The organism is Streptomyces diastaticus subsp. diastaticus (genome assembly GCF_011170125.1).
GTDB lineage: Bacteria > Actinomycetota > Actinomycetes > Streptomycetales > Streptomycetaceae > Streptomyces > Streptomyces diastaticus.
The window spans coordinates 582,844-640,161 of sequence record NZ_BLLN01000002.1 but is presented as its reverse complement, the minus strand read 5'-3'; the positions used below and the strand labels follow the sequence as shown (position 1 = coordinate 640,161).

The following is a 57,318-nucleotide window of genomic DNA, read 5'->3' as shown; positions in this document are numbered from 1 at the left end:
TAGAGCGGGACGGCGCCGGCGGAGGCGTAGAGGGTGAGCGGGACCGAGCCGCTGTACCGGATGACGTGCTCCAGCAGGCGGCGGCCGAAGCCCTGCCGCGCGTACCGGTCGGCGATCAGCACCATGCCGATGGCGGTGAAGGCGGGGGCCTCGTGCGGGCCGAAGTCGGTGAGCGTGCAGGCGCCCAGCAGCCCGCCTCCGTCCGGAGCGTCCACGCCGACCCCGTGTCCTGCCGCGAGCAGCAGTCGCCACTTGTGCTCGTCCGGGGACCACCCCCGGTCGTACGCGAGGCTCGTGCAGGCCGGGAGATCCCGGAGGGTGAGCGGACGGACGGGTAGAGCGGAGAGCGCAGGTGTCGACACGCGGCTCAGATTGGCCGACGGGGGACCTCCGCGTCCACCGTCTTTTCAGCCGGGGATCACCGGCTCCGCGGTCAGCCACGCCCAGGCCCGAGCCGGGCATTCCCGCAGCTCACGCGGTGAGCAGCCCCCTCCGGCAGCGTGCGGCCACAGCCGGGATGTGCCCTGTTTCACGTGAAACACCCCCACTCGGGCCGACGGGCCGGAAGCGGTTCGGCGGCAGGGGACGCCGGGCTGCTTGACACGGCCGGCCGCGCGCCCGCTCAGCCGAGATCCGGGGCGAGCAGCGCCCGGACGCCCTCGATGTTGCCGTCCAGGTAGTGCCGCAACGACAGGGGCACCAGGTGGACCGAGGCGATGCCGAGCCGGGTGAAGGGAATGCGCACGATCTCGTACTCTCCGCAGGGTTCCTCGACCTCGGGACCATGGCGCAGGGCCGGGTCCATGGTGCCGAGGCGGCAGACGAAGAAGTGCTGCACCTTCACGCCGGTGGTCTCGGCGTCCACGCCGATGTGCTCGACCGTGTCGACGAAGCAGGGGACCACATCGGTGATCTTGGCGCCCAGCTCCTCCAGGACCTCACGGTGGAGCGCGGCGACGACGCTGCCGTCCTCCGGCTCGACTCCGCCCCCCGGAGTCACCCAGTAAGGATCGACGCCGGGCTTGGTGCGCTTGATCAGGACGAGCTGGTCACCGTCGAGGAGCACGGCCCGGGCGGTGCGCTTGACCACGGAGCGAACGGTCATGGAGGAAATCTGGCCCCGCGTGTTCCACGTGAAACATCGGCGGGCTCACCCCCAGGCGACGGCCGCCCGCATCAGCCACTCGTGGACGGCCGCGAGGTGCGGCAGCGACTGCGTACCGGTCCGCACGGCGAGAAAGTAGGTGCGCAGTGGAGGCAGCGAGGGCTCCAGCAGGGTGACCAGTTCACGCCGGAGGAGAGTGTCCTCGCAGAGGTACCGCGGCAGGACCGCCATCCCCGCTCCCGCGACCACGCAGGCAAGGACCGCCCGCAGATCGGGAGCGACCACGGCCGCGTGCTCCGGAGGCGGCGCCTCGAAGACCGTGGCCCAGTAGCGCCTGGTGAAGGGCAGGGTCTCGTGGACATCGACGACCGGCACCTTGTCGAGCGCCTCGGCCCCGCCGCGCCGTACCGCCCCGGGTGGGAACCGCGCGGCCCAGTGCGGTGCCGCCACCAGGAGGTGCTCCTCGTCGCAGAGTGTTCCTGAGCTGAGCAGGGTGCCGCGCGGGCGGCGGGTGGTGACGGCGAGGTCGTGGTGCCCGGCCGCGAGCCCTTCGAGCACCTCCTCGGCCGAACCGAAGGCGGCGCGGAGCCGGACCGACGGTCCCGACGGGTCTCTGAGGCCGGCCAGCGCGGGCAGGACCCGGTCCGCCATGAACTCGGGCGGCCCTGCCAGATGCAGCGTCCGTAGCGGCGCCTCCACGGTGAGGGCGCCCTCCGCGATCTCCGCCAGGGCGTCGAGGTGCGGCGCGGCCCGGTGGGCGAGTTCGTCGCCGACCGAGGTGGGCGTCACACCGCGGGCCCTGCGGAGGAAGAGCGGGCGGCCGAGCTGGCGCTCCAGGGTGCGTATCTGCGAGGTGACGGCCGGCTGGGAGAGCCCGAGCAGGGCGGCGGCGCGGGTGAAGGAGCCGGCTCGGTGGACCATGACGAACGTACGCAGCAGCGCCACGTCCACGCACTCAACCCCTTCGCGTCGCAGGCCGTCACTCGCGGTGCAACTATAAATATGTCGATAGGTCGCTGCCGCCACAGTGATTGGACACTGACGCAGGGTCAACTAGCCTTGATGAGGTGGCTCTTCTGTACGGAGCCCAGAACGGCCCGAGCCACGAGGGGGGAGGCTCGGGCCGTTCCCACGCGCGCGGCTCACCGCGGCCGGCGTCGCTCCGCGACGCACGGCCGGGCGTCGCAGGACAGCTCAGACGGCCCCGTGAGAGAGGTCGAGGGCGCGCGCGACATCGGCGACCAGGTCCTCGGCGTCCTCCGCTCCGACGGAGAAGCGGACGAATCCCTCCCCGACGGCGTCGCCGCCCCACCGGCCCCGCCGTTCCGCGGTCGAGCGCACGCTCCCGAAACTGGTGGCGTCCTCGACTAGCCGCAGCTCGGCCAGGAAGCGCTCGGCCCGCTCCCTGGCGCCGAGGTCGAACGAGACGACCGAACCGAAGCGCCGCATCTGGCGGGCCGCGACCGTGTGCGAGGGATCGTCGGACAGCCCCGGATAGCGCAGGCCCGTGACGTCGGACCGGGCGCGGAGAGCCTCGGCCAGCGCCAGCGCGTTGGCGGTCTGCCGCTCGACGCGAAGGTGCAGCGTGGCGAGGGAGCGGTGGGCGAGCCACGCCTCCATCGGGCCCGGGATCGCGCCCACGATCTTGCGCCAGCGCTTGACGCCCGCGGCCAGCTCGGCGTCGCGGCAGGTCACGTGGCCGAGCAGGATGTCGCCGTGGCCTGTCATCCCCTTGGTGTCCGAGGCCACCGAGAAGTCGGCGCCCAGCTCCAGCGGTCGCTGGCCGAGCGGAGTCGCCAGGGTATTGTCCACCGCGACCAGCGCCGACCGGGCGTGGGCGGCGTCGACCAGGCGGCGGATGTCGCAGACGTCGAGGCCGGGGTTGGACGGGGACTCGATCCACAGCAGCTTGGCGCCGTCCAGGACGTCCAGTTGCGCGTCACCGCCGGTCGGCGCGGTGCGCACTTCCACGCCGTAGGCGCTCAGCTGCTCGCGCAGGAGCGGCAGCGCCTGGTAGCCGTCGTCCGGCAGCACCGCGGTGTCGCCCGCACCGAGCTGGGAGAACAGCACGGCCGAGATGGCCGCCATGCCCGAGGCGAAGACCAGCGTGTGGGCGTTCCCGCCCGGCGCGTCCAGTTCGGCGATGGCCTGTTCCAGATGGGTCCAGGTCGGATTGTCGTCCCGGCCGTAGGCGTACGGTCCGCTCACGTCGCCGGGAAGGTGGAAGTGGGCGGCGAAGACCGGTCCGGGGAGTGTCGGCTCGTTCTTCACCGCTTTGGGCAGACCCGCTCGTACCGCCCTCGTGCCGTCGCCCGTCATTGGTGGCCGCCCTTCTCGCGTCGTCCCTGGCCCCTGCCGGGCGGACCTCCACGGCCGGGCCGCCCGCCTCCAGCATCGGACACGCTTTCCTCCCCGCGCACCACACGTCCACGACCTGGACGGACGTCGCGGAGAGAGCCCGGCGGGGCGGACTGCTCGCAGGGAGATCCGCCCCGAGGCGGGGAGTGCCGAAGGCGCGGGGTCAGTCCTTGCGGTCGGGCAGGGCGACGTTCAGCGCCCAGGAGACCACCGAGATGATCAGGCCGCCGAGGACGGCGGTCCAGAAACCGTCGACGTGGAAACCCAGCTCGAACTGGCCTGCCAGCCAGGAGGTCAGCAGCAGCATCAGCGCGTTGACCACCAGCGTGATCAGGCCAAGCGTGAGCACGAACAACGGGAAGGTCAGGACCTTCACCACCGGCTTCACGAGGAAGTTGACCAGGCCGAAGATCAGGGCGACGACAATGAGTGTGAGCGCCTTGTTACCGGTGCTGTCGCCGGTGAGGGTGATGTCCTTGAGCAGCCACACGGCGACCAGAAGGGCAGCCGCGTTCGCCAGCGTCTTGACTAGGAAATTGGTCATGTGTCTGATCGTGGCAGACAAGATCGGCGCCGTCAGCGGGCACACCGCTCGCCCCGCGAGCGGCCGGCCGGACCGAAGGCACACCGTGAGAAGCGAACAGAGAGGCCAGCGGCTGATGAAGGCTTTCCGGCTCGACGAACTGGAGGCGGAGCGCGCCGCCAACGACGGCGCGTACCTCCAGTTCCTGCGTGAGCGGAACATGTCCGTGGGCCTGTACGCCCTCAACGCCGGTCAGCTCGACCCGCAGCAGCCGCACCGCCAGGACGAGGTGTACCTCGTCGTCAGCGGCCGGGCGGCCATCACCGTGGGCGAGGAGACCACCGAGGTGGGGCGCGGCAGTGTCGTCTACGTCCCGGCCGGTACGCCGCACAAGTTCCACCACATCAGCGAGGACCTGCGGGTCATGGTGGTCTTCTCCCCGCCGGAGGGCTGAGGCCGGTACGGGCGGGAACCCTGGCGGCGCCCCGGCTGTTCCCTAGGGGGAGGGTCAGGGAGAGACGGGGGGCGCGAGCCGCCCACCGTTCGCTGCGGCCGCCTAGCATCGAAGACGACACGGCAGCGCGAGGGCCGACGAGGTCCGGGCCGCACCGTCGGCCGCGCCACCGGGGCGCGACAGGCAGAGAGGGGACAGGTCATGGGCGCACGCGAGGTATTCATCGGACTTCCGTGGTGGGTGAAGTGGATCGCCGTCCCGGTCCTCGCCCTCTTCATCTTCGGCGGCCTCATCGCCTCCGTGGTCGGCTTCGTCGTCGGGCTGCTCTTCAAGATCCTGATCTTCGTCGCCCTCGTCGGCGGACTCATCTACGTGGTCAGGAAGTTCTTCCCGTCCTCGGGCAGCGGCAGCTGGTAGCCGGCAGGACGCAGACGCGGCGATTCCTCCACCCGGGGGAATGGCTCCCCAAGCGGGGAACCCGCCGCGAGGCCACCGGCTACAGTCCGGAATCCGGCGCGAAGGCCCCGCCTTCGCACCGCTCCGGGCGGCCGCGCCCGGGGGTTCAGGCTCTCCGGGGGTGACCAGGCCATGGCCCACGCCACGCCCGCGGACCGACCGGATGACTGGTCCACGGGTACTCACCAGGACGACGGCCACGTCGCGCCTACGCTCATCGGCTCCGTCCAGCGGGCCCTTCGGCTGCTGGAGGCCGCCGCCGTCCACGAAGGCGGTGCCCCCGCCAAGCAGTTGGCCCGTGAGGCGGGCGTCGCGCTGCCCACCGCCTACCACCTGCTGCGCACCCTGACCCACGAGCGGTACCTCCGACGGGTCGACGGCGTCTACGTGTTGGGATCCGCCGTGGCCCGTCTCGACGAGGCGCACGCCCAGCAGAGCCGCCGCCACCTCATCGACGAGGTCCTGCGCCACTGGCACGAACGCCTCGGTGCGCCCGTCTACTTCGCCATGTACCGGGACGGCGAGGTCGACCTGGTCGCGACGGCGGACACGCCCGGGAATCCCGCGGTCGCGGAATGGGCCGACTTCCGTGAGACCGCCCACGCCCACGCCATAGGCCAGTGCCTCCTCTCGCAGCTCGACGAGGAGGGCCGCCGGGATCACCTCTCCCGGCATCCGGTCCGGCAACTCACCCCGTACTCGGTCCCCGACAGCCGGCGCCTGCTGCGCCGGCTGGCCGCGGCCGAGCGTATGCAGCCGGTCGTCGAGTATCAGCAGTACGCCCTCGGTGTGGCCTGCGCGGCCGTGCCGATCACCGTCGGGTCCACCGCCGCTGTCCTCGCCCTCTCCCTCCCCGCCGCACAGGCCGAACGCCTGCGGTCCACCACGCAACTGCTGCACCGGGACGTCGGCAGCATTCTCCGGCGGCTCCGGTTCTCTATCAGCATCTGAAAACTCACTCCTTGTGATCCAATGATGGCGTTCTGCAAGATGCCATGAAGGGCCGGGACGGATTTCGGCCACGTGGCGGCAACTGGCGGGGTAGTCCATGCGCGAGTCAGTACAGGCAGAGGTCATGATGAGCTTCCTCGTCTCCGAGGAGCTCGCGTTCCGCATCCCGGTGGAGCTGCGGTACGAGACCGTCGATCCGTACGCGGTGCGGCTGACGTTCCACCTCCCCGGCGACGCACCTGTCACCTGGGTCTTCGGCCGCGAACTGCTGGTCGACGGAGTCCTGGACGCCGCGGGCGACGGCGACGTGCACGTCTGTCCGGTCGGGCGGGAGGCCACCAGGGAGGTGCACATCACCCTCCAGGTCGGCTCCGAGCAGGCCCTGTTCCGTGCCGGGAAGGCACCGCTGCTCGCCTTCCTCGACCGCACCGACCGGCTCGTCCCGCTCGGCAGCGAACGGGCTCACGCCGACTTCGACACCCACCTCGACGATGCCCTGAACCGCATCCTCGCGGAGGAACAGAGCGCCGGCTGAGTGAACCGGCGCCGGCCGGGCCCCGCCCGTCCGGCGCCGGCACCCGCCTCAGCGCTTCCTGCGGCGACGCCCCTTGCCGCCGCGCGCCGCCGGAGCGCCGCCCACGGGCACCCCCGTGCCCTTGTCCGCCGACACCACCAGTGCCGCCAGCGCCGTCGTCACCGGGACAGAGGCGACCAGGCCGATCGAGCCCACCAGGGTCCGGACGATCTCCTCCGCCACCAGCTCGCTGTTGGCGACCATGCCCACGCTGCTCTGGGCGATCGAGAAGAGCAGCAGCAACGGCAGAGCGGCACCCGCGTACGCCAGCACCAGGGTGTTCACCACGGAGGCGATGTGGTCCCGGCCGATGCGGATGCCGGCCCGGTAGAGCTTGCGCCGGCCCATCGACGGGTCGGCCTGGTGCAGTTCCCACACCGCCGAGGTCTGGGTGACCGTCACGTCGTCCAGGACACCGAGGGAGCCGATGATGACGCCGGCCAGCAGCAGGCCGCTCATGTCGATCTCCGGGTAGAGACCGTGGATCAGGCCCGTGTTGTCGTCGGTGTTGCCCGTCAGAGCGGCCCAGCCGATGAAGACCGAGCCGAGCACGCCGATCAGCAGGAGGGAGACCAGAGTGCCGAGCACCGCCACCGAGGTCCTCGCGGTCAGGCCATGACAGAGATACAGGGCGATCAGCATGATGGCGCTGGCGCCGACCACCGCCACCACCAGAGGATTCGAGCCCTGGAGGATCGCCGGCAGGATGAACAGCGTGAGCAGCGCGAAGCTCGCGGCGAGCGCGACCAGCGCCATCAGGCCCCGCATCCGGCCGACCAGCACCACCGCCACGGCGAAGATCGCGGCCAGCAGGGTGAGCGGGAACTTCCGGTCGACGTCGGTGACGGAGTACTGGAGTTCCTCCGGCGCGTCCGGGGCGTAGGCGACCACCACGCCCTGCCCCTGGCTCAGTTTGCGGGAGGCGTCCGGCTGCACGATCTCGGTGAAGGTGCGGCCCGCGTGCGGCCCGGAGGTCACCTCGATGGTGGCCTTCTCGCACCGTCCGGTCGCCTGCTCCTGCGCGGAGCGGCCCTCCGGGGTGGAGGTGTCACCGGTGGGGGGTGGCTGGGAGACGTTCACGTCGGAGCAGTCGACCTGCTCCAGCTTGGTGACCGAGCCCTGTTCCGTCTGGCGGTCCATGCCGACACCGGTCCGCTCGTGCGGCGGTGCTCCCCCGGGCCACAGGACGAGCAGCCCGACCACGACGGCGGCGGCGAAGGGGATCAGGACGGCCGCGATCACCTTGCGCAGATGCCTGGAGACGGGAGCGGCCGGGCCGTGGCTGTGGGAGTGCCCGTGACCGCCCGTCGGCGGACCCCCGTCGTGGCCGCCGGGCGGCGGCCCGTCCGAGGGGGGCTGCGAGGGCGGGGGCGGCGGTGGCGTCGTCGAGGTCACGCGTCGATCATCGCAAGAGTCGGCGAGGCCCACTGTTCAGCACGGCCGAAGGGACGTTAGCGTGGAGCCACCTTTGTACACGCGGGAGCTCGGAGCACCGGGCTGAGAGGGCGCTGACCTCCGCTGGACGACCGGTCGCCAAGACCGGTCAGGGCCAGGGACATCGCTGCGTCGACCGCCGAACCTGTTACCGGGTAATGCCGGCGTAGGGAGTAGGTCTCATGACCACACAGGACGTACGCACGCCTGCCTCCGAGCAGAAGAACGAGGCCGGGAAGTCCATCGGCTGGCACAAGGCGTACATCGAGGGCTCCCGCCCCGATCTGCGCGTGCCGGTCCGCCAGGTGCACCTCACCAACGGCAACGCCGTCACGCTGTACGACACCTCCGGCCCGTACACCGACCCGGGAGTGGAGACCGACGTCCGCCGGGGTCTGGCGCCCCTGCGGGAGCACTGGATCACCGCGCGCGGCGACACCGAGGAGTACGCGGGGCGCCCCGTCCGCCCGGAGGACGACGGGATCAAGCACACCAGCCCGCGCGGCGGTCTGCGCAACCTCGACGCGGTCTTCCCCGGCCGGCCGCGCAGGCCCCGCCGCGCCGTCCCCGGCCGCGCGGTCACCCAGCTCGCCTACGCGCGGCGCGGCGAAGTGACCCCGGAGATGGAGTACGTGGCCATCCGGGAGAAGCTCGACCCGCGCACCGTCCGCGACGAGATCGCGGCGGGCCGGGCCGTCCTGCCGGCCAACGTCAACCATCCGGAGAGCGAGCCGATGATCATCGGCAAGCGGTTCCTGGTGAAGGTCAACGCCAACATCGGCAACTCGGCGGTCACCTCCTCGATCGAGGAGGAGGTGGAGAAGATGACCTGGGCGACCCGCTGGGGCGCCGACACCGTCATGGACCTCTCGACCGGCCGCAACATCCACACCACCCGCGAGTGGGTGCTGCGCAACTCCCCGGTGCCGATCGGCACCGTTCCGCTCTACCAGGCACTGGAGAAGGTCGACGGCAAGGCCGAGGAGCTGACCTGGGAGGTGTACAAGGACACCGTCATCGAACAGGCCGAGCAGGGCGTCGACTACATGACCGTCCACGCGGGGGTACGGCTCGCCCACGTGCCGCTGACCGCGCGGCGCAAGACCGGCATCGTCTCGCGCGGCGGATCGATCATGGCCGCCTGGTGCCTGGCCCACCACCAGGAGAGTTTCCTCTACACGCGCTTCGAGGAGCTCTGCGAGATCCTCGCCGCCTACGACGTCACCTACTCGCTGGGCGACGGACTGCGGCCCGGCTCGATCGCGGACGCCAACGACGAGGCGCAGTTCGCCGAACTCCGCACCCTCGGCGAGCTGAACACGATCGCCAAGCGGCACCACGTGCAGACCATGATCGAGGGGCCCGGCCACGTGCCCATGCACAAGATCAAGGAGAACATCGATCTCCAGCAGGAGATCTGCGAGGAGGCGCCGTTCTACACCCTCGGCCCGCTCACCACGGACATCGCCCCTGCCTACGACCACATCACCTCGGGCATCGGCGCGGCGATGATCGGCTGGTGGGGTACGGCGATGCTCTGCTACGTCACCCCCAAGGAACACCTCGGCCTGCCCAACCGGGACGACGTGAAGACCGGCGTGATCACCTACAAGATCGCGGCGCACGCGGCCGACCTCGCCAAGGGGCATCCCGGGGCCCAGGAGTGGGACGACGCGCTCTCCGACGCGCGGTTCGAGTTCCGCTGGGAGGACCAGTTCAATCTGGCTCTGGACCCGGACACCGCCCGGGAGTTCCACGACGAGACCCTCCCGGCCGAACCGGCCAAGACGGCGCACTTCTGCTCCATGTGCGGGCCGAAGTTCTGCTCGATGAAGATCAGTCAGGACATCGCGACCCGGTTCGGCGACTCCTCGGACGTGGGGGCGTCCCAGGAGGAGATCGAGGCGGGCATGCTCCAGAAGTCGAAGGAGTTCGCCGAGTCCGGCAACCGGGTCTATCTGCCGTTGGCGGACTGAGTGCCGCAGCGGTGGGGGCGTTTCACGTGAAACACCCCTACCGTCGATGTTTCACGTGAAACGCCCTTCGTGGTCCTGTTTCACGTGAAACGCGGCGAGTGGTCGGCCGGAGCGCCGGAAGCGCCCGGTCGGCCACCGTTCATCCGTGCCCCGGACCGTCGTACTCGGGACCACTGAAGTCCGGGCTGCCGAACTGCGGGCTCTGGTAGGAGGGGCGGGAGCCGGGTCGGCCCTGCCCGCGTTCCGAGGGGCTGCTGAAGCCCGGGCGGCCGTAGCCGAGGTGGGGCATACGATCCGACTCGACGGCCGGGGCGCGGTCCGCCGACTCCACCTCGCCGGCGGGCCTCGTCTCGGGGACCCTCGCCGAGGCTTCGGCGAGGGTGGCGCGGAGGAAGGGCAGGATGCCGCGTTCGGTGAGTGCCCGCTCCCAGGCCTCGGCGGCCTGCCGCACCTCGCCGTGGAGCGGATCGGCCGGCAGCGGGGACACCGGGAAGAGCGCCTTGTTGCGCAGGGCGGTCACCAGAAGGGCCAGGCCGGCGACGAGCAGGGCGGCCGCGGCGAGTGCGGCGAACACCCAGCCCGTCGTGAGCAGCGTCTGCGCGGGCGCCGGTACCGGGTCCAGCATCCGCAGCCCATAGCCGACCAGCAGGAATATGAGGGCCGCCGTGCCGGCGAGGAGCGGGGCGAGGACGGTCAGGACGGCCAGGACGCCCGCGCCGGTGGCCTCGGTCATCTGGCTCACGGCCGTGATCAGACCGCCGGCGTCAGGCGCGGCGGAGCGGTCGTCGCCGGTGGTGGGCCGAGCCGCGGTGGTCTCGCTCAACTCCTCGCGGAGGGCGAGAAGGTGCCGGTACTCGGCCGCGGCCGCCGCGGTGATCGCGGCGCTGTCGCCCAGCGCGAGCTGGCGCAGTTCGGGGAGGGAGGGCCGTGGGCCGGAGTTCGGCGAGGCGGGGCCGCCTCCGTCGTGGGTGATGGTGCGCAGGGCTTCGTCGAGGAGCCGCTCGTACGCGGCCCGGTCCTCGTCCAACAGGTGCGGAGCGCCGTTCATGTGCATCCCCCGAGGTGTCCGTAGGGCATCGCCGCCCGCGACGTCGCGGGCGGGTCGGTGGGAACGGAGGAGAGCCTGCTACGGATATGTCGATGGTAGAGCGGTAACGGCCCGATGTGACAGTGACTTCGCGGAAAAGGGAGGCCGGGCGGCACCTTCCCGTATGCTCACCGGCCCGTACGGCCCCGGCCGGTCCGGGCGGGGCGGGCGCCACTTTCCGGCACGGTACGCCGGGGCGGGACAGCGGCCGTCGGCCGGGGAAGGACTGCTCGGTGGTGGTCGTGAGCGCGGTCGGGCAGTCCCGCGCCGGAGCGGCCGTGGTGCGCCGTGCCGGGGCACCGACCGCCCACGCCGGCCGTGCCGTCCACGGCCCGGGGTCGGCAGGGCCGGTCCGTCCGCCCGGCTCAGTCGGCGAGGGGCAGGCCGCTGACCAGGAGTTTGCCCGCCATGGTGACCCCGCCGTCGAGCGCGACGGCCAGGCCGTCGGCGTAGATGTGCGGCCCGTCGATCTGCGGGCCGCTGTCGGATGAGCCGTCCTCGGAGGAGCCGGACTCCCCCAGCAGATAGGGGATGGGGCTGTGGCCGTGGACGACGCGGCGGCCGCCGTAGACGCCGAGCAGTTCGCGGGCGGCCGAGGCGCCCTCGTCGCGGAAGGCGAACCGCTTGGTGAACTTGCGGAAGAGGTCCCAGCACTCGTCGGCGTCGTTGCGGGTGAGGATGTCGTGAACGGTGTCGTTGACCGCCTCGATGGAGTCGCCGTAGTCCAGATAGGCCGTGGTGTCGGAGTGCAGGAGCAGGTGGTCGTCCTCCTCGACGATGGCGTCGAGCCGGGACATCCACTGGAGGTGGTGGTCCTCCAGCCGCTCCATGTCGCTCTTCTGCCCGCCGTTGAGAAGCCAGGCGGCCTGGAAGGTGGCCGTGCCGGCACCGGAGTCGATCGGGGTGTCGCCGAACCGCTTGGCGCCCAGCAGCAGCAACTCGTGGTTGCCCATCAGGGCCTTGCAGTACCCGCCTGCCGCGGCCGCCTCCGCGGAGAGCCGCATGACCAGCTCGATGACGCCGATGCCGTCGGGGCCGCGGTCGGTGAAGTCGCCCAGGAACCAGACGCGGGCGTTCCCCGCGGACCAGTTGCCGTCGGCGTCGACCAGTCCCTGTGCCTGGAGGGCGGCGAGCAGCTCGTCCAGGTAACCGTGGACGTCTCCCACCGCGTAGAGCGGCCCGAGGCCGTCGGAGGTGGTGCGCGCGGTGGCCTCCTCCGGGGCCACCGTCACCTGCACGGTGTCGCCCCGGTTGATGACCGGGAGGTCCCGCTGGGTCGGGGTGTAGCCGTCCGGTGGTTCCTCGTCGACGGGTGCGGACGTGGCCGGGGGCCCCGCCTGCTGGACGTACGCGGGTACCCGGAAGTCACGCAGTGTCGCCGTGCGCACCGTGGGTCCCTGACTGGCCCCCTGAGTCATCGACCCCTCCACCACCATCGCGCCGCCTCTGCACCGGTTCGGACTGCCTGGTCGCAGCGGCCCGCGGTGTCGTCCGCCCATCATAGGAATGAGGATCGCGCTGTGTGGTGCACCAGGGGTGGTGAATAACGACGGGACCTCTGTTCACCGGGGATTCCTTCCGAATTGGGAGGACTTTTTCCCGGTGCTCCCCGTGTCGCTCACCCCTGCCCTGGGGAGCGGGGAGGATTGACGGTGGTGCGTGGGGAGCGCCGCATCGAGGAGGTCCGGACGATCAGCTCGGTCGGTATCACCTGTTCCACCGGCTGGTCCTGGTTGACGCCCTCGATGGCGTCGATGAGGAGCTGGACGACGGCCGTGCCGATCCGACGCGGTTTGAGGGAGAGCGTGGTGACGGGCGGCTCGGTACTGGCGTAGACGGTGGACTCGCTGCAGCAGACCAGGAGCAGGTCCTCGGGGACGCGCAGACCGTAGCGGCGGGCGGCGGCGAGGAGGTCGGTGCCGTTGGGGTCGAAGAGCCCGTAGACGGCGTCGGGCCGGTCGGGCCGGGCCAGGAGCCGGTCGGCGGCGACGGCGCCGGCGCACGGATCATGTGCCGGATACGCCTCCAGCACCGGGTCCTGGCCGATCCGGGCGCACCAGTCCAGGTAGGCCGAGGTGGAGAGGCGGGTGTACATGTCGGTGGTCGTGCCGGTGAGCAGCCCGATGCGGCGCGCCCCCGCCGCGGCGAGGTGGTCGAGGATGTCGAGGACGGCCGCCTCGTGATCGTTGTCGACCCAGGCCGTGACGGGCAGGGAGCCCGCGGGCCGGCCGTCGGAGACGACGGGGAGTCCCTGGCGGGCGAGTTCGCGGACCACCGGGTCGTCGTCGGCGGGATCGACCACCACGGTGCCGTCGAGTGCCACGTTGGACCAGACGTCGACCGGGCTGAGCCGGGAGGTCGCGGGGAGGATCACCAGGGCGTAGCCGCGGGCGAGAGCGGCGGAGGTGGCGGCCCTGGCCATCTCCGCGAAGTAGGCGAACTCCGTGAAGGTGAAAGGTTCATCCCCGTACGTGGTCACGGTCAGACCGATGAGGCCCGACTTGCCCGTGCGCAGGGTGCGGGCCGCCGCCGAGGGGCGGTAGCCGAGTCGTTCCGCCACCTCCCGGACGTGGCGGCGGGTGGCGTCCGGCAGTCTCCCCTTGCCGTTGAGGGCGTCGGACACGGTTGTGATGGAGACGCCGGCGGCGGCGGCCACATCTCTGATGCCCGCCCGCACTGGCCGGCTTCTCCGACGGGTCGTATCCGTTCGGCTCACCTGGTGCTTCCCTGCTGCTGTCATGGCGAGCCGATAGTAGGGCTCACGGGGGCGGAAGACCCGGATGCATATGCAAGCGTTGACGGTGACGTTTCTGCACGGCGGTTCGTGCTCAACACCAGCTAAATGCAGCGTGGTTGCCGCGCTTGCCCGTTGATTCGCACGCTTCGGAGGAATGACCCCGCTTATCGGATGAGGGGGCGGCGAAGGCCCAACTCACCTTCACGAGGGATGCGCGCCACGGCGCGGGCCACCGGCGCGCGGGGAGATTTCGCGCGCCCTCTCGCCTCGTGCCGCTCGGTGCCCGACGAGCCACGCACCGTGTTCTCCTCGCCGAGGCCCTGCGCCGGGAAGCTCAATCCTCATAAGGTGAGAAGTATTCGAACCGATGATCACGAGGAGGACCGCGGTGAGCGAGTCGACCCCCACGTTGCGTGCGGAGATTGCGGGCATTCCGACCTACAAGCCCGGGAAGCCCGCCTCCGCCTCCGAGGGCCCGGCGGCCTACAAGCTGTCCTCCAACGAGAACCCGTACCCGCCGCTCCCCGGAGTCCTGGAGAGCACGCTGGCCGCCGCCGCTCAGCTCAACCGGTACCCGGACATGGCCTGCACCACGCTGACGGCCGAGCTGGCCGAGCGGTTCGGGGTGCCGCAGGAGCACGTGGCGACGGGGACCGGGTCGGTCGGGGTGGCGCAGCAGTTGCTCCAGGCGACCTCGGGCCCGGGTGACGAAGTGATCTATGCCTGGCGGTCGTTCGAGGCGTACCCGATCATCACGCAGATCAGTGGGGCGAAGTCGGTCCAGGTGCCGCTGACCTCCGGAGAGGTGCACGATCTGGACGCGATGGCTGCGGCGATCACCGACCGCACCCGCCTCATCTTCGTCTGCAACCCCAACAACCCCACGGGCACCGTCGTCCGCCGTGCCGAGCTGGAGCGCTTCCTCGACCAGGTCCCCGGTGACGTGCTGGTCGTGCTGGACGAGGCGTACCGCGAGTTCATCCGGGACGCCGAGGTGCCGGACGGCATCGAGATCTACCGGGACCGGCCGAACGTCGCGGTGCTGCGGACGTTCTCGAAGGCGTACGGCCTGGCCGGGCTGCGGGTCGGCTTCGCCGTCGCCCATGAGCCGGTGGCGGCGGCGCTGCGGAAGACGGCGGTCCCCTTCGGTGTGAGCCAGCTCGCCCAGGACGCGGCCGTGGCCTCGCTGCGCGCGGAGGACGAGCTGCTCGGCCGGGTCGGCGCCCTGGTCGGGGAGCGGGCCCGCGTGGTCTCCGCGCTCCAGGAGCAGGGGTGGACGGTGCCCGAGACGCAGGCCAACTTCGTCTGGATGCGGCTGGGGGAGCGGACGGTCGAGTTCGCCCAGGCCTGCGAGCGGGCCGGGGTCGTGGTCCGGCCGTTCGCCGGCGAGGGTGTGCGGGTCACCGTCGGTGAGCCGGAGGCGAACGATCTCTTCCTGAAGGTGACGGAGGCGTTCCGCAAGAGCGGCTGACGGCCGCCGGCAGGCGCGAGGCGAAGGCGGGGTCCCCGGGAAGGGGGCCCCGCCTTCTGCTCTTGTCAGGTGGTAGGACATAATTGCTTGTGAATGTGAACGCGTTCACAAGCGCATCCTGTATCCCCCGCTTTGCGGAGGATCAACGAGGGCGAAGTGGGCACCGTTCGCGGGTGATCCAAGGAGGAGACGTGGATCTTGCACTGGCGCCGGAAACCCTGTCGCGATGGCAGTTCGGCATCACAACCGTCTACCACTTCCTTTTCGTCCCCCTGACGATCTCGCTGGCCGGACTCACCGCCGGGCTTCAGACCGCATGGGTGCGGACAGGCAAGGAGAAGTACCTCAAGGCAACCAAGTTCTGGGGCAAGCTTTTCCTGATCAACATCGCCCTGGGAGTCGTCACCGGCATCGTCCAGGAGTTCCAGTTCGGTATGAACTGGTCCGACTACTCGCGCTTCGTCGGGGACGTCTTCGGCGCCCCGCTGGCCTTCGAGGCGCTGATCGCCTTCTTCTTCGAGTCGACCTTCATCGGGTTGTGGATCTTCGGCTGGGACAAGCTGCCACCCAAGATCCACCTCGCCTGCATCTGGATGGTCTCCCTCGGCACCATCCTCTCCGCGTACTTCATCCTGGCCGCCAACTCCTGGATGCAGCACCCGGTCGGCTACCGCATCGACGAGGCGACCGGACGTGCCGAGCTGACCGACTTCTGGCTCGTGCTGACCCAGAACACGGCGCTCGCGCAGTTCTTCCACACCATCGCGGCGGCCGTCCTCACCGGCGGCGCGTTCATGGCGGGCATCGCGGCCTACCACCTGATGCGGAAGAAGCACATCGACTCGATGCGGCTCTCCCTTCGTCTGGGCCTGGTCACCGTCGCCGTCGGCGGCCTGCTCACGGCGGTCAGCGGCGACACCCTCGGCAAGATCATGTACGAGCAGCAGCCGATGAAGATGGCGGCGGCCGAAGCGCTCTGGGAGGGCGAGGGGCCCGCGCCGTTCTCCCTCTTCGCCGTCGGTGACGTCGACAAGGGCCACAACGTGGTCGCCGTCGAGGTGCCGGGCCTCCTCTCCTTCCTCGCCCACAGCAACTTCTCCGATCCCGTGCCCGGCATCAACGACATGAACGCCGAGTACCAGGAGAAGTACGGGCCAGGGGACTACCGGCCCAACATCCCGGTCGCCTACTGGGGCTTCCGCTGGATGATCGGCTTCGGCATGGCCTCCTTCGGCATCGGACTGCTCGGCCTCTGGCTCACCCGGAGGAAGTTCCTCCTCCCCCACCGCCTGCGCACCGGCGAGGACGAGGTGCCGAACCTCGTGCTCTTCCGCAACAAGGTGCTGAGCCCTCGCTTCAGCCGCCTCTACTGGCGCCTCACCCTCTGGACGCTGGCTTTCCCGCTGATAGCCAGCTCCTGGGGATGGATCTTCACCGAGATGGGCCGCCAGCCCTGGGCGGTCTACGGGGTCCTGCGCACCTCGGCCTCCGTCTCCCCCGGCGTCTCCCAGGGCGAGGTACTCACCTCGATGATCGTCTTCACCCTGCTCTACGCCGTGCTCGCCGTCATCGAGGTCAGGCTGCTCGTGAAGTACGTCAAGGCCGGACCGCCCGAGCTGACGGAGGCCGACCTCAATCCGCCCAAGAAGATCGGCGGCGACTCGGCCGACGCCGACCGCCCCATGGCCTTCTCGTACTGAGGGAGCGCTGAGGTATGGAACTCCACGACGTCTGGTTCGTCCTGATCGCTGTCCTGTGGACCGGCTACTTCTTCCTGGAAGGCTTCGACTTCGGGGTCGGCGTCCTCACCAAGCTGCTGGCCCGCGACCGGCGGGAGAAGCGCGTCCTCATCAACACCATCGGGCCCGTCTGGGACGGCAACGAGGTGTGGCTGCTCAGCGCCGGCGGCGCGACCTTCGCCGCCTTCCCCGAGTGGTACGCCACGCTCTTCTCCGGCTTCTACCTGCCGCTGCTGCTCATCCTCATCTGTCTCATCATCCGGGGCGTGGCCTTCGAGTACCGCGTCAAGCGGAGCGGGGAGCGGTGGCAGACCAACTGGGAGCACGCCATCTTCTGGTGTTCCCTGCTCCCCGCCTTCCTCTGGGGCGTCGCCTTCGGCAACATCGTGGGCGGCGTGGCGATCGACGCCGACAAGGAGTACGTCGGCGGTGTCCTCGACCTGCTCAATCCGTACGCGCTGCTCGGCGGAGTCGTCACGCTCACCCTCTTCACCTTCCACGGCACGGTCTTCGCCGGACTCAAAACGGTCGGGGAGATACGGGAGCGGGCGCGCGGGCTGGCGCTGCGGCTCGGGGCGGTCACCGCGGTGGCGGCCCTGGGCTTCCTCTTGTGGACCCAGGCCGACCACGGCAAGACCGCCGGGGCCGTCCTGCTGGGGGTCGCGGTGCTCGCACTGCTCGCCGCCCTCGGTGCGGTCGCCAAGGGCAGGGAGGGGTGGGCTTTCGCCCTCTCGGGGCTGACCATCGTGGCCAGCGTGGCGATGCTCTTCGTCTCGCTCTTCCCCGACGTGATGCCGTCCACCCTGGATCCGGAGTGGAGCCTCACCGCTGCCAACTCCGCCTCCAGTCCGTACACGCTGAAGATCATGACCTGGTGTGCGGGGATCGCGACGCCGGTGGTCCTCCTCTACCAGGGGTGGACGTACTGGGTCTTCCGTAAGCGCATCGGCACGCATCACCTCGCCGAGGCCCACTGACCGCTCATGCGGGGGCCGCGGCTTGCGGCTCCGGCTCCCGCACCGGACGGCGCGCCTGCCGTCCGGCCGCCCCCGGAGGGTGTTTCACGTGAAACCTGTCGACCCGCGACTGCTCAGGTACGCCCGCGCCACCAGGTTCTTCCTGGTCGCCGTGGTGGTGCTCGGTGCGGTCGGCGCCGGGCTGGTCATCGCCCAGGCCATGCTCCTCGCCGAACTGATCGTCTCCTCCTTCGAGCAGCGCTACGACACCGGCGACCTGACCACCCCGCTCCTCGTGCTGGTGGCCGTGGCCCTGGGGCGCGCCCTCATCTCCTGGCTGACCGAACTCGCCGCCCACCGTGCCAGCGCCGCCGTCACCTCCGAACTGCGGATGCGGCTGGTGGAACGGGCCGGGCGGCTCGGTCCTGGTTGGCTCTCGGGCCAGCGGACCGGGTCTCTCGTCGCCCTGGCCACCCGCGGCGTGGACGCGCTCGACGACTACTTCGCCCGATACCTGCCGCAGTTGGGGCTGGCCGTCGTCGTGCCGGTCGCGGTGCTCGCCCGGGTCGTCACCGAGGACTGGGTCTCCGCCGCCATCATCGTCGTCACCCTGCCGCTGATACCGGTCTTCATGGCGCTCATCGGCTGGGCGACCCAGTCCCGGATGGACCGGCAGTGGGGCCTGCTGTCGCGGCTCTCCGGTCACTTCCTGGACGTGGTCGCCGGGCTGCCCACCCTCAAGATCTTCGGACGCGCCAAGGCGCAGGCCGAGTCGATCCGCCGCATCACCCACGACTATCGGCGGGCGACCCTGCGCACCCTGCGCATCGCCTTCCTCTCCTCCTTCGCGCTGGAACTGCTGGCCACGCTCTCGGTGGCACTGGTGGCCGTCACCATCGGCATGCGGCTCGTCCACGGCGACATGGATCTGTACACCGGGCTGGTCATCCTGCTTCTGGCCCCCGAGGCGTACCTGCCGCTACGCCAGGTCGGCGCGCAGTACCACGCGGCGGCGGAAGGCCTGGCCGCCGCGGAAGAGGTGTTCGCCGTACTGGAGACCCCCCTGCCGCACACCGGCGAGCTGGCCGCGCCCACGGGCGCCCTCGCCTTCGAGCGGGTGACCGTCCGCTACCCCGGGCGCGGCACGCCCGCCGTCCGTGAGGCCGACTTCTCGGTGGCTCCCGGGGAGACCGTGGCCCTCGTCGGGCCCAGCGGGTGCGGCAAGTCGACGCTGCTCCAGGCAGTCCTGGGCTTCGTCGCCCCGGTCGGCGGGCGGATCACCGTCGGCGGGACCGATCTGGCCGAGGTCGACCGGGAGCAGTGGCACCAGCGCATCGCCTGGGTCCCACAACGCCCTCAGCTCTTCGCGGGCACCATCGCGGAGAACGTCCGGCTGGCCCGCCCCGAGGCCTGTGACGCGGACGTCGCCCGGGCGCTCGAGCAGGCGGGGGCGGAGCACTTCGTGGCGGGCCTTCCCCTGGGCATGGAGACGGAGCTGGGTGAGGAGGGCGCGGGACTCTCCGCCGGCCAGCGCCAACGCATCGCACTGGCCCGGGCGTTCCTCGCGGACCGGCCGATCCTGTTGCTGGACGAGCCGACCGCCGCGCTGGACGGCGCGAGCGAGGAAGCCGTCGTCGAGGCGGTCCGGCGGCTCGCCGTGGGCCGGACGGTGCTGCTGGTGGTGCACCGGCCCGCCCTCCTCGCTGTCGCCGACCGGGTGGTGCGGATGGACGAGGTGACGAAGGTCTCGGCGGGGAAGCGTGAGCGTAGCGTCCCGACGCAGCGCGAAAACTCCTCAGCAGGTGGTTCCCTCGTGTCGGCGGCCGGCTCCATGACGGTGGCGGACGGGCCCCGGGCCCGATCCGGCGCGGACGGCCCGTTGCCCGGCGGCGCGCGTGCGGATGTTCCACGTGAAACCTCGCCTGAGGAGTGGGAGTGGTTCTTCGCGGATGTTTCACGTGAAACATCCGCGACACCGCCCCCGGAGCCTGTGCGCGCTGTTTCACGTGAAACACCGGAGGAGGGCCCCGCTCCGGCCTCCGGGCCGCTCCGAGGCGGCTCCGCCCTGGCCCGAGTGCGGGCCGCAGGACGCACCCGGCGCGGTCACCTGCTGCTCTCCCTCCTGCTGGGCAGCCTGGCGCTCGGCAGCGCGGTGGGCCTCATGGCCACCTCGGGTTATCTGATCTCCCGGGCCTCCCAACAGCCCCCGGTGCTCTACCTGATGATGGCTGTGACGGCGACGCGGGCCTTCGGTATCGGGCGGGCGGTCTTCCGGTACGCGGAACGTCTCGTCTCCCACGACGTGGTCCTGCGGATGCTGGCCGACACCCGGGTCGCGGTGTTCCGGCGGCTTGAGCGGCTCGCCCCCGCCGGTCTGCGGGGCACACGGCGGGGCGATCTGCTCTCGCGCCTGGTCGCGGACGTGGACGCGCTCCAGGACTACTGGCTCCGGTGGCTCCTGCCGGCCGGCTGGGCCGCGCTCGTCTCCGTCGTCTCCGTCCTCTTCGTGACGTGGCTGCTGCCGCCCGCCGGGGCTGTCCTCGCCGTCGGCCTGCTGGCGGCAGGCGTGGGGGTGCCGTTGGTCAGCGGTGCCTTCGCCCGGCGTGCCGAACTGCGGCTGGCGCCGGCGAGGGGAGCGCTGGCCACCCGGGTCACGGAGGTCCTCACCGGCACGGGTGAGCTGACGGTGGCGGGTGCACTGGCCCACCGCACGGCACGGGCCGGCGACGCCGACCGCGAGCTGACCCGCATCCGGGCGCGGGGGGCCACGGCCAACGCCCTCGGCTCCGGTCTGACGGCGATGGTCACGGGGCTGACCACGGTGGCCGCGGCGTACGTCGGTGTCCGGGGGGTGAGTGCGGGTGCCCTGGACGGGGTGGCGCTGGCCGTGGTGGTGCTGACGCCGCTCGCCGCCTTCGAGGCGGTGACCGGGCTTCCGCTCGCCGTCCAGTTCCGGCAACGGGTGCGCCGTAGCGCCGAACGGGTCCACGAGGTGCTGGACGCCCCCATACCGGTCGACGAACCCGAGACCGCCGGGACGGCGCCGGCAAGTCCGTTCCCGGTGGAGCTACGTGGCGTGGACGCCCGGTATCCCGGACAGGCGCGCGATGCGCTGAGCGGGATCGACCTGACCGTGTCCGAGGGGCGCCGGATCGCCGTGGTGGGACCGTCCGGTTCCGGCAAGACCACGCTGGCCCACCTCCTCCTGCGCTTCCTCGACGCCCGCGCCGGGAGTCACACGCTCGCCGGTACGTCAGCGACGGAGCTGGCCGGGGACGACGTACGACGCCTGGTCGGGCTCTGCGCGCAGGACGCCCACGTCTTCGACAGCACCCTGCGGGAGAACCTCCTCCTCGCCGACCGCTCCGCGTCCGAGGAGCGGCTCCGCGAGGCGCTGGCGCAGGCCCGGCTGCTGGAGTGGGCCGAAACGCTGCCCGACGGGCTGGACACCCCGGTCGGGGAGCACGGCGCGCGGCTCTCCGGCGGGCAGCGGCAGCGGCTTGCGCTGGCCCGGGCGCTGCTGGCCGACTTCCCGCTCCTGGTGCTCGACGAGCCGACCGAACACCTCGATCTGGAGACCGGCGACCGCCTCACCGCCGACCTGCTGGCCGCGACCCGGGGGCGTACCACCCTCCTCATCACCCACCGGCTCACCGGGCTGGAAGCGGTCGACGAGATCCTCGTGCTGGAGGCGGGCCGGATCGTGCAGCGCGGCACGTACGAGGAGCTGAGCACGGAGGACGGGCCGTTCCGCCGGCTACGGGAGCGGGAGCGATCCACGGACGCTCTGCTGCTGGGACGGTCGGAGGTGGCGGCGTGAGTCGCGTATTCGGGCCGGCGGAGCCCAGCACGGCAGGTTGCCATCCAGCCGTCACCCACCGCGCGCATGACGCGCCGTCCATGCCGCCCACCGCCGGGAACGGCACCGGCTCGCTCTCTGGCGACGCCCCCGCGGCCCCTCCTGGGCCGCACGGGATGACCGCCGAGCCAGCCGTCCGCATCCCCCGGTTACTCGAAGCGATGCGTTCGGCCGGGACGGGAACCGAGCCGCACCACACGCTGGACAGGCTCGGTGAGACCGCCGCGGAACTGTGCGGCGCGCGGTACGCGGCGATCGGTGTCCTCGCCGGGGACGGCAGGGAGCTGTCGGACTTCGTCCGCCACGACGTGGTCGACGCCACGGCCCGTGTCCTCGGCCACCTCCCCGGCGGTCAGCGGGGACTGCTCGGAGCGCCGGTCCACGATTCGGGCCCGGTACGCCTCGCCGTCCTCACCACCGACCCGCGGTCCTGCGGGTTCCCGCCTCACCACCCGGGGAACACCTTTATCGGCGTGCCCGTCCGCGTCGCCGACGGGATCTTCGGCAACCTCTGCCTGGCGGAGAAGCAGGACGGCGCCGAGTTCACCGAGGAGGACCTCCAGGTCCTGCGGGTGTTGGCGACCGAGGCCGGTATCGCCGTCGGCAACGCCCGGCTGCACGTGGCCGCCAGGCAGCGCGAACGATGGATCAACGGATCCGTCGCCGTCATCACCGCCCTGCTCTCCGGCGGTGACGCCGACGAGGTCCTGGCCGTCGTGGCCGAGCAGGCGCGCCACCTCGCCGACGCCCAGGCAGGCATCGTCCTGCTGGCCACCGAGGAAGGCAGCATGGAGACCGTCGCCGCTTCCTCGCGTGCCGGCGAAGCCGGTGGCGCCATGGGTTTGGTGATCCCCGCCGACAGCGAGCTGGTCCGCGAACTGCTCGCCGGCCGGCCGGTCCTGGTGGAGGACGCCACCAGTGACCCCCGGGTCCGTACCGAGGCCGGCGCCGGGTTCGGTCCGAGCATGATGCTGCCCTTGGTCTGCGACGACCGGGTGCTGGGCGCCCTGGCCACCCCGCGCTCCGTCGGCGCGCGCCACTTCACCGAGGCGGAACAAGCACTGGCCGCCCGGTTCGCCACCCAGGCGGCGCCGGCCCTGCGCATGGCCGAGGCCCAGCGGGACCGTGAGCGTCTCGCCGTCCTGGAGGACCGCGACCGGATCGCCCGCGACCTGCACGACCTGGTGATCCAGCGTCTCTTCGCCACCGGCATGATGCTGGAGACGGCCCAGCGCCGCTCCGGCGTCCCCACGGTCCAGGAGGGGCTCGGCAGGGCGGTGCACGAACTCGACGTCACCATCCAGGAGATCCGTGCCGCGATCTTCGCCCTCCAGCCGGGGCCCGCCGACGCCCCGGCCGGACTGCGTACCCGCATCCTGCGCGAGATCAGCCTGGCCGCCGTGCCGTTGGGCTTCACCCCGGCCCACCGGATCCTCGGCCCCCTCGACACGCTCGTGGGCGAGACCACCGGCAGGAACCTCGTCGCCGCCCTCCGCGAGGCGCTCTCCAACGTCTTCCGCCACTCCGGCGCCGGCCGCGTCGAGGTCGTGGTCGACGCCGGCCACACCCTGCCCGACGGCGCGCCGGGAGTCCGCCTCACCGTGGCCGACGACGGAGTCGGCATCGCGGAGGGAGGGCGCCGCAGCGGCCTGCGCAATCTCCAGCGGCGCGCCGAATCCCTCGGGGGCACGAGCTGGTACGGCCCGGGCATCGGCGAGGACGGAGCGGGAACGTCGGTGGTCTGGGAGGCCGCGCTGTAGCGGAGGCCGTGCCTGCCGGCCACCACCCTGTTCAGCGGTACGCACCTGCTCCGTACGGGGCACGCCGTCCCTCGCCCGTACGAGTCCGGCGAGAGCGCGCCGGGCGGCGCGGGCAACGATCCGGGCATGAGCTCCCGAGACCGCCGCCACCTGTTCCTTCCGGTCCTGTGTGCGCTGCTCGCCCTCGGGTACCTCGCCCCGAACGACGCGAGCGGCGACACTCCCCCCGACCCCGGGGCGGAGGTCGCGCGGCTCTACGAGGAGGCATCCGCCGCGACGCAGCGGTACGAGGCCGGACTCCGGGCCTCCCGTGCGCAACGGCGCGAGGCGCGGCGGCTGGAGAAGCGCCTCGCCGAGGAGCGTCGCGTCCTCGCCGCCTACCGGGCCGACCTGGGGCGGATCGCCAGCGCCCAGTACCGCGCGGGCTCCGGGCTGCCGTACACCGCCCGGCTGCTGCTGACGGACGACCCCGTCGCCCTCCTGCGCAGTCAGCACGCCGCCAGCCAGGCCGACCTGGCGGTCACCAACGCGGTCGGTCGTACCCAGCGGGCCGAGCGGAGGCTGGCCGAGGGCGAGCGGAGCGCCGCCAAGGTCTCCCGGACGCTGGCCCGTCGCGCCGACGAACTGGGCAGGCTCAAGACACGTATCGAAGGCCGGCTACGCGACGCACAGCAGCGGCTGGAGCGGCAGGCCGAGACCACGGTCACCGCCGGCAGGTGCCGGGGAGCCGTCCGCCTCGGCACCGCCGGCAGTCCGGCTCGCACGGGACGGCCCTGGATGACCCCGGTGCGCTCCTACACGCTCTCGGCCGGCTTCGGTGGAGAGGGCGCCCGGTGGGCCCACCGGCACAGCGGTCAGGACTTCGCCGTCGACACGGGAACCCCGGTCCGCGCGATCGGCGCCGGGCGGGTCATCCGGGTCGCCTGCGGCGGCGCGTACGGCATCGAGGTCGTGGTGCGGCACGACGGCGGCTACTACTCGCAGTACGCGCACCTCTCGGCGCCCGCCGTCGACCAGGGGGACCGGGTCCGGGCCGGGGACTGGATCGGACAGTCCGGCAGCACCGGGAACTCGACCGGGCCCCACCTGCACTTCGAGATCCGGCTGACCCCGTACTACGGGTCGGCGGTCGACCCCGGCCCGTGGTTCGCGGAACGCGGCGTCACCCTCTGAGCGGCTCCGGCACCTCAGCCGTCCGCGAGGATGCGCTCGATGACCAGGGCCACGCCGTCCTCGTTGTTCTCCCGCGTGGTGCCGGTGGCGGCGGCCAGGACATCGGGGTGGGCGTTGCCCATGGCGTAGGAGGAACCGGCCCAGCTCAGCATCTCGATGTCGTTCGGCATGTCGCCGAAGGCGGCCACCTCCTCCTGGCGGATGCCGCGCTCCGCGCAGCTCAGTGCCAGGGTGCTCGCCTTCGATACGCCGTGCGCACTGATCTCCAGCAGCGCGGTGGGGCTCGACCTGGTCACCGACACCAGGTCGCCGACGAGGGACCGGGCCTGGGCCAGGAACGCGTCGGGCGCCAGGTCGCCGTGGTGGGCGAGGAGCTTGAGGACCGGCTGGGGCCTGGGGCCGGTGGGCTCGGCCAGCAGCTTCTCGGCGGGGGCGACGCCCTGCGCCGGGTCCAGGTGCAGCGGCGGGTAGCCCAGCTCGTGGAAGAGGCCGCTGGTGCGCTCCACCGCGAAGCTGGTGCCGGGCGCGTGGGCGCGCAGGGCCGCCACGACCGCGAGCGCCGTCTCCTCCGGCAGCGGGCGGACGCGGACGAAGCGCGGGCGCCCCTCCTCGTCGTCCGTAGCGAGGTCGACGACGGCGGCGCCGTTTCCGCAGATGGCGAGCGAGTCGCCGCGGGCGTGGTCGCGGACCACCTCCATCCACCGGGCCGGCCGTCCGGTCACGAAGAGCACGTGGATCCCCGCCCGCGCCGCGGCGTCGAGGGCGGCACTGGTCCGCGGGGAGATCGTCTTGTCGTCGCGGAGCAGTGTGCCGTCGAGGTCCGTGGCGATCAGACGGATCGGGGCGGAGGGGGCGGCCGGGGTCCGTGGCAACGGCGTCACTGAGGTCACCCTTCGATTGTGGCGCATATGCCAGCACGCGTGTGCGGGGCTTCGCACAGATGAGTGCTTTCCGTCGGTCGGGCACCCGGATGGCTGAAACCAGGCCGGGCCCGCGCCCCGTGTACGCCGCCCCGGCGGTGCCTCCCCGCACGCCCGCCAGGCCCTGGTGCCGCCCGCGTAGGCTCGGGCGCATGAGCCTGCGACTGAGCACCGTGATCCTTCCCGTCGACCGCTGGCACGAAGGCGGCCGCGCCAAGTGGCAGCGCGCCGAGGAGCTGGGCTTCCACACCGCGTACACCTATGACCACCTCTCGTGGCGGTCGTTCCGCGACGGTCCGTGGTTCGGCGCACTGCCGACGCTGACCGCCGCCGCGACCGCCACCGACCGGCTGCGGCTGGGCACGCTGGTGACCTCGCCCAACTTCCGGCACCCGGTGACCCTCGCCAAGGAGCTGATCTCCCTCGACGACGTCTCCGGCGGACGGATCACCCTCGGTATCGGCGCCGGCGGCAGCGGCTTCGACGCCACGGCGCTCGGGCAGGAGCTGTGGACGCCCCGGGAACGCGCGGACCGCTTCGCCGAGTTCGTGCCGCTGCTCGACCGGCTGCTGACGGAGGACGCCGTCTCGCAGCGTGGCACCTTCTACTCCGCCGAGGAGGCGCGCGACATCCCCGGCTGTGTCCAGCGGCCCCGGCTGCCCTTCGCGGTCGCCGCGACCGGTCCGCGCGGCCTGCGGCTGGCGGCCCGGCACGGGCAGGCGTGGGTGACGACCGGTGACCCGAGGAGCAATGAGGAGGGAACCCCGGAGCAGGCCACCGAGGCGCTGCGGGGCCAGATCGCACGGCTCGGGACCGCGTGCGAGGAGGCCGGGCGCGACGTGGCCGGCCTGGAGAAGATCCTGCTCACCGGGTTCACGCCGGAGGGTTCCCGGCTGCTGGACTCCGTCGACGCCTTCGTGGAGTTCGCCGGGCGCCATCAGGAACTGGGCTTCACCGAGATCGTCGTCCACTGGCCGATCGCCGACTCGGACTTCGCCGCCGACCAGGCCGTCTTCGAGAAGATCGCCGCCGAGGCGGCCGCGCAGCTCTCCTGATCGGGGGAGCCCTCCGCGGTGTTGGGCAGCGTCGAGCAGGGAGACGGTGGAAGCGTCCGACCTCGCCCTTGATCCGCGGTCGCCAGTGCCTGGCCCAGCGGTGGCTGGTGGCCAGGTCGTGGTGGGTGCGGCGCCCGGTGTCCTCGCTGTAGGCCCAGGCGTTGTCGGTGAGACCCGTTCGGTCGTGATGTCGCGTGCGGCGACCGGGCGGTGGCCCGCGTGAGGAAGCCGGCGCAGGTGGCGGCGGTCTCGTCGGGCAGGTCCTCGGTGGGGGCGAGACGGGTGTGGTCGTTCGGGACGGTGTGCAGGTGCCCGTGTCCCGCGCCGTGGCGGCGACTCCTCGTCCGGACTGTCGGCTGTCCTGCCGAGGACCTTGCGGCGGCCGCCGCCGTCGGGGATGCGTCCGGGCTTCTTGGCGCCGGTGTGGACCAGTTCTCCAGGCCGGGAGCGTTCATGGCGGCGCACGGGTTCGCCGGTGGCGCGGTCCTGCGAGGACAGGGCGGGCAGGTGGTTGCGACGAGGATGCGGTGGGCGGTGGAGGCGGCGATGCCGCGTCGGGCGGCCGACCGTACCGGTCCGATCCGGTGCTCGCGCCGCGGCCGCAGGACCTGACGCGCGACCGGGGCAGACGTCTGGCGCGGGCTGTGGTGAGGGCGGCTGGAGCGGTCGTGCCTCCCGGGCCCGCCCGTCTGCCGGCAGCGGGTGACCCCGCGGACGGCGTGGTGTGGCAGGCGGTGGTGTGGCTGACCCGGAAGCGTTCCGCAGTCCGCCGCGGCGGCCGGCCGTCGTCCACGACACACCGGGCCGGACGCAGCCTGCCGGTCGGGTACAGCGGAGCATCACGGGGGGACGCGAGGGCCTCCTGGTGGTCGGCGGTAGACGTTGATCCACACCGGACACAGAGGGCCCTCACCTGTTCAGGCACCCGGGTCCACACCGGACGCACAGGGCCCTCACCTGTTCAGGCACCCAGCACGCGGGTCACCAACGCCCTGGGACAGCACACCCCTGGATCCCCGGACGACCGCCCTGAGCGCCTGCGGGTGGGAGGTCCGGGCCGCGCATCCCGGGCAAGGCGTAGCCCTCGTCCTCGTCCCACGGGACGTCGAGGTCGTCCAGGTGTACGTGCCACTCCGCTCCGGGCAGGGCCCGGCGCAACTCGGTCACCGTGTCCAGCACGTGGGTGAGCACCGGCAGCACCCGGTCCGGATCGAACGGCATCTTGGTGGACCCGGCCACGATCTCCTCCGGCTCACCGCCCCCGACCGCGTACAGGTGGAGGCTTTCCTCGTCCTGGTACGGGAAGGAGGAGAGGCGGCCGGCGACGACGCCTTCGACGGCGGCGGTCTCGTCGGCCGTGAGGGGCACGATCCGGCGCGCGCGGTAGTAGAGGGAGACGCTCATGGCGCGAGCGTACCGACGGGGTCGGACAGTGCTGCCGGACTTCGGCGGACGCGGTGGCGGGCTGGGGCATCACGGCGTCACGGGCGCTTCACGAGCGGGTGGAGCAGCAACTGTGCGTAATTCCACGGCATATCGAGGTTTGATCCACAGAGAGTAGGTGTTATCCACAGCTGTAGCGGCAGAAGCTGTGGATAACTGGTCCCAGGTGTGGGCAACTTCGAGGTGGCGCAGAGATGATGGCCCGTCAAGCGGTGTGAGGGGGCGTCAGGTTGAGGAGCACGATGCTGTGCGAGGAGTGTCCGAAGCTCCCACGGAGCCCTGCCCCTCCCCTGTCGCCTGGTGCCGAGTCGGGGAGGAGCGTCAGGACCTTTCCCGCTTCTCACACGGGCGGGTTGAGCCGCGCGAAGGCCCGGGCCCCCTTCGGGGAGAGGCGGGCGAGGAGGCGGCTGCCGCGGGCCTCCGGGGTGACCGGGACGACGGCGCTGTTGTCGAGCACCGCGCGCAGGATCGCGTCGGCGACCTTCTCCGGCGGGTAGTTGCGTATGCCGTAGAGCTTGGCGGCGCGGCGCCGGCGTTCGGCCTCCTCCTCCTTGCCCGCTCCGGCGAACCGGGAGGTCCGGGTGATGCCGGTGTTGACGATGCCCGGGCACACCGCCGTGACGCCGATGGAGCGTGGGGCCAGTTCGGCCCGCAGGCTCTCGCTCAGCATCAGCACGGCGGCCTTGGAGGTGCTGTAGGCGGGTAGGGCCCTGGAGGGGAGATAGGCGGCGGCGGAGGCGAGGTTGACGATGTGGCCGCCCTGGCCGCGGTCGGCCATGTGGCGGCCGAAGAGGCGGCAGCCGTGGATGACGCCCCAGAGATTGACGTCCAGGACACGCCGCCATTCCTCGGGTGTGGTGTCGAGGAACGGGCCGGAGAGGCCGACCCCGGCGTTGTTGACGAGGACGTCCACCGTGCCGTACTCGGCCTCGACCTTGGCGGCGAACTTCTCCATGGCCTGTTCGTCGGCGACGTCCACGGTCTCCGCCCAGGCGCGGGGAGCTCCCGCCGCGAGGGCCGCGCGCGCCGTGCCCGCCGCTCCCGCGCCGTCCCGGTCCGCGGCGATCACGCGGGCGCCGGCCGCGGCGAAGGCGAGCGCGGTGGCCCGCCCGATACCGCCTGCCGCGCCTGTGACCAGCACCAACTGCCCGGCGAACCGCTCGGCGTAGCGGGCGAGCGCGGCCCGCCGCCTGGCGCCGCCCCGGGGGCGTCCGCCCTCGACCAGGGCGAGAGAAGTGGCGCGCCCGCTCTGGCGCAGGGCCTCCTGGGTGTCGACGAACTCACCGATCCACGCCGCGAGCTGGTCGGGGCGGGTGCGCGGCACCCAGTGCTTGGCGGGGATCGTACGGCGGACGAGCTGCGGGACCCACGACTCCAACTCGTCGTAGAGCCGCTGGGACAGGAAGACGTCACCGGTCGGCGTGATCAGCTGCACCGGCGCGTGCGCGTAGGGGTCGGCGCGGGGACGGCGCAGCCGGCTGCGGACGTTGTCCCGGTAGAGCCAGGCGCCGTGGGCGGCGTCACTCCCCAGGGAAGGCGTCGGATAGTCGCCCGCGGGGACCTTCTCCAGCCGCTCCAGGATGCGGGGCCAGCGCTTGCCGAGCGGCCCGCGCCAGGCCAGCTCGGGCAGGACGGGTGTGTGGAGCATGTAGACGTACCAGGACTTGGCGCCCTGGTTGACCAGCTGCGCCAGGCGTCGCGGCGTGGGGCGGCTCGCGCGCTTCCTGATCCAGTGCCCGAAGTGGTCCAGGGACGGGCCGGAGAGGGAGGTGAAGGAGGCGATGCGGCCACGGGTGCGGTCGACGGTGGTGAACTCCCATGACTGGACGGAACCCCAGTCGTGGCCGACGAGGTGGACCGGTGCGTCCGGGCTGACGGCGTCCACGACGGCGAGGAAGTCGTCGGTGAGCTTCTCCAGCGTGAAGCCGCCGCGCAGGGGGCGCGGCGCGGTCGAGCGTCCGTGGCCACGGACGTCGTACAGGACGACGTGGAAGCGGTCGGCGAGACGGGCGGCGACGTCGGACCAGACCTCCTTGGAGTCCGGGTAGCCGTGGACCAGGACGACGGTGGGCCTGCTCGTGTCGCCCAGTTCCGCGACCCGCAGTTCCACTCCGCCCGTGGGTACCCGGCGCTCACGTGCGCCGCTCAGACCCCCCATGACCTGTACTCCGTCTCTGTCGTCGTCCGCGAGAGGTGTGGACGGGCCCGTCGGACCCGCTCCGCTCCCCCTGCCGTGTCCTGGCGGCGCCGCGCGCACCATGAATCTGGCAACCCCGGGCGGCCCCGTCAATAGGTGTGCACGGGCCCTGTGGACAGATCTTCCAATAGTGGTCCGTCGGCGAACGCGTGTGCTCCGCGCTCCGTCCGACGCCCCTCACACGCTCCCGTACCCGGGTATGGCCTCCCTTACGGGCTCGTAATACCGGAGTCTGAGGCGAGGACAACCCCGTGGTCTGACGACTGCTGTGGCGCGCACCACTACGTTCGAGGGGTGACTGTGATCGCGACCGAAAGCCTGAGCAAGCGGTACCCCAAGGTGACCGCCCTTGACCGGCTGACCATGGACGTCGGGCCCGGAGTGACCGGCCTCGTGGGGTCCAACGGTGCCGGGAAGTCGACGCTCATCAAAATCCTGCTGGGCCTCGCCCCGGCCTCCGAAGGCCGGGCGGAGGTGCTGGGCCTCGACGTCTCCACCCACGGCGGCGCCATCCGCGAGCGTGTCGGATACATGCCCGAGCACGACTGCCTGCCACCCGACGTCTCGGCCACCGAGTTCGTCGTCCACATGGCGCGCATGTCCGGGCTGCCTCCCACCGCCGCCCGCGAGCGCACCGCCGACACCCTGCGGCACGTGGGCCTCTACGAAGAGCGCTACCGGCCGATGGGCGGCTACTCCACCGGCATGAAGCAACGCGTCAAGCTGGCCCAGGCTCTGGTCCACGACCCGGACCTGGTCTTCCTGGACGAGCCGACCAACGGCCTCGACCCGGTCGGCCGGGACGACATGCTGGAGCTGATCCGGCGGATCCACGCCGACTTCGGCATCTCGGTCCTGGTCACCTCCCACCTTCTCGGGGAGCTGGAGCGCACCTGCGACCACGTCGTGGTCATCGACGGCGGCAGCCTGCTGCGCTCCAGCTCCACCCGCGACTTCACCGGGGCCACCACCACGCTGGCGGTCGAGGTGACCGACACCGAGGCCCACCCGGACGGCACCGCAGCGCTGCTGGCGGCGCTCCAGGCCCGGGGCGTCGCGGCGGGCTCGGGCGGTGTCCTGCCCGGCGCCGGCCACAGCCTGCTGTTGGATGAGGCCGACGAGGAGACCCGCGACCTGGTCCGGGACCTCGTCGTCGACCTCGGTCTCGGCCTGGTCCGCATGGAGCAGGGCCGCCGCCACATCGCCGACGTCTTCCACACGGACGCCGCCGGGCAGCGCGCGCAACACGACCCATCAGGGCCTCCGCCGCCCGCCGCCGCCTCGGCGCCACCGGCCGCGGAGTCCGTCCGAGGCACGGCGGGAGGCGGTCGGTCATGACCGTGGAGAGCACACAGATCCACAACATCGGCTACCGGAAGTACGACGGCCCGCGGCTGGGCCGCCCGCACGCCCGGCGCGCCCTCTACTCGCAGAGCCTGCGCGGCGCCTACGGCCTCGGCCGCTCGGCCAAGTCCAAGGTGCTGCCCATGCTCCTGTTCGCCGTGATGTGCCTGCCGGCGGCCGTCATGGTCGCCGTCACGGTCACCACCGGCCTCAAGAGCCTCCCGGTCGACTACACCCGCTACGCCATCGTCATGCAGGCCGTCATCGGCCTCTACGTGGCCTCGCAGGCACCCCAGTCCGTCTCCCGCGACCTGCGCTTCAAGACGGTCCCGCTCTACTTCTCCCGCCCCGTCGAGCGGGTCGACTACGTCCTCGCCAAGTACGCGGCGATGGCCTCCGCCCTCTTCCTGCTCACCGCCGTCCCGCTTCTGGTGCTGTACGGAGGCGCACTTCTCGCCGAACTCGACTTCGCCGACCAGACGGCGGGATTCGGACAGGGCATGGTCTCGGTGGCACTGCTCTCCCTGCTCTTCGCCGGAATCGGGCTGGTGGTGTCGGCGGTCACGCCGCGCCGCGGCTTCGGCATCGCCGCGGTCATCGCGGTCTTCACCATCACCTACGGCGCGGTCTCCACCGTCCAGGCCATCGCCTTCCAGCAGGGCACCACCGAGGCGGTCGGCTGGATCGGCCTGTTCTCCCCCATCACCCTGATCGACGGCGTGCAGACGGCCTTCCTCGGTGCCTCCTCGGCCTACCCGGGCGGGGCCGGGCCGTCCACGGCGGGCGGGGCCGTCCATCTCCTCGTCGTCCTCGGCATCATCGCCGGCTGCTACGGCCTGCTGATGCGCCGCTACCGGAAGGCCGGACTGTGACCACCCTGAGCATCGACCACGCCTCCCGCTGGTTCGGGAACGTCGTCGCGGTCAACGACATCACCATGACGATCGGCCCCGGCGTCACCGGCCTCCTCGGCCCCAACGGCGCGGGCAAGTCCACACTGATCAACATGATGGGCGGCTTCCTCGCCCCCTCCACCGGCACCGTCACCCTCGACGGCGACCCGGTGTGGCGGAACGAGTCCGTCTACCGGCACATCGGGATCGTCCCCGAGCGCGAGGCCATGTACGACTTCCTCACCGGCCGGGAGTTCGTCGTCGCCAACGCCGAGCTGCACGGCCTCGACGCCGCCACGGCCGCTCGCGCCCTGGCCACGGTCGACATGGAGTACGCCCAGGACCGGAAGATCGCGACCTACAGCAAGGGGATGCGCCAGCGGGTCAAGATGGCCTCGGCGCTGGTGCACGAACCCTCGGTGCTGCTCCTCGACGAGCCGTTCAACGGCATGGACCCCCGCCAGCGTATGCAGCTCATGGAACTGCTGCGGCGGATGGGCGAGGAGGGCCGCACGGTGCTCTTCTCCTCGCACATCCTGGAGGAGGTCGAGCAGCTCGCCTCGCACATCGAGGTGATCGTCGCCGGCCGGCACGCCGCCTCCGGGGACTTCCGCCGCATCCGGCGGCTGATGACCGACCGACCGCACCAGTACGTGGTGCGTTCCAGCGACGACCGGGCACTGGCCGCCGCGCTGATAGCGGACCCGTCCACCTCCGGCATCGAGGTGGACGCCCGGGAGGGGGCGCTGCGTGTCCAGGCGGTCGACTTCGGGCGGTTCACCGAACTGCTCCCCCGGGTGGCACGGGACCACGGCATCCGGCTGCTGACGGTCTCGCCGTCCGACGAGTCCCTCGAATCGGTCTTCTCCTATCTCGTCGCGGCGTAAGGAGCCTTCAGCGATGTACGACCCCACGGTCGCCCGGCTCACCTACCGGGCACTGCTCGGCCGCCGCCGGGCCCTCATCCTCTTCGTCCTCCCGGCGCTGCTCCTGATCATCGCCGCGGCGGTCCGGCTCCTCACCGGAGCCGACGACAGCACGGCGGAAGCGGTCCTCGGCGGCTTCTCCCTCGCCGTCATGGTGCCGATCATCGGAGTCGTCGCGGGTACCGGCGCGATCGCACCGGAGATCGACGACGGCTCGGTGGTGTACCTGCTGGCCAAGCCGATCAAGCGCCCCACGATCATCCTGACCAAGCTGTTCGTCGCCATCGGCGTGACGATGGCGTTCTCCGCCATACCCACCCTGATCGCCGGCTTCATCCTCAACGGCAACGGAGGACAGCTCGCCGTCGCCTACACGGTCGCGGCGCTGGTCGCCTCCATCGCCTACGCGGCGCTCTTCCTCCTGCTGGGCACCATCACCCGGCACGCCGTGGTCTTCGGACTGGTCTACGCCCTGATCTGGGAGGGCCTCTTCGCCTCGCTCATCAGCGGGGCCCGCACCCTCAGCGTGCAGCAGTGGGCGCTGGCGATCGCCGAGAAGGTGACCGGTGGCGAGGCCGTCACCTCCGACGTGGCTCTGCCGACGGCGGTGGTCCTGCTGGTGGCGGCGACCGTCCTGGCCACCTGGTACGCGGGACAGAAGCTGCGGAGCCTGACCGTGGCCGGGGAGGAGTGACCGGGGCGGGCCCCGCGCCGCTCGCGGCCGGGGCCCGGTGGGTCAGCCGGTGAGCAGGCGCTCCAGGACCACGGCGATGCCGTCCTCCGCGTTGGAGGTGGTGAGTTCGTCGGCCACGGCCTTGAGTTCCCGGTGGGCGTTGGCCATGGCGACGCCGTGGCCGGCCCAGCCGAACATCGGGATGTCGTTGGGCATGTCGCCGAAGGCGATGGTCTCGGCGCCCTTGGTGCCGAGGCGCCGGGCGGCCAGAGAGAGCCCGGTGGCCTTGGAGAGGCCCAGGGGCAGCAGTTCCACCACGCCCGGCCCGGCCATCACGACGCCCACCAGGTCACCCGCGATCCGCAGGGCGGCCGCGGCGAGTTCGTCGTCGCCGAGGGTGGCGTGCTGGAGGTAGACCTTGCTGATCGGGGCCGCCCACAGCTCGGCCCGGTCGGTGCAGGGGACGCCGACGAGGGGGCCTTCCTGGACCCGGTAGCCGGGGCCGATGAGCACCTCGCCGTCCAGGCCGTCGCGGACGGCGGCGAGCAGCAGGGGCCCGGTCTCCGCCTCGATCTTGTCGACGGCCAGCCCGGCCAGGCGCCGGTCCATCGTCAGCGAGGTGAGCAGCCGGTGCTCCCCCGCGTGGTAGACCTGCGCGCCCTGGCCGCAGACCGCGATGCCTTCGTAGCCGAGGTCGTCGAGGACGTGGCGGGTCCAGGCGACGGAGCGACCGGTCACCACGATGTGCGCGGCACCCGCCGCGGTGGCGGCGGCGAGTGCCTCCCGGGTGCGTTCGGAGACCGTGTCGTCGGGCCGCAGCAGCGTTCCGTCCAGGTCGGTGGCGACGAGCTTGTACGGGAACACGGGGGCGGGACGGGCGGGGCTCACGTGGTGAACGGCTCCAGACTGGGTGACTACTGCGGGTCGAGGGTGGCGCGTCCGCCGAGGTAGGGGCGGAGAACCTCCGGCACCCGCACGGAGCCGTCGGCCTGCTGGTGATTCTCCAGGATGGCGACGATGGTCCGGGGGACGGCGCACAGCGTGCCGTTGAGCGTCGCCAGCGGCTGGACCTTCTTGCCGTCCCGCATCCGCACGGACAGGCGGCGGGCCTGGAACTCCGTGCAGTTCGAGGTGGAGGTGAGCTCGCGGTACTTGCCCTGGGTCGGGATCCAGGCTTCGCAGTCGAACTTCCGCGAGGCCGAGGAGCCGAGGTCGGCGCTGGCCACGTCGATCACCTGGAAGGGGAGTTCCAGGCTCTGGAGCCACTGGATCTCCCAGTCGAGCAGACGCTGGTGCTCGGCCTCGGCGTCCTCCGGCGCGACGTAGGAGAACATCTCCACCTTGTCGAACTGGTGGACGCGGAAGATGCCCCGGGTGTCCTTGCCGTACGTGCCGGCCTCACGGCGGAAGCACGGCGAGAAGCCGGCGTACCGCAGGGGCAGCTTGTCGGCCTCGATGATCTCGTCCATGTGGTACGCCGCGAGGGGGACCTCGGAGGTGCCGACCAGGTAGAAGTCGTCCTTCTCCAGGTGGTAGACGTCCTCGGCGGCCTGGCCGAGGAAGCCGGTGCCCTCCATCGCTCGCGGGCGGACCAGCGCCGGCGTCAGCATGGGGGTGAAACCGGCGGCGCCGGCCTGGGCGATCGCGGCGTTGACCAGGGCCAGCTCCAGCAGGGCGCCGACGCCGGTGAGGTAGTAGAAGCGTGAGCCGGAGACCTTGGCGGCGCGCTCGACGTCGATGGCGCCGAGGGCCTCGCCGAGCTCCAGGTGGTCGCGGGGCTCGAAGCCCTCGGCGGCGAAGTCGCGGATGGTGCCGTGCTCGGAGAGGACGGTGAAGTCCTCCTCGCCGCCGACCGGGACGTCGGGGTGGACGACGTTGCCCAGGCGGAGCAGGAGCTGCTTGGCCTCCTCGTCGGCCTCGTCCTTCTCGGCGTCGGCGGCCTTGACGGCGGCGGAGAGTTCGCCGGCCTTCTTCAGCAGTTCGGCCTTCTCGTCACCGGTGGCCTTGGGGATGAGCTTGCCGAGCGACTTCTGCTCGGAACGCAGCTCGTCGAAGCGGACGCCGGACGACCTGCGCCGTTCGTCGGCGGAGAGCAGGGCGTCGACGAGTGCGACGTCCTCTCCACGGGCGCGCTGGGAGGCGCGCACACGGTCGGGGTCCTCACGAAGCAGGCGAAGGTCAATCACGTTCTCCAGGCTACCGGTGCCGCCTGGTGCCCTACGACTGGATAGTGCCGGCGGTGAGAAACGTCCCCCTTCGCCCGTCTGTCGGTCCGGGCCGCCACCCGTGCGGGTCCGGACGGAGGAAGAAGATTCCCGGAACGGGGCCGGTGCGGATTTCCGCTCCGGAGTTCCGGCAGCCGAATCGCCGGAACTCGCGAAACGGAAGTCCGGTACGCGGGGATTTCACCCGTAGCTCTGGTCGCGGCAGCCAGGACGGAGGCGGGGTGAGGCGGAGCGGGTGTGCGGAAGGTGCTGGGAGCCGCAGGAAAGGCGGGCCGGCCGGGGCTTCCGCCTCGCTGCCCGTGGAGGACGGTGCGGGGAAACCGCCGGGCCGACTCGACTGCCGGGCGAAAACGGCTACTTGGGGCCGCCCGTTCCTGTTGTTGTCCACAGGAACGGCTCGTCGCCGAAAGTTATCCACAGGCTGTGGGGTTGATCTGTGGATGCCGGAAGATCGACTTCCGAAAGGTGTGCGCCGGCCCTGGGATTCCCGGACCAAACCTCGCGCACCCGCGCTTTCGAGTGGAAATGGTTCGCCCCAAAGGGTTGATCACGAGAATTAAGGTGACGGGCCTGGTTTTGCGGCAGCGTGGAACCGTTGGAGTCCGTTCACCTGTTTGTCGATGATGCCGGCCTCGCGTGTCGACTTGTCCCCAGGTCGAGAGCCGTGCCTGTGGATAACTCTGTGGACGAGGAGAACTGCCAGGTGAAGCCCGGGACGGAACCAGACGACGCCGTTCCGCGAGTCCGTTCTCCTGGCGGGGATTCCGTTCAGAACCGCCCGTCCTGGCACCGGTTCAGCCAGTCGGCCGCCGACACGTACTCCTCGTCGGACGTTCCCGGGCGCAGCGGTGCCAGATCCTCCGGGCGCACATCGGCACGCGGATAGGAACCCAGGAAGCGCACGTCGGGGCTGAGCCGCTTGAGCCCCATCAGCGCCTCAGCCACCCGGCGGTCGGCGATGTGCCCCTCGGCGTCGACGGCGAACCAGTAGTTGCCGATCCCCGCACCGGTCGGCCGGGACTGGATCAGCATGAGGTTGACCCCGCGCACCGCGAACTCCTGGAGCAGTTCGAGCAGCGCGCCGGGCCGGTCGGGGCCGAGCCAGACGACCACCGAGGTCTTGTCGGCGCCGGTCGGGGCGGAGGGGCGGGCGGGGCGGCCCACCAGGATGAAGCGGGTCTGCGCGTTCTCCGCGTCGTGGATCTCGGTCACCAGGGGCTCCAGCCCGTAGGTGGCCGCGGCGAACTCCCCGGCGAAGGCCGCGTCGTACCGGCCCTCCTGCACCAGCCGCGCCCCGTCGGCGTTGGAGGCGGCCGACTCCCACTGGGCCTCCGGGAGGTGGGCGGCGAGCCAGTTGCGGACCTGCGCCTGCGCCGCCGGGTGAGCGGTCACCGTCTTGATGTCGCCGAGCTGGGTACCGGGCCGTACCAGCAGGGCGAAGCTGATCGACAGCAGCACCTCGCGGTAGATCATCAGCGGCTGCCCGGCGGCCAGTTCGTCGAGGGTGGTGGTGATGCCGCCCTCCACCGAGTTCTCGATGGGCACCAGGGCGGCAGCGGCCTGGCCCGCGCGGACCGCGTCCAGGGCCGCGGGCACGGAGACCATCGGGGCGAGCTCCCGGGTGGCGGCCTCGGGGAGCTGGCGGAGCGCGGCCTCGGTGAAGGTGCCTTCGGGGCCCAGATACGCGTAGCGGGTGGCTGACATGTCGGAAACCCTAGTCTCCCGGCGACCGCCGACCGGGCCGGTGACCACCCACCGGACGGGGCGTCCTCCCCGCACGGGGGCTCGAAGGTGGCCGGAACCCGCTGTCACCCCTCCAGCAGTTCCTGCCCCACGTACCCGCCCTTCGGCGCGCCGCCCGGGACGGCGTACAGGCCGCTCGCCTCGTGCCGGATGAAGGCCGAGAGCGCGTCTCCCCGGTCGAGCTTGCGCTGGACGGGGACGAAGCCGCGGTGCGGGTCGGCCTGCCAGCACAGGAAGAGCAGCCCGGCATCGGGTACGCCCTCGTCGTCGATGCCGTCGTGGTACGAGAAGGGCCGCCGCAGCATGGCGGCCCCGCCGTTCTGGTCGGGGCGGGTGATGCGGGCGTGCGCGTTGAGGGGGATGACCAGTTCTCCGTCCTTGCCGACGCGCTCCAGCTCCGGCTCGGTGGTCTCGGTGCCGCCGGTGAGCGGCGCGCCGTCGGACTTCCGCCGCCCCATCACGGCCTCCTGGTCGGCGACCGAGAGCTGCTCCCAGTCGTCGAGGAGCATCCGGATGCGCCGGAAGACGACGTACGAGCCACCCGCCATCCAGGCGGGGTCGCCGCCGTCGGGGACCCGGACCCGGGCCGCGAAGTCCTCGTCCGAAGGGGCGGGGTTGTTGGTGCCGTCGATCTGGCCCATCAGGTTGCGGGTGGTCATCGGCTGCTCGGTGGCGCCGGGGGAGCGGTTGAACCCGTCCATCTGCCACCGGACCTTCGCCGCCTGCCCGGCGTCCTTCTGCACGGCGCGCAGTGCGTGGAAGGCGACGAGGGCGTCGTCCGCGCCGATCTGCACCCACAGGTCGCCGTTGCCGCGACGGGCGTCGAGCCGGTCCGAGGAGAACTCCGGCAGCGGGTCGAGCGCGGCCGGCCGCTGCTTCTCCAGCCCCGTACGGGCGAAGAAGCTGTGCCCGAACCCGAAGGTCACCGTCAGCGCGGACGGCCCCGCGTCCAGCGCGATCCCGGTGTCATGGCCGCCGGCCGGGGCGGGCTTCCCCGCCATCAGCCGGTCCGCCGTCTGCGACCAGCGCCGCAGCAGGGACGCCGCCTCCTTGCGTCCGGCGCCGGGAGCCAGGTCGAAGGCGATCAGGTGGCCACGGGCATGCAGTGGTGTGGTGATGCCGGGCTGATGTTTCACGTGAAACATCTCGCGCCGCGAACCCACCTCGGTCAGTGGTGTGACGCTGTCGGAGGGTGCGGCCGCCGTGTAACCGGCGGCGGCGCCGGTCACACCGAGGGCGAGGCCGGTCGCCCCGGCGGTGCCGAGGAGGCGCCGCCGGGTCACCGGACGCTGGAGGGGGGTGTCCGCCATGGTGGTTCAGCCGATCCTTGCGTTCTTGCTCACGGTCACCTGATCGATGTCGGAGGTCCGGACGGTGACCGCTACCGTCCACCGACCCGCCAGCGGGATCTGTACCCCGGCGGCACTCCAGTGTCCTGCGGAGATGCGCTCCAGCGGAGCGGTGAGCGGACCGAGGTCCTGCGCCTTCAGCGTCAGCGCCACCTTCACCTCCGGTACGTCCAGCGGCTCCTTGTCCGGGCCCTGGAGGTAGACATGCAGCGCGTTGTCGCCGCTCCGCCCCGGGTCCACGTCGAGGAGCACGGTGCCCTTGCCGTCCTTGCCGCCCGTGTCGAACGGCACGTTGAGGGAGACCGGCCCCTGCTGCTGGGCGGCGGACGCCGAGGTACCGGCCGCCGCCTCCTCCTCGGTACGGCCGGGCTCCGTCGTCGTCAGCACCGTGGTGACGGCCAGCACGACCACCGCGACACCGGCCTCCACCAGCACCGAGCGCCGCAGTCCCGACCGCTCCCGGTCGCCGTCCCGCCGCTTCTTGCGCGCGGCGGATGTCGCGGCCTCCCGCTGGCGCCGTAGCTGGGCTTCGCGCACCGGGTCGGCCTGGACGGGGACGCGTGCCTCGGCGGCGGGCCGGGCCTCGCCCGGCGTCGCGTCGTCCGCCCCCTCGCCCTGGACGACCGCCGTCCTGCCCTCGGGGTGCGAGGAGCTCCCAGCGGTGACTGCCCTGGTCTCCGTACGCTCGCCGCTGTCGGCGTCCGGGCGGGAGCCGTCCGCCGCCACGCCCGGCGTCCGGCGGCCCGCATCCGCCCCCGAGCTCCCGGCCACCGGTGCCGCCGCCTCCGGCGGCGCCCCGTGCCCGGCTGCCGGACCCGGCGGGCCGGCGGTCTCGGACGCTTCGCCGAGCCGCCTCGTCCACTGACGCGACAGCCCCGCCACCGCGACCAGCAGCGCCACCAGCCCGACCTTGACCAACAGGAGCTGCCCGTACGAGGTCCCGGTCAGTGCCGACCAGGAGCCGACCTGGCGCCAGGACTGGTAGAGGCCGGTGAGGGCCAGGACCACCACGGAGGCGAAGGCCACCCCGGAGAACCGCCGGACAGCGGAACGCTCCACGGACGGAGCCCGGTACAGGGCGAGGAGCAGCGCGGTCAGTCCGCCGAACCAGGCCGCCACGGCAAGCAGATGCAGGATGTCCACCGGCATGGCGATGCCCGCCTGAATCCCGGTCGACGCGTGCTCGGACATGGCCCAGGTCGCCGCCAGCCCCACCGCGACCACGGTCCCGCCGATCGCCAGCCCGAAGGTCAGGTCGCGCCGCTCCTCGGCGTTCTCACGCCGCGCGTACGCGCCGAAGAGCACGGCGACGAAGAGCGCGGCGGCGGCCAGCAGGAGCAACCGGGAGACCAGCGCCGCCCCGGTCTTGGTCTCCAGGACGCCCCCCAGCACCCCCAGGTCGAAGATGTCCGCCAGCTTGCCGGAGCCCGCGTACGGCCCGCGCACCAGCAGCATCGCCAGGGTGGCCGCGGTCAGTCCGACCCAGCTGAACGCCACCAGCCGCTGCATCGGCCGCACCCGGGCCCCGCCCGGCCAGCAGGCCAGTACGAAGGCGGCCCCGCCGACCAGCAGCGTGAACCCGGCGTACGAGAGGTAGCGGGCGATGCCGTAGAGAGTGCCGACGGCGCCGCCGCCGGAGGCCTGGTCGGGGACGGACGCACTGGTCTCGGAGGGCGCGCCGATGGAGAAGGTGAAGGCGCCGGCCACCGGGTGGCTGTCGGCCGAGACGACCTGGTAGGCGACGGTGAAGGTGCCGTCGGGCAGCCCGGCGCGCAGCTTCACCGCGTACTGCGCGCCGCCAGAGCCGAGTGACCGCGGGGCCTCCTCGGTGTCGACGCGGTTGCCCGAGGGGTCCAGGACGCGGATGGCGTCCTCGTCGACGGCGATCTGCTCGGAGAAGGTGAGTGAGACCTCCTTCGGAGCCTGCTCGACCACCGAGTCCTGCTGCGGATCGCTCCCGGTCAGCGCCGCGTGCGCCCCGGCGCTCCCGGCCCCGGCCAGCACCGCGAGTGCGGCCAGGACCACCGCGAGGAGGACGGGCAGCAGCCGTGCGGCTCCCGGGGTCACAAGAGCCGCACCACCTCTGCGGAGGCCGGATTCCGTGCAGGTCATCAGCGGTCAGCTCCTCACTGTGCCGTGTGCGCCTGAGCAGTCCGGCGGTCCGCCGGCTGCACCGTGCCGTGCCCGGGGCCCGACGCCTTGGCCGGGTTGTAGGTGGCCTCCTTCACCGGGAGGGAGACCTCGATCTCGCCCGACTCGCTGAAGTGCAGAACGACCTCGACGGAGTCACCGACGGCCGGGCGCCCGGTGAGCTGCTCGAACATCAGGTGGTTGCCGCCCCGGCTGAAGTCGAGGGTGCCGTCGGCGGGGACCTCGAACGAGTCCTGCTCGCGCATGGCCCCGCCCTCGGTGCTGTGCAGGGTGACCCGCTCGGCGGCCGGGCTGGTCACCGAGGTGAGCTGGTCGGCGGTGCCGCCCTTGTTGGTGAGGACGAAGAACCCCGCGGCCATGTCGGCGTTGACCGGCTGCGGCATGAAGGCACCGGCCACCGTCAGATCCGGGGCACTCGTCGCCTTCGCGCCGTCGTCCGAACAACCCGCCAGCGAGGCAGCCGCGACCAGGGCGAGCGCGCCGCCGAGCAGCCGGCGCCTCACGGCTTGGCCCCGGTGAGGAGCTTGGGCAGGTCCTTCTCGTAGTCGTCGGCGGTCGCGTCGTCGCCGTACAGCACGTATCCGGAGTCGTCCTTCGGGGAGAAGGCGATGACCTGCTTGCCGTGCATGGAGACCCGCTTGCCGTTCTTGTCCTCGGTCGGCTCGTCGATGGAGATGCCGATCGTCCGGGCGCCGCCCTGGATGGTGGCGAAGTCGCCGGTGAGGCCGATGAAGTCGGGGTCCTGTCCCTTCAGCCAGGAGCCGAGCAGTTCGGGGGTGTCGTGCTCCGGGTCGGTGGAGACGAAGACGACCTGGAGCTTCTCCTGGTCGGCCTTGGGCAGCGCCTTCTTGGCGAGGGCGATGTTGCTCATCGTCAGCGGGCAGACGTCCGGGCAGTTGGTGTAGCCGAAGTAGATGAGCGTGGGCTTGCCCGCGGTCCGCTCCCGCAGGTCGAACTTCTCCCCCCTGGTGTCGGTGAGGACGAGGTCCGGCTTCTTGAAGGGCTGGTCGAGAACGGTGGCCGCCTTCTCGGTGGCGACGTCGGAGGAGACCGACGCGACCGGCTTGTCGCTGTCCCCCGAGCCGCCGCAGGCGGTCAGGGTGAGAGCGGAGGCCGAGAACAGGGCGGCGGCGAGCAGGGTCTTCTTGCGCATGGTGATGTCCCAGGGATCGGGTGCGGTGTGCACCGGGTGACCGTTCCACGGTCATGATCCCGGTGCACACCGCAGGGTTCAGCTGGTGGTACGCCGACGGCCGGACAGGACGCCGAAGGCGACGCCCGCGAGGCCGACGAGGATGCCCACGACCGCGAGGATGCGGGCGGTGGAGTCGCTGGAGCTCTCGGCGGCCTGCTCGGACGAGGCCTTCCCGGTGTCGTCCGAGGCGGCGGGCTTCGCCGGCTTGTCGTCCGCTGCGGCTCCGTGGCCGTCACCGGAGGCGGCCGTCAGGGCCAGCACCGGGGCCGGGGTGTCCGGCTCCTCGCCACCGGTGGGCTCCTCGATCCAGCGCACGACCTCCTTGCTGTCGTACGTCTGGATGGCCTTGAAGACGAGCTGGTCGGCGTCCTCGGGCAGCGCGCCGAGGGAGAGCGGGAACTGCTGGAACTGTCCCGTCTCGACGCCCTTGTCCTTCGCGGTCCAGGTGACCTTGGAGACGGCCTCGGTGATCTTGTTGCCGTGGCTCTCCAGCGGCTTGTCCAGCTTCGTCTTGGTGATCTGCACGTCCCAGCCGGGAACCGGCTGGGGCATGACGGAGGTCAGCGGGTGGTCGGCCGGGAAGTTGATCTCCAGCTTCACGGTGGAGGCGTCGTCCCGCTCGTTGGGGACCTTGAAGTTCACCGTCGCGTAGCCGCCCTGGGCGGCCTCACCCTGAGGCTGCACACTCACGTGGGCGGCGGCGGGGCCGGCGAGCAGGACGACTCCGGCGGCCGCGGTCACCGCGAGGGCGGAGCCGCGCACGGCCCAGTTCCGGCGCGGGGAGGCGGGGGCGACGGTGGTCACGTTGTCGACAGACATGAGAGGACTCCACTTTCGGCAGTGGTGAACGGTTGAGGCGGTACGTGTCCGGCGCGCGGGCGCGCGCGGACCTCGCGGCACCCCTCCCGTCCCGTCCGGGCACACCGTCGGGCGTGCGCGCGGGCGTTGCGGAGTGCCGCGTCAGACTGCGAGTACGTACACCTCGGCGGCGGGGGGACCCCGCCTGCTCACCGAGTGCTCAAGTTCGGCCGTCCGGAGCCTGGGCGGCTCCGGCGGGACGAGATGCCGGGTCCACGGCGTGCGGTCCGCGGCGAGGCCGGCGCGCAGGGCGCGAACCAGCCGCAGGGCGGTCCGCAGCGCGCGCACCGGTGCCCCGTGGGCGCGCAGTTCCTCGCGGCCGAGTGCGGAGAGCCGCACCAGCCGGAAGAGCGCGAGGTCCCCCCGGCGCAGCAGCCAGCCCGCGACGAGCGCGGCCAGCAGGTGGCCGAGGAGCATCGGCAGGGACGGCAGCAGCCCGGCGAGCCCCGAGTGCTGGTGCATGGCGGGGCTGTGCGGGTCGAGCCCCGCCGCGGCGAGGATCTGCTTCGCCTGGTGGGGGGAGATGGCCCCGCTGTGCCCGCAGGTCAGTTCCCCGGCGCGGGCCACCAGGCTCGCCTCCGAGGCGGCCTTGGCGGCGCCCTGCTGCGCCATCCCGAACAGGGCGTGCAGGCCGATCTGCCCGGCGGCCAGCGCCAGGACGATCCCCGGCAAGGAGCGTTCCCGCCCGGCGAGCGCCGCTGTCACCAGGAAGATCCCGAGGAAGGCCGCCGCCAGCGACCAGCCCGGCAGGGCGAGGCAGGAGGCGAAGACGTGCCCGGCCGCGGACACCACGACGCAGACCGCGGTGAACACCGCGGCCCTCAGGAGCCGGAGACCCGCTCCGGCTCGCGCGTACGCGTGGGGGGCAGCCATGACCGGCTCATCATCGCACCGGCACCCCCTCAGCGGTACGGCAGGTCCGCAAAGTCCGGGTACCTCAGCTTCTCGGCCCGGCGGGGCGGGCGTATGCGCATGTGTCCCCCGCGGGGCGGCGGCGCGCGGCGGGCCGAGGCGGGCGCGGGAGCCGAAGGGCTTACGTCGTGGGCGGCGGGGCAAGACGTATCGGTATGTCGAGCCGCAGTCAGGAGGCTGGAGCATGAGCATCATGTGGTCACTCCATTTGCGGCGCGATGCCGCGAGTGTGCCGCTCGCCCGTCGCCTGCTCATCGGGTCGATGGAGACCGCGGGTGTCGATCCCGACATCTCCTACGACCTGTCCGTCGCCCTGAGTGAGGCGTGCGCGAACGCGGTGGAACACGGAGGAGCGGGGTCGCCCGAACCGGAGAGTGCCTACCGGGTCACCGCCTACCTGGACGGTGAGCGATGTCGGATCGAGGTGGCCGACTCCGGCCCCGGATTCCCCGCCCGGCCCGTCCGCAGCGTGCCCCTGACCGCTCCGCAGGACGAGAGCGGTCGCGGGCTCGACCTCATCGAGCAGCTCTCCGACCACGCCCACTTCGGCAACAAGCCGGGCCGCGCCGGAGCCGTCGTGTCCTTCGACAAGATCCTCAAGTGGCGCAAGGACGCACCGCTGGTAGCCGTCTGAGCGCGCCGTCTGACGGAGTCCTCCGACCGTGCCGTCAGACCGTCGGCCCGCTGAAGGGGGGGGCAGTGCGGTGTTTCACGTGAAACATCGACAGGACTCTCATTGCCGCAGCGACGTGGTGTTTCACCTGTGACGTGACCTGGTCGGATGTTTCACGTGAAACGCGACGAGGGGCGTTGGCCCGCGTGAGACAACGCCCCTCGTCATGCCATCACCCGCCCAGCGAGGCAGGCCGTGCCCGGCTGCCTCGCAGGGGCCGGGTCAGCCCTTCAGCTCGGCCATCCAGCGCTCGACCTCGTCCGAGGCGCGCGGCAGGGCGGCGGAGAGGTTCCGGTTGCCGTCCTCGGTGACCAGGATGTCGTCCTCGATCCGGACGCCGATGCCCCGGTACTCCTCCGGCACCGTCAGGTCGTCCGCCTGGAAGTACAGGCCGGGCTCGACGGTGAGGCACATGCCGGGCTCCAAGGTGCCTTGGACGTAGGTCTCGGTCCGGGCGACCGCGCAGTCGTGGACGTCCATGCCGAGCATGTGGCCGGTGCCGTGCAGGGTGAAGCGGCGCTGGAGACCCAGCTCCAGAACCCGGTCGACCGGGCCGTCGAGAATGCCCCACTCGACGAGCCGGGTGGCCAGCACGCGCTGCGAGGCCTCGTGGAAGTCCCGGTACTTGGCGCCGGGTCGCACGGCGGCGATGCCCGCCTCCTGGGCCTCGTACACGGCGTCGTAGATCTTCCGCTGGAGCGGGGAGTACGTGCCGTTGATGGGCAGGGTGCGGGTGACGTCGGCGGTGTAGAGGGTGTGCGTCTCGACGCCGGCGTCGAGCAGCAGCAGGTCGCCGGAGCGGACCGGGCCGTTGTTGCGGACCCAGTGCAGGGTGGTGGCGTGCGGGCCGGCGGCGCAGATGGAGCCGTAGCCGATGTCGTTGCCCTCGACGCGGGCGCGGAGGAAGAAGGTGCCCTCGATGTACCGCTCCGAGGTGGCCTCGGCCTTGTCCAGGACGCGGACGACGTCCTCGAAGCCGCGGACGGTGGAGTCCACCGCCTTCTGGAGCTCACGGACCTCGAAGGCGTCCTTGACCAGCCGGGCCTCGGAGAGGAAGACCTTCAGCTCCGCGTCGCGCTCGGCGGTGACCTTGTCGGCGAGGGCCGCCTCGATCTGGGCGTCGTAGTCGCGGACCACGCGGACCGGACCGGTGGCCTCGCGGAGTGCGGCGGGCAGCTCACGCACGTCCTTGGCGGGAATGCCGAGCAGTTGCTCGGCCTCGCCCAGCGAGTGGCGGCGGCCGACCCACAGCTCGCCCTGGCCGTCGAGCCAGAACTCGCCGTTCTCCCGGTTGGAGCGGGGAAGCAGGTAGACGGTGGCCTCGTGGCCGCCCTCGACCGGCTCCAGGACGAGGACGCCGTCCTCCGTCTGGTCACCGGTGAGGTACGCGTACTCGACCGAGGAGCGGAAGGCGTACTCGGTGTCGTTGGAGCGGGTCTTGAGGTTGCCGGACGGGACGACCAGACGCTCACCGGGGAAGCGGGCGGAGAGGGCGGCACGGCGGCCGGCGGTCTCGGCGGCCTGCTCGATCGGCTGGAGGCCGTGCAGCTCGGTGTCGGCCCAGCCCTGCGTCATGTTCTCGGCGAGCTCGTCGGAGAGCGCGGGGTAGAGCCCGTTCTTCCGCTGCTTGATCGGCTGGTCGCCGGAGTCCGCCACGGCCTCATCGATTTCCTTCGGGGTCTCCGAGAGTTCCTCGGCCACGGCATTCCTCCTGGGTGTGACATGGGATGTTCATCCATCGTATGTCCGTTCCCAGGGGCACCGAAGGGGCGTGCGGCTGTTGGTCCCGTCACCCGCGGGTGCGCGGTCCGGCGCCCGGGCCCGCCTCAGTCGAAGCGGGCGGCGAGCAGGACCACGTCCTCCTCGCTCTCCTCGTCGTCGAGTCCCTCGGGAAGCAGGGAGCCGAGGACGTGGTCGGCGACGGCGTCCGGGTCCTCGCGCCGGCCCCTGGGGACGGAGGCGGCGGCCGAGTGCAGGCGTGCGAAGGCCCGGTCCATCGGGTCGCCGGTCCGGCGCAGCAGCCCGTCGCTGTAGAGGAGGACGGTGTCGCCCGCCCGCGGCCGCAGTTCCACACTGGGCGCCTCCCAGCAGGCGAGCATGCCCAGCGGTGCGGAGAGCGAGGTCTCCACGAACTCGGCGCCGCGCTCGCTGACGATCACCGGCGGACAGTGCCCGGCACCGGCCAGCACCAGCCGCCGAGCGCGCTCGGCGCCGGGGCCGCCGGCCGGCTCGCAGTACCCGAACAGCGCCGTCGCCGAGCGGGCCGGTTCGGTGAGCCGCAGCAGCAGCTCCAGGTCGGAGAGGACCGCGACCGGGTCCTCCCCCTCCATCACCGCGTACGCCCGCAGCGAGGCGCGCAGGCGGCCCATGGCGGCCACCGCGCTGGGCCCGGTCCCGGTCACCGAGCCGACGGCGAGGCCGAGGGCGCCCTCGGGCAGCGGCAGCGCGTCGTACCAGTCGCCGCCGCCGCGCGGCCCGGTCCGGTGGCGGGCGGCGAGCCGTACTCCGGCCACCCGTGGAAGGCGGCTGGGCAGCAGTTCCTCGCGGAGGGTGGCGAGGGCGGCGCGGGCCGCGTCGAGGGCGAGGAGGCGGGCCAGGTGCTCCCCGGCCTGGCGGAGGTAGAGCCGGGTCAGGTGGCGGCGGCGCTCGTCGGGCTCGGCCGGTTCGTCGTACAGCCAGACGACCGCGCCGAACCGGCCCTCGCCCCGGGTCTCCAGCGCCGCCGCGTAACTCGCCGCACAGCCGAGGCGGGCGGCGACCTCGCGGTGGCGCGGATCGGTGGAGCGGTCCGCGGCGAGGTCGGGGCGGCAGATCTCGCGCCGCCCGCCGGGCGGTTCGTCGAGCAACCGCCCGTGACAGGAGGCGGCGCGCGGCACGGTCTCGATGTGGCCGAGGTCGGCGCGGCCGAGACCGTGGCCGGTGAAGGCGGCGCGCGGGCCGTCGGGGCCGCCCGGCTCCAGCGCGGCGAGGCCGCGGCGCGCACCGACGAGCGAGGCACCGGCGTGGAGCAGTTCCCGGAGGGCGGTGTCGACGGTGGAGGTGGCGCTCAGCCGCTCGGTGAGTTCGTGCAGGGTGGTGAGGTCGGAGACCCAGCCGGCGAGGCGGTCCTGGACGGCCGTCGAGGGGGCCGGGACCGGCGCGGCCGGAGGCTGCGGCGAGGGCGCGACAGTCTGCGCGGGGGCGGGGACCGTGGAATCGATTCCGGCCACATTGGGGAAGTGTGGGGATGTCATGTTCTACGGTTTTCCGGCCGGTGCGTATTGCTCAAAAGCATCGCAAACCCCCAGGTGATTCCGCGCCGCCGACAATGGGTCCACATCTACACGCAATAGAGACGAGATGTCCAGCATTGTCCTGTCGGGATCGCCCAGGTTCCTGCGGCTGGCGCGGAGCGTGAGCCACCCGGGCCAAAAAGGGCGAACTTGGCTCGAAAGTGTCAGCGGTAACCGCATATTGCGGTCGACTGACCTCGTTCGGCCGAGGGAGCGCAGACGGCCCCCGGGCGAATGCTTCGGGAGGACGCGTCACAACGGTCGCGCCGGGTACGTACACCAAGAGGGTGTGGACCGGGGGCAGACGGGGACCTGACGGAACCTGGCAGCCGCCCCGGGCGTCCCAGTCGACAGCGACCGCGCCCCATCCTCCCGCGGCGGAGGCGACAGAACTTCCGGTCCGCACGTCGGGTTCCGGCAAGTGCCAGGCGTCGCCGTCCTCCGCCTGGTTCCACGCACGGCCCCACGGGGCGCCCCCTGCCTCGGGCCGGGGATGTGATGCGCCAGTTTGTACGCACGGTGAAGTGACGCACGTCCAGTGTGATGACCCTCGGCGTTCAACGGAAAGGAACGAGCGCTCATGCGCGAGATCCTCGGAAGGCGACGCAAGTTCCGGTCCCGGCGCACGCGCGGGAGCGCCCCGGCGGCCTGTCCCGAGCTGTCCCACCCGACCGACCAGCCTGACCTGACCGGTGTGGCGGTGGCCGCGATCCACCGGCACTGGCCCGTCGTCCCGGGCGCACGGCTCACCCCAGCGAGCCCGACCGGCTGCGGCTGCCCGGATCCGGAGTGCGCCCTGCCCGGCGACCACCCGGCCGACATGGGCCTCCTCGCGGCCACCACCGACGAGCGCATGGTCCGCTGGTGGTGGAGCGAGCGCCCGGCCGCGCCCGTGCTCCTGGCGACCGGCCGGGGCGCCAGCGCGGTCAGCCTCCCGGCCGCGGCGGCCGCCCGCGCCCTCGCCGCGCTCGACCGGACGGGCGTCCCCACCGGCCCCGTCCTCGCGACGCGGGACCGCTGGGCCCTGCTGGTCGCCCCGTACTCCTTGCCGCGCCTCGGCGAACTGCTGTACGCCAAGGACCACGTCCCCGGCTCGCTGCGCTTCCACGGTGAGGGCGGCTACCTGCTCCTGCCCCCGTCGGCCGAGAACGCCGGCCGGGTCCGCTGGGAGCGGCCGCCGAGCGAGACGCCGGGCGGTCGGTCCCTTCCGGAGGTCGGCACCGTGCTCGACGCCCTGGTCGACACGCTCAACGCGAGGGGCGTCAACGCCCCTGACCTGTAGTCCACCGGCCGCGCCCCGTCGCGCCCCTTCCTCGGCCGCGCATGTGCGGTGTGGCGGAGGAGGGGGCGACCAGCGTCCGTGCGGCAACTGCCGACGGGGTGCCGCACGGTGGCGGCGGGCGGCGGTCCCGCGCAGGCGGGTGTGGCGCGCAGGAGGTCTCTTCACGTCCTGGGGCCGTACGTAGGTGTGAGGGCGAACGCGGTGGCTCCGGCAGCGCGCGTCGGCGCGGCGGAAGCCGTCGGCCCGGGGCCGGACGGTGTCCGGACATGGAAGGGCCCGGTTGCTGGCGACGGGGGATGCACCAGCAACCGGGCTACTTGAACCGTAACAAGAGATCGCCGGTTAGCAAATTCGATCGGCGGTCCCCACAACGGGAATTCCCGCCGGGAAGGGCCTGGTGTGACAGGAGTCACCGGTGGGCCCGCCGCCGGGGAAACCGGGGCGGGGGCCGCCGGAACGGCCCCCGCCCCCGGCCGTTCAGTTGAGCGTGACCTGTCGGTTGGTCAGTCCGCCGCGGGCCCGCCGCTCCTCGGCGGTGAGCGGTGCCTCCTCGGCGAGGGCGGCGGCGAGCCGCTCGGCGAAGGCGGCGGCCGGCTTCTCCACGTCCTCGGCCCCCATGCCGGTGGGCAGGTCCCAGACCGGCACCGTCAGCCCGTGCGCCCGGAACGACCCGACCAGCCGCGTCCCCTCGCCGAGGGAGGAGGCACCCGCGGCGTGCAGCCGCGCCAGGGCGTCGAGCAGTCGCTCCTCGCTGTGCGGCATGACCCACCGCAGGTGGTTCTTCTCCGGCGTCCGGCACCAGTAGGCCCACTCGACGCCGGCCAGCCGGGCCGTCGGGATGGCGGCCTCGTTGGCCCGCTCCAGCGAGGCGGCGACCTCCGGGGAGGTCTGCCCGGCCTCGGCCTCCGGCACCCAGAACTCGAACCCGCTGTGCACCTGCGGCTCGAACGGCGCCTCGGGGTCCAGCAGGTCCTGGAGCCGGGGCCGTTCGGCGGCGGAGGCGGCGGACTGGGCGGGCAGCCGCCGGGCCTCCACCGGCGTCCCCGGCTTGGCCTCCAGGGCGCGCAGCAGGGTCTCTGCCAGGTCGCGGCTGAGGTCGCCGGAGGGCGTGTCGTTCTGGAGGCCGAGCAGGACGGAGCCGTCCTCACGGCGCAGCGCGGGCCAGGCCAGCGGCAGCACGGTGGCGAGCGTCACCGAGGGCACACCCTCGGGCAGGCCGTCCCGCAGGGTGAGTTCGACGGTGGCGGCGGGCACCAGCTCGCGCAGCGCCACCCAGTCGCCCTCGCCGGCCAGCCCCTCGAAGGGGCGCTGCACCACCTCGGTCACGGCGTGCGAGGCGGCCCGGCCGTGGCACGCCTTGTACCGGCGGCCGGAACCGCAGGGGCAGGGTTCACGGGCGCCGACGACCGGGATCTCCCCGTCGGCGAGCTGTGCCTTCTTGCCCGGCTTCTGCGGACGCTTCTTGGCCATCGGATCTCTCCCGGGTACGGCTCGTCTGGTACGGCCGCGAGCCTAGCCGCTCCCCACCGGACCGACGCGGCGTCACCGAACCCGTCACCCCCGCGTGCGCGCGGCGCTGCGGGGGTTCGTACGGGCAAGCGCCCCCGCGACCCGGCGGGACTCGGGGGCGGGCGGACCCGCTCGGCCGGTGCGCGGGGGAGTGCGGGGTGCGCTCAGGCGAGGTCGTCGAGCGCGCCCAGCGCCTCGGTGAAGTCGAGCCCCGCCAGCGCGGAGACCGGCGGAGCGGTGATCCGCTCCGCGAAGTCCTCGCGCCGGTGACCGGCGGAGAGGAGGGCCCAGACGGTGAGTTCGCCGCAGGCGCCGTCGCGGGTTCCCCATTCCTCGGCGAGGGCCGTGATGATGTTGAGCCCGCGGCCGCCCTTGGCCGTCACCGACGGGGTGGACGGGACGGGGCGGGTCGGACCGCCGCCGTCCGTGACCTCCACCGTCAGCCGGCCGCGGTCGTCGACCCGCCAGCCGGCGCGCACGTCACCGTCCCCGATGGGGGCGTCGTCGAGCGGACGGCCGTGCCGGCAGGCGTTGCTCAGCAGCTCGGACAGGATCAGTACGGCGTCGTCTATGGCTGAATCCGATACTCCGCTCATCCGTAGCTGCTCGCGCATACGGCGTCGCGCCTTCCCCACGCCCGCAGGGCCGTGAGGAACAGCCATGCTCGACGACGTGGGCACTTCTTGTGCCACCACCAACGCCACCCCCGGACCTCCTTTGCCCCACGCCAGAGGGTGAATGCCCCATTGCATCCGACCGGAAACCGGCCAATCCGCTCCCGGCGACGCATTCGGCGGGCGCTGCCACACAAAGAACGCGCCGGTGTACTCCCCGTGAGGGAAATCAGAGGATTGGCGAGGCGTTTCGTCCCTGTATGGACCGGTTTGGTGAGGCGCCGAGTCGACCGCGAAGCGAAACAACCCCTTCCGCCATCGTGGCCCCTTTCACACTTTCCTTTCCCCCTCGCGGGCGTGTGAGCAGCGGTTCCGCTTTGCGGCAGCGCACACCCGGCGCGCGGGGGCGGATCGGCCCTGCCCTGCCGCGCGCCTTCCGCGCCCCCGACGGGGGTCCGGCCGGCCGGACCCGGACGGGGTCGGTTCTCAGCCCCGGCCGAGTTGTTCCAGCACGGCGCGCGGCCGGTTGGTGATCACCGCGTCCACCCCCAGCTCGGCGCAGAGGGCGACGTCGGCCGGGTCGTCCACGGTCCAGACGTGCACGCGGTTGCCGGCCCGGTGGACCTGCTCCACATAAGAGGGGTGGCCGCGCAGGATGCGGATGCTCGGCCCGGAGATGCCCACCCCCGGCGGCAGCCGGCCGTCCCGGTGGCGTACCCCGACGAACTGCATCAGCTGCACCGTCGGCAGGTACGGCGAGGCGGCGCGGACCCGGTGCAGCGAGCGGGCCGAGAAGCTCATCACCCGGACCGGCGACTCGGCGGCCGAGGCGGGCGACGCCAGCCCGAAGCGGTCGAGCAGGGCCATCAGCCGCTCCTCGACCTGCCCGGCCCAGCGCGTCGGATGCTTGGTCTCGATGGCCAGCTCCACCCGGCGCCCCGCGTCGCTCACCAGCTCCAGCAGGCGTTCCAGCGTCAGCACCGAGGTGCGCGCCGCGTCCCACTGCGGCTGCTCGCTCACCGGCGGCACCGGGACGGCGGTGTCCCGTCCGGCGCCCGGCCCGACCGGGCCGACCCGGGTGGTGTCCTTCCAGGAACCGAAGTCCAGGGCGGCCAGGTCGGCGAGCTCCAGGGCGGAGACGGCACCGCGGCCGTTCGAGGTGCGGTTGACCCGGCGGTCGTGGACGCAGACCAGGTGCCCGTCGGCGGTCAGCCGCACATCGCACTCCAAGCCGTCCGCGCCGTCCTCGATCGCCTTCCGGTACGCCGCCAGGGTGTGTTCCGGAACGTCCGCGGAGGCGCCCCGGTGGGCGATGACCTTGATCGGTTCCCGTGGTGTGGGCATCACCCGGTCATGGTGTCACCACCGGCGGGCAGACGCGCAAAAGAAGCACCCGGCGCCGGTCTCCGGCAGGGTGGAGAGGCGTGACGGGGAACCATCCCGGGCACGCACCCGTTTTGCCGGAAGTAAGAGGACGACGGTGGGTGCACAGGGTCGCCTTACGGCGCCCTGACGCCCGGTGGGAAAAGCTGACTGCGAACATCCGGACAGTCGGGCCGTACCGGGCCGCGACCGTGACCGATCGCCGTGGACCGAGGAGAACCAGCTGTGAGCACCGAGAACGAGGGCTCAGGGACCGAGGGCGCCGGGACCGAGGGCGCCGGGACCGAGGGCTCGCAGGTACCGCCTTCCGTGCCGCCCGCCCCGTCCGTACCCCCCGCCCCGGTGGACCCCGCCCGGGGCGGCCCGCAGCAGCCCGCGCCGGCCGGGGACTGGCCCCCGCCGCCGCCCCAGGGCGCCCCCTCCCCTTACGCCGAGCCTCCCGCCACCCCGGCGTACGCCGGCGGCGGTTCCTACGCGACCCCCGGCGGCGGCCCCGGCTGGGGGGCCTCGTACCAGCCGCCCGCCCCCGCCAAGGGCCGGCGCGGCGGGCTCGTCGCGGCCGTGCTGGCGGCGGCGCTGATCGCGGGCGGCGTCGGCGGTGGCATCGGGTACTGGGCGGCCAGGGACGGCGACTCCGGCTCGGGTTCCACCACCGTCTCCGCCTCCGACACACCGACCAGTGTCAAGCGCGAAGCCGGCTCGGTCGCGGGCGTCGCCGCCAAGGCGCTGCCGAGCGTGGTCACCATCGACGCCCAGGGCGGCGACGGCGAGGGCGGCACGGGCACCGGCTTCGTCTACGACAAGCAGGGCCACATCCTCACCAACAACCACGTGGTCGCCTCGGCGGCCGACGGCGGCAAGCTCTCCGCCACCTTCTCCAACGGCAAGAAGTACGTCGCCGAGGTGGTCGGCCGCGCCGAGGGGTACGACGTCGCGGTCCTCAAGCTGCGCAACAGCGAGGGCCTGGAGCCGCTGCCGCTCGGCAACAGCGACAAGGTGGCCGTCGGCGACTCCACGATCGCCATCGGCGCCCCCTTCGGCCTCTCCAACACGGTCACCACCGGCATCATCAGCGCCAAGAACCGCCCGGTCGCCTCCAGCGACGGCGGCAATTCCAAGAGCTCTTACATGAGCGCCCTCCAGACCGACGCCTCCATCAACCCGGGCAACTCCGGCGGCCCGCTCCTCGACTCCGGCGGCGCCGTCATCGGCATCAACAGCGCCATCCAGTCGGCGGGCAACGGCATGGGCGGCTCCGGCCAGGCCGGTTCGGTGGGCCTCGGCTTCGCCATCCCGATCAACCAGGCGAAGAACGTCGCCGAGCAGCTCATCAAGACCGGCAAGCCCGTCTACCCGGTCATCGGCGCCTCGGTCTCCCTCGAGGACAACCGCATGGGCGCCACCATCTCGGACGAGGGGCCCGGCGGTACCGCCGCCGTCTCGCCGGGCGGGCCCGCCGCCAAGGCCGGCCTGAAGTCCGGCGACGTGATCACCAAGCTGGACGACACCGTCATCGACAGCGGCCCGACCCTCATCGGCGAGATCTGGACCCACAAGCCCGGTGACACCGTGAAGATCACCTACGAGCGCGGCGGCAAGACCGAGAGGGTCGACGTCACCCTGGACAAGCGCGAGGGCGACGACTGAGCCGTTACTCTTGTCCCCGCGCCACCACACCCTAGGGTCCTGGTGGCGCGGGGAGGGTTGCCCGAGCGGCCTAAGGGAACGGTCTTGAAAACCGTCGTGGTGGCGACATCACCGTGGGTTCAAATCCCACACCCTCCGCAGAGGTACGGCCCCTGACCAGGCGCATCGGTCAGGGGCCGCTCACGTGCGGACTGCCTGTCAGGCCCGGTGCTCCCCGCGGTCTGCCGCCCGTCGGCACGGGAGGGGCACGGGCCCCCTCGTTTCGAGGCCACTCGGGGGCTCGCTGCCCTTGGCCTGCCGCGCCCTTCACCCGCCCTGATGGTCCGCTGACGGCCGCCGTTGTTCGCAGGGGTGTGCGTCGCGGTCGTCACGCGGTCGCAGACTCCGGGCGTCCGGCACGCGGGGCCGTGGCGCACGGCTCTCAGAGGCCGCGTAGTGCCTCGTGCAGATCGCCGTAGGCTTCCCAGCAGTCGATGCTGCCGTCGTCGTACAGGCTGCCCATGTACCAGTCCTCATCATCGGCGGGCTTCACGAGACACAGACCGTGGAATCCGAGAACGAGCTCCGGGCGGGGCATCGCGACGGCCCCGTCGACACTGACCCACCTCACCGGCCGTTCGGGATCCAGGGCGACAGCCTCCCGGTCCCCGGACGCATCGCGAATCTGCTGAAGGGTCCACCCGCTGGGGAGCCGCGCATCTGCCATCCGGGGATGTTGTCATCCGGCGGAAGGGGGCTTGCCCGTAGGGGGCTGGCCTTTCTTGACCTGGGGGTTGTCGGAGACCTTGGCGAACTGGGGCCTCACCGTTCAGAAGCGGTGGGGTGCGTGCGCCTGGTGGTCGTCGTCGGCCGGCGCCGGCCACGGCCGAGCGGCCTTGGAGGGCCCGGTGACGGCCCCCGCCGCCCTCGACCGCAGGGCCGGCGTCAACGACGCGCCCCGCCCCGCCTGGATCCCGCTGCCCTCGGCCCGTCACGACGGCGGGTGCGCCGACGCCACCCACGCGTCTGCTCCGCTGCGCCCCACCGGCTTCCACCACCCTGTCGAGGCGGTCGGCCGACCAGTTCTGACGCAGGGCAGGAAGACGCGGTCCGTGGCTCGTGCACACGTCAGCCGACGCGACTGCGCCCGATACGCCAGGTCGCGATCCCGTTGTGCGGTGTTTAAAAGAAATTGATCACACTTGAGGGGGAAGCGGGGTTCTTGGGAGGTTCCTGGCCGGGGTGCTGGGCAACTCTGTTCCAGCACCACGCAGCGCCTCCGAGTGGTCGGCCAACTACTCGGAGGGACAAGGCACTTAACCGGGAGTCCCCGGGCTATGGAGGAACACATGGCAAGCATCCGCACCGCTCGCGTTCTCGCCGCCGTCGCCGCGCTTCCGCTGGCCGCCGCCCTCTGTGCGGGCGTCGCCGTCGCCGACAACGGCTCGTTCGCCAACGACGGATCGAACGCGGCCGTGGCGACGGTCAACGGCAGCGGGGTCGGCGACGACAACAGCGGCAACTCCGCCACCACCCAGCAGCAGGCGGTCGGTTCGGGCGCCTCGAACGAGAACAACTCGGCCCAGGTCAACGACTCGGCCTTCACCTCGATCGACCAGTCCGACAAGAGTGTCCTGGTGAACTTCACCCCGCTCTGGTAGGCCCCGCGCCTCCCGGTCCTCATGGTCCGTACGGGGGTCGAAGGCCATGGGAGGACCTGCCCGCGCGGCGGTGCGTCACGCACCGCCGCGCAGTGGTGTGCCCGGGGCGGACCGGCCGCGTAGGAGCGGGCGGGCCGGCCGTGGCGCGCGGGACCCTCCTCGGGGCGTCTCCTCGCCTCCCGCGCGGCCCCCGGCACACGCTCTCCACCGCACCGTCCGCCGCGGGACCCGCAGTGGACGTGAAGAGACGCCCCTAGACACATTCCCCGGGCGTCCGCGACCGGGGGCCGCGCGTACGAGGTGTTCCACCGGTCCGTACGGAGGAAGCCGGGCGCGCCCTCGGTCCGGGGCCCGTCGGTGCGATCTTCACTCCTCACATGAGACGCCACATGATGATCAGAAGATGGGTCGCGCTGGCGGTGGCGGTGGCCTCCACCGCGGGTGCCGGGGTGTCGGCCGCGTACGGCGACACCGCCGGTCCTCCCCGGGCGGGCGCGGAGGCGGGCGCCGAGGCGCCAAACGCCGTCACGGGGCCCGACCCGGCGGAGCAGGCCCTCGGCGAGGCGCTCCCCGCGGGAGCCCCCCGTCCCGAGGGGGAGGCCCCCGGGCCGTCCCTGCGTCCCCTCCCGCGCCCCGAGGGCCAGCAGGGCGCCCCGGGCCGGCCCGCTCCGGCCCAACCCGCGCCGGGCGCACCCGAGTTCCCCGCCTCCTGGCAGCTCCCGGAGTTGGGCGCGGAGCTCCCGGCGGCGGCGAACATCTTCCGGGGCAAGGCGTTCGACACCTGCCACGCGCCCTCCATCG

General features: G+C 72.1%; 47 protein-coding genes, 1 tRNA gene and 2 pseudogenes (2 of these 50 cut by a window edge). 22 read left to right on the top strand and 28 right to left on the bottom strand.

Annotated elements, in window-relative coordinates; all coding sequences use genetic code 11:
• The 5 genes from Sdia_RS04715 to Sdia_RS04695 form a co-directional block, all read right to left on the bottom strand.
• On the bottom strand, positions 1-362 hold the 5' end (the start) of the coding sequence (locus tag Sdia_RS04715) for a GNAT family N-acetyltransferase (RefSeq protein WP_189500057.1). The gene continues 517 nt to the left of window position 1, outside the view; the window shows 362 of its 879 coding nt (coding positions 1-362); it begins with the start codon at positions 360-362; its stop codon lies off the left edge, out of view.
• Positions 363-622: 260 nt separating this feature from the next.
• Entirely contained in the window at positions 623-1,105 is a 483-nt protein-coding gene (locus tag Sdia_RS04710) for an NUDIX domain-containing protein (RefSeq protein ID WP_189500056.1), read from the bottom strand.
• A gap of 45 nt (positions 1,106-1,150) precedes the next feature.
• Positions 1,151-2,056 (bottom strand): LysR family transcriptional regulator, encoded by a 906-nt coding sequence (locus Sdia_RS04705; protein ID WP_189500055.1) that lies wholly within the window; start codon positions 2,054-2,056, stop codon positions 1,151-1,153.
• Positions 2,057-2,299: 243 nt separating this feature from the next.
• On the bottom strand, positions 2,300-3,424 hold the full coding sequence (locus Sdia_RS04700; RefSeq protein WP_185393203.1) for a cystathionine gamma-lyase: 1,125 nt from the start codon (positions 3,422-3,424) through the stop codon (positions 2,300-2,302).
• 202 nt (positions 3,425-3,626) lie between these two features.
• A complete protein-coding gene (locus Sdia_RS04695) occupies positions 3,627-4,007 on the bottom strand; it encodes a phage holin family protein (RefSeq protein WP_100457470.1) in 381 nt (126 codons plus the stop codon).
• A 115-nt stretch (positions 4,008-4,122) separates the two neighbouring features.
• Between Sdia_RS04695 and Sdia_RS04690 the strand changes: the two genes are divergently transcribed.
• From Sdia_RS04690 to Sdia_RS04675, 4 genes are all read left to right on the top strand, one after another.
• Positions 4,123-4,440: a cupin domain-containing protein gene (locus tag Sdia_RS04690; protein WP_100457582.1), complete on the top strand. Its 318-nt coding sequence runs from the start codon at positions 4,123-4,125 to the stop codon at positions 4,438-4,440.
• A gap of 201 nt (positions 4,441-4,641) precedes the next feature.
• Positions 4,642-4,857, top strand: a complete 216-nt coding sequence (locus Sdia_RS04685) for a DUF5326 family protein (protein ID WP_100457471.1) — start codon at positions 4,642-4,644, stop codon at positions 4,855-4,857.
• 171 nt (positions 4,858-5,028) lie between these two features.
• Positions 5,029-5,847 carry an IclR family transcriptional regulator gene (locus Sdia_RS04680; protein WP_100457472.1) on the top strand — a complete coding sequence of 273 codons (819 nt, stop codon included), beginning with the start codon at positions 5,029-5,031 and terminating at the stop codon, positions 5,845-5,847.
• 97 nt (positions 5,848-5,944) lie between these two features.
• Positions 5,945-6,382 carry an SsgA family sporulation/cell division regulator gene (locus Sdia_RS04675; RefSeq protein WP_100457473.1) on the top strand — a complete coding sequence of 146 codons (438 nt, stop codon included), beginning with the start codon at positions 5,945-5,947 and terminating at the stop codon, positions 6,380-6,382.
• 48 nt (positions 6,383-6,430) lie between these two features.
• Here the strand turns inward: Sdia_RS04675 and Sdia_RS04670 are convergent, their stop codons facing one another.
• Positions 6,431-7,816 carry a YibE/F family protein gene (locus Sdia_RS04670; RefSeq protein ID WP_115068966.1) on the bottom strand — a complete coding sequence of 462 codons (1,386 nt, stop codon included), beginning with the start codon at positions 7,814-7,816 and terminating at the stop codon, positions 6,431-6,433.
• 221 nt (positions 7,817-8,037) lie between these two features.
• Between Sdia_RS04670 and thiC the strand changes: the two genes are divergently transcribed.
• On the top strand, positions 8,038-9,831 hold the full coding sequence (thiC, locus tag Sdia_RS04665; protein ID WP_189500054.1) for a phosphomethylpyrimidine synthase ThiC: 1,794 nt from the start codon (positions 8,038-8,040) through the stop codon (positions 9,829-9,831).
• A 139-nt stretch (positions 9,832-9,970) separates the two neighbouring features.
• On the opposite strand, the gene Sdia_RS04660 is transcribed toward thiC, so the two are convergent.
• The 3 genes from Sdia_RS04660 to Sdia_RS04650 all read right to left on the bottom strand — a co-directional run bounded on the left by Sdia_RS04660 (position 9,971) and on the right by Sdia_RS04650 (position 13,658).
• Positions 9,971-10,885 (bottom strand): hypothetical protein, encoded by a 915-nt coding sequence (locus Sdia_RS04660; RefSeq protein WP_189500053.1) that lies wholly within the window; start codon positions 10,883-10,885, stop codon positions 9,971-9,973.
• Between the two features lie 398 nt (positions 10,886-11,283).
• Entirely contained in the window at positions 11,284-12,354 is a 1,071-nt protein-coding gene (locus tag Sdia_RS04655; protein ID WP_181844066.1) for a metallophosphoesterase, read from the bottom strand.
• Positions 12,355-12,536: 182 nt separating this feature from the next.
• Positions 12,537-13,658 (bottom strand): LacI family DNA-binding transcriptional regulator, encoded by a 1,122-nt coding sequence (locus Sdia_RS04650; protein ID WP_100457478.1) that lies wholly within the window; start codon positions 13,656-13,658, stop codon positions 12,537-12,539.
• Between the two features lie 385 nt (positions 13,659-14,043).
• Between Sdia_RS04650 and hisC the strand changes: the two genes are divergently transcribed.
• From hisC to Sdia_RS04620, 6 genes are all read left to right on the top strand, one after another.
• Complete coding sequence (hisC, locus tag Sdia_RS04645) at positions 14,044-15,126, top strand: histidinol-phosphate transaminase (protein ID WP_189500052.1); 1,083 nt, start codon at positions 14,044-14,046, stop codon at positions 15,124-15,126.
• Between the two features lie 191 nt (positions 15,127-15,317).
• Entirely contained in the window at positions 15,318-16,826 is a 1,509-nt protein-coding gene (locus tag Sdia_RS04640; protein ID WP_100457480.1) for a cytochrome ubiquinol oxidase subunit I, read from the top strand.
• Positions 16,827-16,840: 14 nt separating this feature from the next.
• Complete coding sequence (gene cydB / locus Sdia_RS04635) at positions 16,841-17,842, top strand: cytochrome d ubiquinol oxidase subunit II (protein ID WP_100457481.1); 1,002 nt, start codon at positions 16,841-16,843, stop codon at positions 17,840-17,842.
• A gap of 88 nt (positions 17,843-17,930) precedes the next feature.
• Positions 17,931-21,641, top strand: a complete 3,711-nt coding sequence (gene cydD, locus Sdia_RS04630; protein WP_189500051.1) for a thiol reductant ABC exporter subunit CydD — start codon at positions 17,931-17,933, stop codon at positions 21,639-21,641.
• An 80-nt stretch (positions 21,642-21,721) separates the two neighbouring features.
• Entirely contained in the window at positions 21,722-23,440 is a 1,719-nt protein-coding gene (locus Sdia_RS04625; protein ID WP_189500050.1) for a GAF domain-containing sensor histidine kinase, read from the top strand.
• A gap of 126 nt (positions 23,441-23,566) precedes the next feature.
• On the top strand, positions 23,567-24,613 hold the full coding sequence (locus tag Sdia_RS04620) for a murein hydrolase activator EnvC family protein (protein WP_189400792.1): 1,047 nt from the start codon (positions 23,567-23,569) through the stop codon (positions 24,611-24,613).
• Between the two features lie 14 nt (positions 24,614-24,627).
• On the opposite strand, the gene Sdia_RS04615 is transcribed toward Sdia_RS04620, so the two are convergent.
• The gene (locus Sdia_RS04615; RefSeq protein WP_124287445.1) at positions 24,628-25,521 is read right to left on the bottom strand and encodes a Cof-type HAD-IIB family hydrolase; all 894 of its coding nucleotides are present in this window, start codon (positions 25,519-25,521) and stop codon (positions 24,628-24,630) included.
• A gap of 164 nt (positions 25,522-25,685) precedes the next feature.
• Between Sdia_RS04615 and Sdia_RS04610 the strand changes: the two genes are divergently transcribed.
• Positions 25,686-26,588: an LLM class flavin-dependent oxidoreductase gene (locus Sdia_RS04610; protein WP_100457486.1), complete on the top strand. Its 903-nt coding sequence runs from the start codon at positions 25,686-25,688 to the stop codon at positions 26,586-26,588.
• Positions 26,589-26,631: 43 nt separating this feature from the next.
• Here the strand turns inward: Sdia_RS04610 and Sdia_RS04605 are convergent.
• From Sdia_RS04605 to Sdia_RS04595, 3 genes and pseudogenes are all read right to left on the bottom strand, one after another.
• Positions 26,632-27,420: pseudogene (locus tag Sdia_RS04605) on the bottom strand (transposase family protein); the annotation flags it as partial.
• Between the two features lie 149 nt (positions 27,421-27,569).
• Positions 27,570-27,992, bottom strand: coding sequence for a hypothetical protein (locus Sdia_RS04600; RefSeq protein ID WP_115068972.1), 423 nt, complete (start codon positions 27,990-27,992; stop codon positions 27,570-27,572).
• Positions 27,993-28,371: 379 nt separating this feature from the next.
• A complete protein-coding gene (locus Sdia_RS04595; protein ID WP_189500048.1) occupies positions 28,372-30,189 on the bottom strand; it encodes an SDR family oxidoreductase in 1,818 nt (605 codons plus the stop codon).
• Between the two features lie 339 nt (positions 30,190-30,528).
• On the opposite strand from Sdia_RS04595, the gene Sdia_RS04590 reads away from it, so the two are divergent.
• Genes Sdia_RS04590 through Sdia_RS04575 form a run of 4 tightly spaced genes read left to right on the top strand, consistent with a single transcriptional unit; the run spans position 30,529 to position 34,085 of the window.
• Positions 30,529-31,566, top strand: a complete 1,038-nt coding sequence (locus tag Sdia_RS04590; RefSeq protein ID WP_189500096.1) for an ABC transporter ATP-binding protein — start codon at positions 30,529-30,531, stop codon at positions 31,564-31,566.
• On the top strand, positions 31,563-32,444 hold the full coding sequence (locus Sdia_RS04585) for an ABC transporter permease (RefSeq protein ID WP_100457490.1): 882 nt from the start codon (positions 31,563-31,565) through the stop codon (positions 32,442-32,444). Before Sdia_RS04590 ends, Sdia_RS04585 begins: the two co-directional genes overlap by 4 nt.
• Complete coding sequence (locus Sdia_RS04580) at positions 32,441-33,352, top strand: ABC transporter ATP-binding protein (protein ID WP_189500047.1); 912 nt, start codon at positions 32,441-32,443, stop codon at positions 33,350-33,352. Before Sdia_RS04585 ends, Sdia_RS04580 begins: the two co-directional genes overlap by 4 nt.
• Positions 33,353-33,365: 13 nt before the next feature.
• Positions 33,366-34,085 (top strand): ABC transporter permease, encoded by a 720-nt coding sequence (locus Sdia_RS04575; protein ID WP_100457492.1) that lies wholly within the window; start codon positions 33,366-33,368, stop codon positions 34,083-34,085.
• A gap of 42 nt (positions 34,086-34,127) precedes the next feature.
• Here the strand turns inward: Sdia_RS04575 and Sdia_RS04570 are convergent, their stop codons facing one another.
• The 9 genes from Sdia_RS04570 to Sdia_RS04530 form a co-directional block, all read right to left on the bottom strand.
• Complete coding sequence (locus tag Sdia_RS04570; protein ID WP_100457493.1) at positions 34,128-34,952, bottom strand: HAD family hydrolase; 825 nt, start codon at positions 34,950-34,952, stop codon at positions 34,128-34,130.
• A gap of 26 nt (positions 34,953-34,978) precedes the next feature.
• Positions 34,979-36,250, bottom strand: a complete 1,272-nt coding sequence (serS, locus tag Sdia_RS04565; protein ID WP_100457494.1) for a serine--tRNA ligase — start codon at positions 36,248-36,250, stop codon at positions 34,979-34,981.
• An 807-nt stretch (positions 36,251-37,057) separates the two neighbouring features.
• Positions 37,058-37,993 carry a prephenate dehydratase gene (gene pheA / locus Sdia_RS04560; protein ID WP_100457495.1) on the bottom strand — a complete coding sequence of 312 codons (936 nt, stop codon included), beginning with the start codon at positions 37,991-37,993 and terminating at the stop codon, positions 37,058-37,060.
• Between the two features lie 104 nt (positions 37,994-38,097).
• A complete protein-coding gene (gene efeB / locus Sdia_RS04555) occupies positions 38,098-39,342 on the bottom strand; it encodes an iron uptake transporter deferrochelatase/peroxidase subunit (protein ID WP_115068975.1) in 1,245 nt (414 codons plus the stop codon).
• Positions 39,343-39,348: 6 nt separating this feature from the next.
• Positions 39,349-41,493 carry a copper resistance CopC/CopD family protein gene (locus Sdia_RS04550; RefSeq protein ID WP_185393212.1) on the bottom strand — a complete coding sequence of 715 codons (2,145 nt, stop codon included), beginning with the start codon at positions 41,491-41,493 and terminating at the stop codon, positions 39,349-39,351.
• A gap of 14 nt (positions 41,494-41,507) precedes the next feature.
• Positions 41,508-42,035 carry a copper chaperone PCu(A)C gene (locus Sdia_RS04545; RefSeq protein WP_370464575.1) on the bottom strand — a complete coding sequence of 176 codons (528 nt, stop codon included), beginning with the start codon at positions 42,033-42,035 and terminating at the stop codon, positions 41,508-41,510.
• Positions 42,032-42,685 carry an SCO family protein gene (locus Sdia_RS04540; protein ID WP_100457583.1) on the bottom strand — a complete coding sequence of 218 codons (654 nt, stop codon included), beginning with the start codon at positions 42,683-42,685 and terminating at the stop codon, positions 42,032-42,034. Before Sdia_RS04540 ends, Sdia_RS04545 begins: the two co-directional genes overlap by 4 nt.
• 78 nt (positions 42,686-42,763) lie before the next feature.
• Positions 42,764-43,546 carry a YcnI family copper-binding membrane protein gene (locus Sdia_RS04535; protein WP_100457498.1) on the bottom strand — a complete coding sequence of 261 codons (783 nt, stop codon included), beginning with the start codon at positions 43,544-43,546 and terminating at the stop codon, positions 42,764-42,766.
• A 141-nt stretch (positions 43,547-43,687) separates the two neighbouring features.
• Positions 43,688-44,458, bottom strand: a complete 771-nt coding sequence (locus Sdia_RS04530; protein WP_115068977.1) for a hypothetical protein — start codon at positions 44,456-44,458, stop codon at positions 43,688-43,690.
• Between the two features lie 223 nt (positions 44,459-44,681).
• On the opposite strand from Sdia_RS04530, the gene Sdia_RS04525 reads away from it, so the two are divergent.
• Positions 44,682-45,131, top strand: coding sequence for an ATP-binding protein (locus Sdia_RS04525; RefSeq protein ID WP_100457500.1), 450 nt, complete (start codon positions 44,682-44,684; stop codon positions 45,129-45,131).
• 261 nt (positions 45,132-45,392) lie between these two features.
• Here the strand turns inward: Sdia_RS04525 and Sdia_RS04520 are convergent, their stop codons facing one another.
• Complete coding sequence (locus tag Sdia_RS04520; RefSeq protein WP_100457501.1) at positions 45,393-46,871, bottom strand: aminopeptidase P family protein; 1,479 nt, start codon at positions 46,869-46,871, stop codon at positions 45,393-45,395.
• Positions 46,872-46,996: 125 nt separating this feature from the next.
• Positions 46,997-48,403, bottom strand: a complete 1,407-nt coding sequence (locus Sdia_RS04515; RefSeq protein ID WP_100457502.1) for a PP2C family protein-serine/threonine phosphatase — start codon at positions 48,401-48,403, stop codon at positions 46,997-46,999.
• 619 nt (positions 48,404-49,022) lie between these two features.
• On the opposite strand from Sdia_RS04515, the gene Sdia_RS04510 reads away from it, so the two are divergent.
• Positions 49,023-49,724, top strand: coding sequence for a bifunctional DNA primase/polymerase (locus Sdia_RS04510; RefSeq protein ID WP_115068978.1), 702 nt, complete (start codon positions 49,023-49,025; stop codon positions 49,722-49,724).
• Between the two features lie 477 nt (positions 49,725-50,201).
• Here Sdia_RS04510 and Sdia_RS04505 read toward each other — a convergent pair whose 3' ends face one another.
• From Sdia_RS04505 to Sdia_RS04495, 3 genes and pseudogenes are all read right to left on the bottom strand, one after another.
• Positions 50,202-51,194 (bottom strand): DUF5926 family protein, encoded by a 993-nt coding sequence (locus tag Sdia_RS04505; RefSeq protein ID WP_100457504.1) that lies wholly within the window; start codon positions 51,192-51,194, stop codon positions 50,202-50,204.
• Between the two features lie 203 nt (positions 51,195-51,397).
• Positions 51,398-52,023, bottom strand: a pseudogene (locus Sdia_RS04500) (ATP-binding protein).
• Positions 52,024-52,333: 310 nt separating this feature from the next.
• Entirely contained in the window at positions 52,334-53,191 is an 858-nt protein-coding gene (locus Sdia_RS04495) for a glycerophosphodiester phosphodiesterase family protein (RefSeq protein WP_100457506.1), read from the bottom strand.
• Positions 53,192-53,455: 264 nt separating this feature from the next.
• Between Sdia_RS04495 and Sdia_RS04490 the strand changes: the two genes are divergently transcribed.
• On the top strand, positions 53,456-54,877 hold the full coding sequence (locus tag Sdia_RS04490) for a S1C family serine protease (protein ID WP_189500046.1): 1,422 nt from the start codon (positions 53,456-53,458) through the stop codon (positions 54,875-54,877).
• Positions 54,878-54,928: 51 nt separating this feature from the next.
• Positions 54,929-55,015 (top strand) — tRNA-Ser (locus tag Sdia_RS04485).
• 283 nt (positions 55,016-55,298) lie between these two features.
• Here the strand turns inward: Sdia_RS04485 and Sdia_RS04480 are convergent.
• The gene (locus tag Sdia_RS04480) at positions 55,299-55,583 is read right to left on the bottom strand and encodes a hypothetical protein (protein WP_229830696.1); all 285 of its coding nucleotides are present in this window, start codon (positions 55,581-55,583) and stop codon (positions 55,299-55,301) included.
• A gap of 622 nt (positions 55,584-56,205) precedes the next feature.
• On the opposite strand from Sdia_RS04480, the gene Sdia_RS04475 reads away from it, so the two are divergent.
• Both Sdia_RS04475 and Sdia_RS04470 read left to right on the top strand, forming a co-directional pair.
• On the top strand, positions 56,206-56,517 hold the full coding sequence (locus tag Sdia_RS04475) for a hypothetical protein (RefSeq protein WP_100457585.1): 312 nt from the start codon (positions 56,206-56,208) through the stop codon (positions 56,515-56,517).
• A 377-nt stretch (positions 56,518-56,894) separates the two neighbouring features.
• Positions 56,895-57,318, top strand: the beginning of a protein-coding gene (locus tag Sdia_RS04470) for a DUF1906 domain-containing protein (RefSeq protein ID WP_229830680.1). 665 nt of this gene lie beyond the right edge of the window; only the first 424 of its 1,089 coding nucleotides appear in the window; its start codon is at positions 56,895-56,897; the stop codon falls past the right edge of the window.

Bases quoted from the DNA above. Each gene is read 5' to 3' on its own strand.
- Sdia_RS04540 (WP_100457583.1), bottom strand. From the start codon at position 42,685: ATGCGCAAGAAGACCCTGCTCGCCGCCGCCCTGTTCTCGGCCTCCGCT.
- Sdia_RS04595 (WP_189500048.1), bottom strand. From the start codon at position 30,189: ATGGGGGGTCTGAGCGGCGCACGTGAGCGCCGGGTACCCACGGGCGGA.
- Sdia_RS04515 (WP_100457502.1), bottom strand. From the start codon at position 48,403: ATGACATCCCCACACTTCCCCAATGTGGCCGGAATCGATTCCACGGTC.
- Sdia_RS04710 (WP_189500056.1), bottom strand. From the start codon at position 1,105: ATGACCGTTCGCTCCGTGGTCAAGCGCACCGCCCGGGCCGTGCTCCTC.
- Sdia_RS04610 (WP_100457486.1), top strand. From the start codon at position 25,686: ATGAGCCTGCGACTGAGCACCGTGATCCTTCCCGTCGACCGCTGGCAC.
- Sdia_RS04535 (WP_100457498.1), bottom strand. From the start codon at position 43,546: ATGTCTGTCGACAACGTGACCACCGTCGCCCCCGCCTCCCCGCGCCGG.
- Sdia_RS04625 (WP_189500050.1), top strand. From the start codon at position 21,722: ATGCCGCCCACCGCCGGGAACGGCACCGGCTCGCTCTCTGGCGACGCC.
- Sdia_RS04680 (WP_100457472.1), top strand. From the start codon at position 5,029: ATGGCCCACGCCACGCCCGCGGACCGACCGGATGACTGGTCCACGGGT.
- Sdia_RS04700 (WP_185393203.1), bottom strand. From the start codon at position 3,424: ATGACGGGCGACGGCACGAGGGCGGTACGAGCGGGTCTGCCCAAAGCG.
- Sdia_RS04655 (WP_181844066.1), bottom strand. From the start codon at position 12,354: ATGGTGGTGGAGGGGTCGATGACTCAGGGGGCCAGTCAGGGACCCACG.
- Sdia_RS04530 (WP_115068977.1), bottom strand. From the start codon at position 44,458: ATGGCTGCCCCCCACGCGTACGCGCGAGCCGGAGCGGGTCTCCGGCTC.
- Sdia_RS04475 (WP_100457585.1), top strand. From the start codon at position 56,206: ATGGCAAGCATCCGCACCGCTCGCGTTCTCGCCGCCGTCGCCGCGCTT.
- Sdia_RS04685 (WP_100457471.1), top strand. From the start codon at position 4,642: ATGGGCGCACGCGAGGTATTCATCGGACTTCCGTGGTGGGTGAAGTGG.
- efeB (WP_115068975.1), bottom strand. From the start codon at position 39,342: ATGGCGGACACCCCCCTCCAGCGTCCGGTGACCCGGCGGCGCCTCCTC.
- Sdia_RS04525 (WP_100457500.1), top strand. From the start codon at position 44,682: ATGAGCATCATGTGGTCACTCCATTTGCGGCGCGATGCCGCGAGTGTG.
- Sdia_RS04600 (WP_115068972.1), bottom strand. From the start codon at position 27,992: ATGAGCGTCTCCCTCTACTACCGCGCGCGCCGGATCGTGCCCCTCACG.
- Sdia_RS04690 (WP_100457582.1), top strand. From the start codon at position 4,123: ATGAAGGCTTTCCGGCTCGACGAACTGGAGGCGGAGCGCGCCGCCAAC.
- pheA (WP_100457495.1), bottom strand. From the start codon at position 37,993: ATGTCAGCCACCCGCTACGCGTATCTGGGCCCCGAAGGCACCTTCACC.
- Sdia_RS04675 (WP_100457473.1), top strand. From the start codon at position 5,945: ATGCGCGAGTCAGTACAGGCAGAGGTCATGATGAGCTTCCTCGTCTCC.
- thiC (WP_189500054.1), top strand. From the start codon at position 8,038: ATGACCACACAGGACGTACGCACGCCTGCCTCCGAGCAGAAGAACGAG.
- Sdia_RS04660 (WP_189500053.1), bottom strand. From the start codon at position 10,885: ATGCACATGAACGGCGCTCCGCACCTGTTGGACGAGGACCGGGCCGCG.
- Sdia_RS04510 (WP_115068978.1), top strand. From the start codon at position 49,023: ATGCGCGAGATCCTCGGAAGGCGACGCAAGTTCCGGTCCCGGCGCACG.
- Sdia_RS04695 (WP_100457470.1), bottom strand. From the start codon at position 4,007: ATGACCAATTTCCTAGTCAAGACGCTGGCGAACGCGGCTGCCCTTCTG.
- Sdia_RS04480 (WP_229830696.1), bottom strand. From the start codon at position 55,583: ATGGCAGATGCGCGGCTCCCCAGCGGGTGGACCCTTCAGCAGATTCGC.
- Sdia_RS04495 (WP_100457506.1), bottom strand. From the start codon at position 53,191: ATGCCCACACCACGGGAACCGATCAAGGTCATCGCCCACCGGGGCGCC.
- Sdia_RS04650 (WP_100457478.1), bottom strand. From the start codon at position 13,658: ATGACAGCAGCAGGGAAGCACCAGGTGAGCCGAACGGATACGACCCGT.
- Sdia_RS04615 (WP_124287445.1), bottom strand. From the start codon at position 25,521: ATGCGCCACAATCGAAGGGTGACCTCAGTGACGCCGTTGCCACGGACC.
- Sdia_RS04550 (WP_185393212.1), bottom strand. From the start codon at position 41,493: ATGACCTGCACGGAATCCGGCCTCCGCAGAGGTGGTGCGGCTCTTGTG.
- Sdia_RS04585 (WP_100457490.1), top strand. From the start codon at position 31,563: ATGACCGTGGAGAGCACACAGATCCACAACATCGGCTACCGGAAGTAC.
- Sdia_RS04505 (WP_100457504.1), bottom strand. From the start codon at position 51,194: ATGGCCAAGAAGCGTCCGCAGAAGCCGGGCAAGAAGGCACAGCTCGCC.
- Sdia_RS04575 (WP_100457492.1), top strand. From the start codon at position 33,366: ATGTACGACCCCACGGTCGCCCGGCTCACCTACCGGGCACTGCTCGGC.
- cydB (WP_100457481.1), top strand. From the start codon at position 16,841: ATGGAACTCCACGACGTCTGGTTCGTCCTGATCGCTGTCCTGTGGACC.
- Sdia_RS04620 (WP_189400792.1), top strand. From the start codon at position 23,567: ATGAGCTCCCGAGACCGCCGCCACCTGTTCCTTCCGGTCCTGTGTGCG.